Here is a 56,064-nt window from a genome sequence, read left to right as displayed (position 1 = left end):
GGCGGCACCGGTCGCGGCATCCCGCCGCGCATCCGTCGCGCCGCCCGACCGCGGCGCGTGACGCGGCTGGCCGCGGTGCCCGCCGTTTCGTCCCCTTCCGGAGAACGCTTCATGTCGAACATCGTCATCGTCTATCACAGCGGCTACGGTCACACGCAGAAACTGGCCGACGCCGTCCATGCAGGCGCGCAGGACGCCGGCGCCACCGCACGCCTGATCGCCGTCGGCGAGCTCGACGACGCGGGCTGGGCCGCGCTCGACGCGGCGGACGCGATCGTCTTCGGCGCGCCGACCTACATGGGCGGCCCGTCCGCGCAGTTCAAGCAGTTCGCCGATGCCACGTCGAAACCGTGGTTCACGCAGAAATGGAAGGACAAGATCGCCGCGGGCTTCACGAACTCCGCGACGATGAACGGCGACAAGTTCTCGACGATTCAGTATTTCGTCACGCTGGCGATGCAACATGGGATGGTGTGGGTCGGCACGGGCATGATGCCGGCCAACTCGAAGGCGGCCACCCGCAACGACATCAACTACGTCGGCGGCTTCACGGGCCTGCTCGCGCAGTCGCCGGCGGACGCGACGCCCGACGAGGGCCCGCTGCCCGGCGACCTCGAGACCGCGAAGGCGTTCGGGCGGCGCGTCGCCGAAGCGACCGCCCGCTGGCTGGCCGGCGGCCGCTGAACGCGGCGGCACGCGCGAGCGCTCGCGCCGCCGGTGACACGGCAACGCGGCGCAGGCGCGTGACAGGGACACAAGACGGCCCGCGGGCCGTCTTTTTTTCGCCCCGTGCGGTGCAGGCCCGCCGGATGACGTCTTAAAATGGCGGTTTCAGGGCGCCGCGGCTCCCGTTTCATTCAGTGAGAGCGAAATGAGCACCAAAGTTTTTGTCGACGGCCAGGAAGGTACGACCGGCCTCAAGATCTTCGAATACCTGTCGGCGCGCAGCGACATCGAGATCCTGCGCATCGATGAAGCGAAGCGCAAGGACGTCGACGAGCGCCGCCGCCTGATCAATGCGTCGGACGTCACGTTCCTGTGCCTGCCGGACGTCGCATCGCGCGAATCGGCATCGCTGGTCGAGAACCCGGACACGACGCTGATCGACGCGAGCACCGCGTTCCGCACGAGCGCCGACTGGGCATACGGCCTGCCGGAACTGACCCGCGCGCAGCGCGAGAAGATTCGCACGTCGAAACGCATCGCCGTGCCGGGCTGCCACGCGTCGGCCTTCGTGCTCGCGATGCGTCCGCTCGTGGATGCCGGCATCGTCGCGCCGACCTTCGCCGCGCACAGCTACTCGATCACCGGCTACAGCGGCGGCGGCAAGTCGATGATCGCCGAATACGAAAACGCGGCGCCGGGCGGCAAGCTCGCGAGCCCGCGTCCGTACGCGCTCGCGCTGGCGCACAAGCACCTGCCGGAAATGGCCGCACACACGGGCCTCGCGCACGCGCCGATCTTCACGCCGATCGTCGGGCCGTTCCTGAAGGGCCTGGCCGTGACGACCTACTTCTCGCCCGAACAGCTCGCGAAGCGCGCGACGCCGCAGGACGTGCAGCGCGTGTTCGCCGAGTACTACGCGGACGAGCCGTTCGTGCGCGTCGCGCCGTTCAACGCGGAGGCGAACCTCGACAGCGGCTTCTTCGACGTGCAGGCGAACAACGACACGAACCGCGTCGACCTGTTCGTGTTCGGCAACGAGGAGCGCTTCGTCACGGTCGCGCGCCTCGACAACCTGGGCAAGGGCGCATCGGGCGCCGCGATCCAGTGCATGAACCTCAACATCGGCGCCGCCGAGGATCAAGGCCTCAAGCGCTGATTCAACTTGCATGCGATGCAAAGCCGGCCGCTGGCCGGCTTTTTATTTGCCCGCATCAAGCAATAAATAAAAATCCGGATCACACATTTACAAATATTTACAAGCTTTCCATTGCGTAATTGCCGGCAAATTAATTTGCCCCTTTCTCCAGTCAATCCCGAATAGGGATAAACCGGATATCGCCGCTTTAAACGCTGCCGTTATACGCGTGAAGGCCTCGAGCGCCGTCCGTGCGTGGCAGCCGCCCCACTCCGGCAGCACTCCAGCGCCCTCCGCGCGTTTTAATTCTTACTGAAAGCGCTATCCCGCAAGGATTCATCGCGCGCACGTTGTTTCAATCGTCTTTTTTAGACGAGTTCATCAATTGACAGCAAAAATCCTGGCAGCGACATTAGCTCGCACAATTAAACGATTGGAGACAGCGGCATGTCGCACGCCTTATCAAAGGGGGTGGCAACGGCCTTTGCCATCGCCCCTTTCCTGATTGCCTGTGGGGGAGGAGACGGCGGCTCGCCCGCGCCGATCGAGGCCCCTCAATGTTCCGGATCGAGCTGCGGCACGCAAGGGCCGCCGCCGTCACAGCCCGTCAACGGCGCGCTGTGCCCGGCCGATGCCGACATCGTGAAGAGCACCTACCTCGGCGGCGCCGGCAGCGGCGAGATCGTCAGCGTCAACATCGACGCGGTCGCGATGACGTACACGCTCAAGTGGCTCGAATCGCCGATTCCGCTCGCGACCGGCACGGTCACGCCGAGCCGCGCCGGCACCACGATCACCGGCAAGGTCATCCACCCGCCGACCGGCGCGCTGCCGACCGCGGAGCAGACGCGCTGCGCGTTCGTCTTCACGCCGGGTTCGGGCAAGGCACCGAACGGCTCGACCTATTCGACGGCCGCCGACTTCAACCAGGCGAACCCGCCGATGCTGCTGGTCGGCATGGGTGTCGCGGGCGGCGGCATCCCCGGCGCGACGGTGCAGTACGACGGGCTGACGATCACCGTCGCCGGCGTCCCGATCTACAAGAACGTCGGCCAGGTGCCGAACCGCCACTTCGACTTCTACCCGTTCCTCGGCTTCGCGAACACGACGACCGACCTCACGAAGCTGCCGGGCACCTACAACGCGCTGCTCTACCACCTCGTGCCGTCGGGCAACTACGCGACGAAGGGCACGAATTCGAGCGAGACGTTCGATGCGAACGGCGCGTGCACGTCGACGAGTGCGGGGGGCTGCCAGACGACCGGCGATCCGTGGACCGTCAACACCGCGAACGGCGGCTACCTCGACAGCACGAAGGCACCGCAGATCCTGCCGCAGACGGCGCTGCCGATCGTCGGCACGACCGGCAAGTCGGCGACCGCGCACATGGTCATCGGCCAGCTCAACGGCGCAACCGTGCCGGTGGTGGTCCGCACGGGCTACGTGTATCTGGGCACCGACCTCGCGCTGCACACCGACGCCAAGGTCGACGACGAATCGGGCATCGCGGTGCTCGGCAAGGCAACGGCGATCCAGTCGGGCGCGATCGACGGCGGCTACGCGGGCGCGGATTCGAACTTCAAGTACACGGCGGCACTGATCCGCGGCAGCAACGCGTCGTTCATCAACCCGACCACGCAGGCCGAGGAAGACGCCTTCACGCTCGACTACGGTCAGGGAACGCCGGGCCTGCTGAACACGACGACGACGCCGGCGAACGGTGCGACCTATCCGTCCGCATCGGGCGTGGTGATCGCGACGGGCGGCCTGTACGCGGCGCTGATCCAGGGCACGGTGAACGGCGGCGTCACGTCGACGTCGGCGAACTCGAGCACGTCGTCGACACCGTACTTCGGCGTGGGCGCGCAGATCAGCAAGTAACGATCGAGGACGCGGCGGCCGGTGCGCCGCCGCGGGATGCAGGGAAGGCACGCAACGACGGCGCCCGGCACGGCGCAGCAGCACGAGCACAAGCAACAGAAGCGGCCGACAGGGAGCCGGCCGCCCGACAAGACAAATCTGGAGGAGCAACATGAAGCGCAACCTCGTTCTCGCGGCGGCCCTTGCCGCCCCCCTTCTTTCCGCATGCGGCGGTGGCGGCGGCGACAACCCGCCCCCGCTCGTCGAAGACCGGCTCTGCCCCGCCACGCTCGACTACAACACCGTGTACACCGGCGGCGCGGGCAGCGGCGAACTGGCCAAGGTCCAGCTCGACACGACCAAGATGACCTGGCAGGTCACCTATGTCGAATCGCCGGTGCCGCAAAAGACCGGCACCGTTACGCCGACCCGCGCAGGCACCGTCGACAGCGGCACGCTCACGCAGGAAACGATGCTGCCGACCAACAAGCTGAACCAGTGCGCATTCCGGCTGAACGGCGCGAGCCTCGATGCGTCGCGTCCGGCGCGCATCTTCGTCGGCTTCGGTGTCGCGGGCGGCACGATTCCCGGCAAGGAGATCCAGTTCGACGGCGTGCTCGGCCAGGCCGCGGTGCCCGACACGAAATTCCCGTACTACCCGTTCATCGGCTTCTCGTCGATCGAAACCGACATCACGAAGGTCGCGGGCACGTACAGCCACATCGGCTTCGGCGAAGTGCCGTCGCAGAAATTCGCGCCGGCGTCGATCGATGCGAAGGTGACGATCAACGCGGACGGCACGTGGACCAAGTGCGACACGACCGGCCAGTTCGCCGGCGGCGCGTGCATGCAGCAGGGCACGAACTTCGTGCAGTCGGCCGACGGCAGCGGCGCGTTCCAGAGCAACAACTACCGGAGCCAGCTCAGCCCGACGCTGTCGGCGACGCCGCAAGGCAAGGGCTTCATGATCGTCGGCAAGCTGCGCAACCAGCTGGTGCCGATCCTCGTGCGCACGGGTGTCGCGAACCCGAACCCGACGCCCGACAGCAACGGCGTGCCGGGCCTGACCGCCGACGACGAATCGAGCATCTCGATCCTCGCGCCGCAGACCGCGATCGCGGCGGGGTCGCAAAACGGCGAATACATCGGCGTAGACAGCCAGTTCGACTACCGGACCACCGCGCTGATCAACAACCAGGCCACGCTGCTCGATCCGTTCCAGCCGTCGCAGGCCTCGCTCGCGACCGCGCTCGACCTGGATTACACGCAGAAGGTGCCGGGCACGGTCACGACGATCCACACGGGTTCGGGCAGCACGTCGCCGACCGGCAAGTTCATCTTCACGGGTGGCGTGTTCGGTTTCCTCGACAACGCGGGTTCGACGCCGTATTTCACGATCGGCGCGTTCGTCCAGTAAGCGGGGGAAGCCGTGATGAAGAAGACCCTTCTCTGCGCGGCGGCCGGCGCCGCCGCCCTGGCGCCGCTCGCGGCGCACGCGCAGAGCGCCGGCAGCAACGTCGTCACGCTGGGCTGGTTCCACGTGATGCCTCAGCAGAGCAGCACGCCGATGACGACCAACGTCGCGCCGACGCCGATCAACACGCCGCTGCGGCTGCCGCCGTCGTTCACGTCGCCGGGCACCGGGCTGCGTACGAGCGGCGCCGACACGGTCGGCCTGACGGTCAGCCACTTCCTGACCGATCACATCGCGGTCACGTCGGTGGCGGGCGTGCCGCCGGTGTTCAAGGTGTCGGGTCAAGGCACGATCAAGCCGCCCGGCCCGGCCGGCGCGCTCGGCACGCAGAACATCGGCCTCGCCTCGGTGAACCCGATCGTGAAGAGCGTGCGGCAGTGGAGCCCGGCGGCGATCCTGCAGTACTACTTCGGGGCGGCGACCGCGAAGTTCCGGCCGTTCCTCGGCCTCGGCGTGTCGTACAACTGGTTCAGCGACCTGCAACTCAACACGAACTTCATCAAGCAGACGCAGGACAACCTCGGCGCGATTCTCGCCGCGGGCGCGGGCAAGCCGGGTACGACATCGGTAGAGGCGAAGGCGTCGTCGTCATGGCAGCCGGTGTTCAACGCGGGCCTGCAGTACAACATGACCGAGCATTTCGGGCTGGTCGCGTCGGTGACCTACATCCCGCTGAAGACGACGTCGACGGTGACGATCAAGGCGGCCGACGGCACGGTGCTCTCCGAGTCGAAATCGGACCTGAAGGCCGATCCGATCATCAGCTACGTCGGGATGACCTACAAGTTCTGACGGCGGCGACGGAGGATGAGCGGACGGCCCGCGCAAAAAACGCGGGCAAAAAAAAGCCCGCCTAAGAGGCGGGCTGAATCCATATCAGAGGAGACATGGAGGAGACAGGTGTAACTATAGCGAATCAATTTCTGCATTGCAACATTTCCGTAGAGAAAATAAGGATTTTCCCTCGACTGCGCACTCTAGATCGCTAGTTCGAATCCGACCCCTTCCCGTTCTCCCGGTCGAGCACCTCGCCCAGCGTGTCGCGCAGCAGCGCGACCGGCCGCGTCAGCCGGCCCGGCAGCGCGCCGTGCACGATCCACACGTTGATCCGCGTTTCCAGCCCCGCCGTTTCCACCACCCTCAGCGCATCGCGATGCTTGCTGCGCGCCAGTGCGTTCGGCGACGCGATCCCGATGCCGGCACCGCGCGCGACGAGCGACAGCTGCAGCTCCGAGCCGAACGCCTCGACCGTGACGTCGAACGGCAGCCCCGCGGCGCCGAGCGCACGGCTCAGTGCCGAACGCATCCCGCAGCCGTCCTGGCTCAGCACCCACGGAAAACCCGATAGCACGTCGAGCGACAGCGGACCGGCCGGCAGCGGGAAATCGCGCGCGGCGACCAGCACCGTCGGCTGCGTGCCGAGCGGCGTGGCCGTCAGCGTATCGGGCAGCGCCGCGCTGGCCGGCACCATGACCGCCGCGACATCGAGCGTGCCGCGCTCGATGCCCTGCACGAGCGCCGGCGACCAGCCGGCCGTCACGCGCAGGGTCAGCCGCGGAAACGCGTCGCGCAGCCGGTCGATCGGCCGCTCGAGCGCCAGCTCGGACAGGAACGGCGGCACGCCGATGCGCAGTTCGCCCGACGGCTCGCTGTCGGGCGCGCCGGCCGCCATCAATGCATCGACCGCACCCAGCACGTTGCGCGCGAGCGCATAGACGTCGCGCCCGGCGGCGGTCGGCTTCAGCGGCTTGCTCTGCCGCTCGAGCAGCGGCATGCCCAACAGCGTCTCGAGGTTCTGCACGCGTCGCGTGAGGCCCGGCTGCGTGAGATGGAGCTTCGCCGCGGCCGCGACCATCGACCCGCTGTCGACCACCGCGACGAACGCCTGGAGATCACGCGTATTCAAAGCAAACTCGCATAATCATGTTAGACATATTTCAATTGTCGCATAAACATCCGGCACCTACGATGGGGATTCCTTCGCTCGACGCCCCCAGGTTTCCGATGAACTGCCCTGCCGACTCCCGCCCCGCCCCCGGCCGCGCCGCGCACGTTGCACCGCCCGTGCTGAGCACGGGCATGACGCTCTTCTTCGCCGCGACGGTCGGCGTGATCGTGATGGACCTGTTCGCCGCGCAACCGCTGACGGGCCCGATCAGCGCCGACCTGCACCTGCCGCCCGGTCTCGCGGGCCTCGTCGCGACGCTGCCGCAACTCGGCTACGCAGCCGGCCTCGTGCTGCTCGTGCCGCTCGTCGACCTGCTCGAGAACCGCCGGCTGATCGTCGCGACGCTCGTCGCGTGCGCGGCCGCGCTCGCGCTGCCGGCGTTCACGCAGTCCGGCACCCTCTTCCTGCTCGCGACGCTGGCCGCCGGCGCCGCGTCGAGCGTGATCCAGATGCTGGTGCCGATGGCCGCGTCGATGGCGCCCGAAGCGCAGCGCGGCCGCGCGGTCGGCAACGTGATGAGCGGGCTGATGCTCGGCATCCTGCTGTCACGGCCGCTCGCCAGCCTGATCGCGGGCACGGCCGGCTGGCGCGCGTTCTACGCGCTGGCCGCGCTCGCGAACGCGGCGATCGCGGCAGTGCTCGCGCTGCGCTTGCCACCGCGCGTGCCGCCGGCTGCGGCCGGCTATCGCGCGCTGCTCGCGTCGATGGGCCGGCTGCTGGCCGACGAAGCGGTGCTGCGCCGGCATGCGCTGTCGGCCGCGCTCGCGATGGCCGCGTTCAGCGCGTTCTGGACCGCCGTCGGGCTGCGGCTCGCGCAGCCGCCGTTCGGCCTCGACCTGCACGGCATCGCGCTGTTCGCGTTCGCCGGCGCGAGCGGCGCGATCGTCACGCCGCTGGCCGGCCATGCCGGCGATCGTGGCCACGGCCCGGCCGCGCAGCGCATCGCGCACGTGACGATGCTCGCGGCGCTCACTGTGCTCGGCATCGCCGGCGCCGGCTGGTTCGGCTTCGATGCGCACGCGCATCGCGGCGTCGCGCTGGCGCTGCTGGCCGGCGGCGCGGCGCTGCTCGACGCGGGCGTGATCGTCGACCAGACGATCGGCCGCCGGGAAATCAACCTGCTGAACCCGGCCGCACGCGGGCGGCTGAACGGGCTGTTCGTCGGGTTGTTCTTCGTCGGCGGCGCGCTCGGCGCGGCGCTGGCGGGCAGCGCATGGGCGTGGGGCGGGTGGAGCGCCGTGTGCGGCGTCGGCTTCGCGTTCGCGGGCGCGGCCGCGGCGTTCGGCTTGTCGGGCGGGCGCCGGAGCGGCACCGCGGCGTGGCCGCGCGCGTAACGCGGGCCCGGATATGAAAACGCCCCGCCCTCTGACGAGGCGCGGGGCGTCCGGCGGGCCGCGTGGGCCGCGCAGGCCGAAATTAGTGACGGACCAGCGCCATCATCGCGCCGAAGCCGACGAAGATACCGCCCGTCAGCCGGTTGAACACCTTCGCGACGCTCTGGCTCTTCAGCGTCGCGCCGATGCGCGTGCCGAACGACGCGTAGACGAGATACCAGCTGACCTCGATCACCGCGAACGTGACGACGAGGATGCAGAACTGCGGCAGCGTCGGCTCGGCTGCATTGATGAACTGTGGCAGCAGCGCGGCCGCGAACAGGATCGCCTTCGGGTTGCTGCCCGCGACCAGGAAACCGTTGCGGAACAGCGCCCAGCGTGATGCCGACGCGCCTTGCGAAACCGCATCGACGTCCGCGGCCGGCGCGTCGTCGACGCGTGCGCGCCACGCCTTCACGCCGAGGTAGATCAGGTAGGCGGCGCCCGCGAAGCGCAACGCATCGAACGTCGCCGGCCACGCCTCGAGCACCGCCCCGAGCCCCGCCGCGGACACCGCGAGCATCAGCACCAGCGCGCTCAGGCAGCCGGCCATCGTCGACGCCGAGCGGCGCAGCCCATGCTGCGCGCCGTGCGTCATCACGAGCAGCATGTTCGGACCGGGAATCGCCGACACGACGAACACCGTCGCCACGAAAAGCCACCACGTATGCAGGTTCATGACCGCCCCGACCGAAAGAGAAATGAAATGTCGATTATGCCGTGCGCGCGGCGTTTTTGTCCCGTGCCGGCTCAGCGGCCCGCGCGGCGCAGCGCGACTTCGCCGAGCACCGCGAAGTCCTGTTCGCCGCCGCCGTGCGCGAGCGCATCGAGCAGGCTGTCGCGCACGACGCTCGCCACCGGCAGCGGCACCGACGCCGCGTCGCCGGCCTCCAGCGCGAGCCGCACGTCCTTCAGCCCGAGGCGCGCCTTGAAGCGCGCGGGTTCGTAGCTGCGCTCGGCGATCATCCCGCCGTAGCCTGCGTAGACCGGCCCCGGGAACACGCTGTTCGTGATCACGTCGAGGAAATCGCGCATCGCGACGCCGTGCGCGCCGAGCAGCGCGGACGCCTCGCCGAGCGTCTCGATCGCCGACGCGAGCGTGAAATTCGCCGCGATCTTCGCGACGTTCGCATGCTGCGGCAGCGAGCCGAACCGCCAGGTCTTCTGGCCAATCGCGTCGAACAGCGGCTGCACGCGGTCGATCGCCTCGGCCGGGCCGCCGGCCATGATCGTCAGCCGCGCGGCGGCTGCGACGTCCGGGCGCCCCATCACGGGCGCGGCGACGTACTCGAGGCCGCGCGACGCATGCGCGTGCGCGAGCGACTCGGCGAGCGCGACCGACACGGTCGCCATGTTCACGTGGATCAGGCCGCGCGGCGCCTGCGCGAGCAGCGCGTCGTCGAATACTTCGCGCGCGGCCGCGTCGTCGGCGAGCATCGAGAACACGGCATCGCCGCGAAACGCATCGGCCGGCGTCGCGACGATCTGCGCGCCCAGCGCGGCGAGCGGCTCGGCGCGCTCGCGCGACCGGTTCCAGACCCGCACGGCGTGCCCCGCCTTCAGCAGGTTCGTCGCGATCGCCTGCCCCATTTCGCCCAGCCCGATAAATCCGAGATCCATTTCCCCGCTCCTTCGACCCGTGAAGCGGGGAGTTAAACACAGATGGCGGCGGCCTGCAGCCCCCGGCGACCGGCCGTGCGCGGTGCGATACTGCGCCAATGGCGACCGCGACCTTCCGCTTCCACGGCGAACTGAACGCGTTTCTCGCGCGCGAGCAGCGCGAGTGCGCGTTCGCGCATGCGTTTGCGCGCGACGCGACGGTCAAGCACGCGGTCGAGGCGCTCGGCGTCCCGCATACGGAAATCGGCCTGCTCTGCGTGAACGGCGCACCGGCCGCCCTCGACCGGCCGCTCGGCGACGGCGACCGCGTCGACATCCATCCGGAGCGCGCGCAGCCGGCGGCCGCCTCGCCGCTGCCGCAACCGGACCGCTGGCGCTTCGTCGCCGACGCGCATCTCGGCGGCCTCGCGCAGCTGCTGCGCCTCGCCGGCTTCGACACCTGCTACGACAACCACTACCGCGACGACGAACTCGCTGCGCTCGCCGCGCGCGAAGGCCGGATCGTGCTGACCCGCGACCGCGAGCTGCTGAAGCGCCGCGCGGTCGTGCGCGGCTGCTACCTGCATGCGCAGCAGCCGGACGCGCAGCTGCGCGAGCTGTTCGCGCGGCTCGATCTCGCGCCGCACATGCGGCCGTTCCGGCTGTGCCTGCGCTGCAACGCGCCGCTGCACGCGCTCGATGCGGCGGACGCCGCGCCGCGCGTGCCGCCGGGCGTGCGCCAGCGGCACCGGCGCTTTGCCGCGTGCGACGTGTGCCGGCGCGTGTTCTGGGAAGGGTCGCACTGGCGGCGCATGCGCGCGGTGGTCGATGCGATGCGCGCGCCGCCGCCCGATGCCCTCGACGTCGCGGACGTGGCGGACGCCTGAAAAAACAAAACCCCGCAGGCCGAAGCATGCGGGGTTTCGCGACGGCCGGCCGGCAGCGGCGACCCCGGCGGAGCGTGCTTAGTTCTGCGCGCCTGCGTCGTTCCGGACGTGGCGGACGCCTGAAAAAACAAAACCCCGCAGGCCGGAGCGTGCGGGGTTTCGCGACAGAGGGCCGGCAGCGCCGGCCCGGTGAAGCGTGCTTAGTTCTGCGTGCCTGCGTCGTTCGTGCCGGCGGCCGAAGCGGCTGCGGCCTTCGCCTTGCCCTTGGCCGAACCGTGTTGCTTCAGCTGGTGCTTCGGCTTGCTGTGATCCTTCTTGGCCGGTGCCGGTGCAGCGGCCGACGTGTCGGCTGCCGGCGCCGACGCCTGTGCGAATGCCGAAACCGATGCGAGAGCGAATGCTGCGGTCATGATCGAAGCGAGCGTCTTCTTCATTGTTCTTCCTTTAGCGGAGAAAAAGTCAAACGTACCGGTAAGAGATGCGAGGCATCCGCATCGGAACATCAGTCGCGCCGGGCTCCCGGTCGCCACCGGACGGGTTGGCTCTCGCCTTTCCGCCTCGGCAAATACTGACGCACAGGCTCCATAACGCATCGCCCGCGCGGCGAGTTGACATGCAGCTTGCATCGTTCGGGTTTCCCCGGGGGGCACGGGTTTCGCGCCCGCGCGACGCGCCGCCGGGACCTGCGTCAATCGTCCGACAAACCGGCTCTCGCGCCCGTCGCGCCGACGCTATACTGGCCACCTTCCGTCCCAACCGGACGCGGCCGGTCACGAGACCGCCGCCGTCGCAAGGCGCCCAAATTGCCCGATCACAATCTGGACAAACTGAAAATCGACCGGCGTCCGATCGCACCCGCGCCACGCCGGCGCCGGTGGGTCCGCTACGCGGTCGCCGCCGCGCTCGTCATCGTCGCGATCGTCGCCGCGCTGGCGCTCACCGGCCGGCCGACGGTCGACACGACCTCCGTCACGTCCGCCTACCCGTACCAGAACGACACCCAGCTCAACGCGACCGGCTACGTCGTGCCGCAGCGCAAGGCGGCGGTCGCGTCGAAGGGCCAGGGTCGCGTCGAGTGGCTCGGCGTGCTCGAGGGCACGCGCGTGAAGAAGGACGAGATCATCGCGCGGCTCGAAAGCCGCGACGTGCAGGCGTCGCTGGCACAGGCACGCGCGCAGGCACAGGTCTCCCGTGCCAACCTCGGCGTCGCGCAGGCGGAGCTGAAGGATGCGGAGATCGCGCTGCGCCGCACCGCCGCGCTCGCGCCGAAGGGCGCGGTGCCGGCCGCGCAGCTCGACATCGACACGGCCCGCGTGAACAAGGCACGTGCGTCGGTCAACAGCGACGAAGCCGCGATCGCGTCCGCCGAAGCCAATGCGCAGGCCGCGCAGGTCGCGGTCGACCAGACGGTGATCCGCGCGCCGTTCGACGGGATCGTGCTCGCGAAGCACGCGAACGTCGGCGACAACATCACGCCGTTCTCGTCCGCGTCGGACAGCAAGGGCGCGGTCGTGACGATCGCCGACATGGACACGCTCGAGGTCGAGGCCGACGTCGCCGAATCGAACATCGCGAAGATCCGCGCGGAGCAGCCGTGCGAGATCCAGCTCGACGCGCTGCCCGACATGCGCTTCGCGGGCCGCGTGTCGCGCATCGTGCCGACCGTCGACCGCTCGAAGGCGACGGTGCTCGTGAAGGTGCGTTTCGTCGACCGCGACGAGCGCGTGCTGCCCGACATGAGCGCGAAGATCGCGTTCCTGTCGAAGCCGGCGTCGCCGCAGGACCGGCAGCCGGTGACGGCCGTGCAGGCGAGCGCGGTGGTCGAGCGCGACGGCCGCCCGGTCGTGTTCGTCGTGAAGGACGACACGGTGCGTGCGACGGCGGTGACCCGAGGCGCGCGGATCGGCGAACTCGTCGCGATCCGCGGCGTGAAGCCCGGCGATACGGTCGTGCTCGCGCCGGGCGCGAAGCTGAAGGACGGCGCGAAAGTCGCCGTCGCGAAGAAGTAGCGTGGCGCGCGTGAACGACGCCTCGCCGCCCCTCGTCGAGATCAGCCACGTCGCGAAGTCGTACCGGCGCGGCAACCAGGTCGTGCCGGTGCTGACCGACATCACGCTCGACATCGGCTCAGGCGACTTCGTCGCGCTGATGGGGCCGTCGGGTTCCGGCAAGAGCACGCTGCTCAATCTCGTCGCCGGCATCGACCGGCCCGACAGCGGCGAGCTGCGCGTGGGCGGCCTCGACATCTCGCGGCTCGAGGAAGCGCAACTGGCCGAATGGCGCGCGGCGAACGTCGGCTTCATCTTCCAGTTCTACAACCTGATGCCGGTGCTCACCGCGTTCGAGAACGTCGAGCTGCCGCTGATGCTCACGCACCTGTCGCGCCGCGAACGGCGCGAGCGCGTCGAGCTGGTGCTCGACATGGTGAATCTCGGCGACCGGACCAGCCATTACCCGTCCGAGCTGTCGGGCGGCCAGCAGCAGCGCGTCGCGATCGCGCGCGCGCTGATCACCGACCCGGTGCTGATCGTCGCCGACGAGCCGACCGGCGACCTCGACCGCGCGTCGGCCACCGACGTGCTCGCGATGCTGCAGCGGATGAACGCCGAGCTCGGCAAGACGATCATCATGGTGACCCACGATGCGCACGCGGCCGCCGCCGCGCAGTCGCTCGTGCATCTGGAGAAAGGAGAGTTGATCGATGGGCACGCCGTCTGACGGACGGGAGCGCGCACGATGATGGTGTTCAAGCTGATCGCGCGCAACGCGCTGCGGCACCGGCTGCGCACGCTGCTGACCGTGCTCGGGCTGACCATCGCGGTGCTGGCGTTCGGGCTGCTGCACACCGTCGTCGACGCGTGGTACGCGGGCGCGGCCGCCGCGTCGAGCGGCCGGCTCGTCACGCGCAACGCGATCTCGCTCGTGTTCCCGCTGCCGGTCAGCTACGAGAACCGGATCCGCGGCGTCGACGGCGTGACGGCCGTGGTCCGCTCGAACTGGTTCGGCGGCATCTACCGCGACCCGAAGAACTTCTTCGCGAGCTTCGCGGTGTCGGAAAACTACCTCGACCTGTATCCGGAATTCATCCTCCCGGCGCAGCAGCGCGCCGACTACGTCCGCGACCGCCGCGGCTGCCTCGTCGGGCGTCAGCTCGCGACGCAGTTCGGCTTCAAGGTCGGCGACGTGATTCCGCTGAAGGGCACGATCTACCCGGGCACGTGGGATTTCGTCGTGCGCGGCATTCTCGACGGCCGCGACGACTCGACGATCACGCGCCAGCTGGTGTTCCACTGGGACTACCTGAACGAGACGGTGCGCAAGCGCACGCCGAAGCAGGCCGACCAGGTCGGCGTGTTCGTGCTCGGCGTCGCGCACCCGGACGACGGCGCCGCGATCGCGCGCAACGTCGACGCGGTGTTCAGGAACTCGCTCGCCGAAACGCTGACCGAGACCGAACAGGCGTTCCAGCTCGGCTTCGTTGCGATGTCGAACCAGATCATCGCGGCGATCCGCGTCGTGTCGTACGTGGTGATCCTGATCATCATGGCCGTGATGGCGAACGCGATGGCGATGAGCGCGCGCGAACGCACCGCCGAATATGCGACGCTGAAGGCGCTCGGCTTCGGCCCCGGTTTTCTCGCGCTGCTCGTGTTCGGCGAATCGGTCGTGATCGCGGTGGTCGGCGGCGGGCTCGGGATGCTCGCGACGCCGCCGGCCGCGAGCCTCTTCAAGCAGGCCGCGGGCGGCATCTTTCCGGTGTTCAGGGTGTCGGACGGGACGATGGCGCTGCAGGCCGCGTGCTCGATCGCGGTCGGCTTCGCGGCCGCGCTGGTGCCGGCGTGGCAGGCGGCACGCGTGCGCGTGGTCGAAGGCCTGCGGGCGATCGGCTAGAGGCGCGCATCGATGGCCATTCCGCTCACCTACATCGCGCGCAACCTGTGGACCCGGCGGCTCACCACCGCGCTCACCGCGGGCGGGATGGCGCTGGTGATCTTCGTGTTCGCGACCGTGCAGATGCTCGACGCGGGGCTCACGCAGACGCTCGTGTCGACCGGCGAACCCGACAACGTCGTGGTGATCCGCAAGGGCGCGGAAACCGAGATCCAGAGCGCGATCGACCACCAGCAGGCCAACGCGCTCGAGATGCATCCGGCCGTCGCGCTCGGCCCCGACGGCCGGCCGCAGGTGTCGAAGGAAGCCGTCGTGCTGATCTCGCTCGTGAAGACGTCGACCGGCAAGCCGTCGAACGTCGTGATCCGCGGCGTGTCGCCGGCCGGCCTCGCGCTGCGCCCGCGCGTGAAGCTGGTCGCCGGCCGCACGTTCGCGCCGGGCTCGTCGGAGATCGTCGTCGGCAGCGCGATCGCGAAAGGCTTCAGCGGCACGCAGCTCGGCGACCGCCTGCATTTCGCGCAGCGCGACTGGACCGTCGTCGGCATCTTCGACGCGGGCGGCAGCGGCTTCGATTCGGAGATCTGGGGCGACGTCGACCAGCTGATGCAGTCGTTCCGGCGCACCAGCTATTCGTCGATGGTGCTGCGCATCCCGAGCGCCGACGGCTTCGCGCGCTTCACGGCCGACACCGACGTCGACCCGCGCCTCACCGACGAAGCGAAGCGCGAGCAGACGTTTTACGGCGACCAGTCGAAGGCGCTGTCGACCTTCATCAACATCCTCGGCATCACGTTGTCGACGATCTTCTCGATCGCCGCGATGATCGGCGCGATGATCACGATGTATGCATCGGTCGCGAACCGCACCGCCGAGATCGGCACGCTGCGCGCGCTCGGCTTCAAGCGCATGAACGTGCTCGCCGCGTTCCTGCTGGAGGCGCTGCTGCTCGGCTTCGTCGGCGGCGTCGCGGGGCTCGCGTGCGCGTCGCTGATGGAGTTCGCGTCGTTCTCGACGACCAACTTCCAGACTTTCTCCGACCTGTCGTTCCGTTTCGTGCTGACGCCCGCGATCGTCGTGAAGACGCTGCTGTTCTCGCTCGTGATGGGGCTCGTCGGCGGGTTCCTGCCGGCGATGCGCGCCGCGCGGCTGAGCATCGTCGACGCGCTGCGCGCGCAGTGACGCGTGCGGCCGCTCACGCGCGGCGCTCGCTCGGCACCCACGCGCCGTGGAACCCGGCCGGCACGCGGCGCGGCAGGTGCACGGTCGCGACCGGCGCCGCGTCGATCGCGCGCGCATCGAGGATCACGACGTCGCTCGTATCCGTCGCCGCGCGGTAGACCACCACCAGCAGCCAGCCGTCGTCCTCGTCGGTGCCGCCCGGGCGCGGCACGAACACCGGCTCGCCATTCTGGTCGCCGGCCGGCACCGCGTAACGCGTCGTCGTGCCGCGCATGTGATCGAAGCGCATCACGCCGCGCATCTCGGTGTGGTTCGGCTGCTCGGCCGCATACAGGTAACGGTAGCGGCGCCCGGTCCGGCTTTCGTTAATGCGCGGCAGCTCGATGCCGCCATCGGCGAGCGGCCCCTCGTCGACCAGCCCGTTCGCGGTATCGATCACGTAGCGCCACAGTTCGCCGACCGGGTTGTCGGCGAACCGGCCGGTGCGCGCGTCGAGCCGCAGGAACCACGGATAGCGCACCGCATCGAGCACGATGCACGACGCATCGCAGTCGTACGCGTTCACCACGTGCTGGACGAAGCACGGCTCGATCCCGAACCAGCGCACGTCGCCGCCGTGGCGCGGCATCACGCCGATCCGCGCGTCGCGGTCGTCGTGCCAGCGCAGCGGCATCCGGTGCCCGTGCTTCAGCATCGCGAAGTCGTAACCCACGTTCAGGTCGAGCAGCAGGCTGCGGGTCTCGGTGATCGCGAGGTCGTGCATCATCGACGGCGCGCGCACGTCGACCGTGAGGTCGACGCGCTGCACGCCCTGCGCGTCCGCGACACCGTAGCGCAGCCACGGCGCGCGCCAGTCCGCGCGAAACAGGATCAGTTCGCCGGTCACCGGATCGACCTTCGGATGCGCGGTCATCGCGCCGCCGAACGCCGCGTGCCGCGCGGGCGCACCGAGCGTGTCGAGCGCGGCCGTGATCGCGAGCGGCGCGCCGCCTTCGGCCAGCGCGAGCAATTCGCCCGCGTGCTGCAGCACGTTCACGTTCGGATTCGTGTCGGGCAGATGCGGCGCCTGCTCCGGTGCGTGAACATCGGCCCAGCGGCGCGTGCGGGCCCAGCGGTTCCGGTAACCCGCGGCGCGGCCGCGTTCGAACGCGATCGCGTGCAGCATCGCCGCTTCCGGCCACCACGACAGCACGTCGTTGCCTTCGAAACGGCCGCCCGGCGGATTCGGGCCGTTGCGCAGCAGCGTGCCGTCGAGTTCGGGCGGGATCGTGCCGGTCACGCGCAGGTCGACGAGGTCGGCTTCGTCGGCGACCGGCGCGATCGCGCCGCGGTTCAGATCGAACGTCGTCATCGCGTCGTGTGCTCCTTCAGCAGTCTTCGGTCGACGGCGGCAGATCGCCGCGCGCCAGTGCGAGCGCATGGTCGCGCACGTCGTCCGGCCAGCCGGCGACCCACTCGGCCAGCCGCGCGAGGTCGTTCGCGTACAGCGCGCGCGCGGCCTCCTCGAAACCGGGCAGGTCGCCCGCGATCGCGGACATGAAGTGATAGGCGCGTGCCTGCGCGTCGCGGCGCCGGTCGGCCGCCGCATGCGTGCGCCGCGCGTCCTCGACGAGCTTGCGCAGCGCGACGGACGCGCCGCCCGGCTGCGCGGCGAGCCACTCCCAGTGACGCGGCAGCAACGTGACCTCGCGCGACACGACGCCGAGCTTCGGACGGCCGCGGCCGCGTTGTTCGCCCGCCCCGCCTCCCTGCGCGGCGGGCGCGGATGCATCGCCCGGCGCTGCCGCGTAACGCGCGCGGATATCGTCCGCCGTGCCGCGCAGGTCGAGGTCGATCGAGCGGCCGGTCGCGTCGTCGAAGATCACGATCGTGCCGGACATGGCGTCGCCGGCCGCCTGCCGGACCGCGACCGCCACCGTCGCGAGCGGGCCCGACGCGACGCGCCGGTGGCCGTCGAACGCCGTGTAGGAAGGGAGAAGTGTGGAGAGCGTCATCGTGGTCGCCCGTGGGCAGAAATCGGAATGACGCTATTTTTATCCGGGTGTAAATTGAATGTCAATATCACCCGGGTAAAAATTTGCCGACGCCGTGCGCGTCGGGTGAGCGCGCTGCCCCGTCTTCAGAGCGTCGCGGCCGGCATCGCGGTCACGCGCGCGCTGGCGAGCGCATCGTCGAGCGACACATGCCCTTCGAAGGCCGACGACGCCGGTAGCGGCCGGTTTTCCTCGATCGCGTGAGCGAACTGCACGCCGGCGTCGTCGGCGAGCCGTGCGCGCAGCGCGGCGACGTGCGGAAACGCATCCTGCTCGAACACCGCGTGATAGTCGGCCCAGCGGGCGATTCCCGCGAAATACGCGTCGGCCAGCGTGCGTTGCGCGCCGAGCAGCCACGGACCGTCGCCGCGCTCGAGCAGTGCTTCGAGGTGACGGTGCGCCTTCAGCACCTTGCCGCGACCGTATGCCTGCAGCACGGCTTTCTCGGCGCCCTCGGCGCCGTGTTCGTACACGTACCAGAGCGCGCCGAACGCGCTGAAGAACGTCGTGTTCAACCACGCGAGCATGCGGTTCAGACGGTCGAAATCCGCGCTGCCCTGGCGGAACGCGAGGCCGCTGTCGAGCGCCTGTGCGCCGACATGGCCGAGGATCGCGACGCTTTCGGTCAGCACGTCGCCGTTCGCGGTCACGAACGCCGGTGTCTCGGCGGCGGGGTTCAGCGCGAGGAACGCGTCGCTCGTCACGAGGCCCGGCATCGTGATGCGCGACAGCCGGTAAGGCCGGCCTGCCCATTCGAGCGCCACGATCGAGCCGAACGAGCAACCGGCGGGAATGCCGTAGAGAAGGATCGGAGACATGGGGATTTCGCAGAAGTTGATCGAGCAGTCATGCTCCCATGACGAACGATCGCGCAGTAGCCGCTAGAATCGAAACCCGTCGTTTCTCCTGGTGGACGCTGACAGTGAATCTGAACGATCTCTACCTCTTCGTACAGGCGGTCGACGCGGGCAGCATGTCGGCGGCCGCACGTCGGCTCGACCTGCCGAAATCGACGGTCAGCAAGCGCGTGGCCGAGCTCGAGCGCACGCTCGGCGCACGACTCGTGCATCGCACGTCGCGCAGCTTCCGGCTGACGCCGGTCGGCGCCGAATTCTTCGAGCATGCGCGCGCGGCGGTGATCGAGGCCGAAAGCGCGCGCGACGCCGTGCTGCGGCAGGCGGCCGAACCGGCCGGCGTCGTGCGGATCACGAGTTCGGTGCCGGTGGCGCAGCACATCCTCGCGCCATGCCTGCCGGCGCTGGCGATCGTGCACCCGAAGCTGCTGCTGCAGATTCATGCGAGCGACCGGCTCGTCGACATCGCGCAGGAAGGCTTCGACATCGCGGTCCGCAGTCATTTCGCGCCGCTCCCCGATTCCGCACTCGTGCAACGGCCGCTGGCCACGTCGCCGATCGTCGCCGTCGCGTCGCCCGCGTATCTCGCGCGTGCCGGCACACCGGACGCACCGGCCGACCTCGCTCGGCACGACGGGCTTCATCCGGGTCCTCAGCCATGGCGGCTGCAGCGCGCCGGCGACACCGTCGACGTCGCCCCGCGCATCCGGATGCAGGCGGACGAGTCGACGCTGCTGCTGCAGGCCGCGACGGCCGGCCTCGGGATCGCATGCCTGCCCGACTGGATCGCCGGCGCCGCGCTCGCGTCGGGCGCGCTCGTGCGCGTGCTGCCCGGCTGGCGGGCCGGCACCGTCACGACCACACTGCTGATGCCGCACCGGCGCGGCCAGTTGCCTGGCGTGCGCGCCGCGGTCGAGTTTCTCGCGGAACACGTCGCGGCCCACCACGGCGCCGGCCCGGACGACGCGCACGCGTGAACGGGCCTGCCGCCGAATCGCGCCCACAATTCGCGGCCGCCTCCAATCGATTCAATTCCTGAATCGATCAAGTCAGTAATTGGCATGAAAGCGCATATTTCGCCGTGACAGAATGATCCGGACGCCGTGCCCCCGGGCATCGGCGTCCGGCGTCCGGCCTCCGGCCGGCAACACCACCACGAAAAAACGCGCGCACCCGACGCGCAGCCGCACGACGGCACCTTCCGCCCTTCGGAGGAGACACTGATGAATCCGCTTCACGCATTGCCGGCGTCCGCGTCGGCAACGGCCCGGCGCACCCGCGTGCGCTGGCTCGTGCTGACCGTGCTGTTCGCGGTCACGACGATCAACTACGCGGATCGCGCGGCGATCGCCATCGCGGGTCCGGCGCTGGCCCGCGCGCTGCACCTGAGCCACGTGCAGATGGGCTTCATCTTCTCGGCGTTCGGCTGGTCGTACGTGATCGCGCAACTGCCGGGCGGCTGGCTGCTCGACCGCTTCGGGTCGCGCATCGTCTATGCGTTCAGCATCTTCTTCTGGTCGCTGTTCACGCTGCTGCAGGGCGGCATCGGCTTCTTCGGCGGCGCAGCCGCGTTCGCGCTGCTGTTCGGATTGCGCTTCCTGGTCGGCGCGGCCGAGGCACCGTCGTTCCCGGCCAACAGCCGGATCGTGTCCACCTGGTTCCCGGCCGCGGAGCGCGGCACCGCGTCGGCGATCTTCAATGCCGCGCAATACGCGGCGACCGTCGTGTTCGCGCCGCTGATGGGCTGGCTCGTGCACGCGTACGGCTGGCAGTCGGTGTTCGCGGTGATGGGCGTGCTCGGCTTCGCGTTCGTGCTGGTGTGGAACCGCACGATGTACGACCCGAAGGCGCACCCGCGTATCAACGATGCGGAGCTCGACTACCTCGCCGAAGGCGGCGCGCTCGTCAACATCGACCAGGCGACCGGCGCGCGCGACGGCGGGCCGTCGATGCGTCACGTGAAGGCGCTGCTGAGGAACCGGATGCTCGTCGGCGTGTACGTCGCGCAGTACTGCATCAACGCGCTCACCTACTTCTTCATCACGTGGTTCCCCGTCTATCTCGTGCAGGCGCGCGGGATGTCGATCCTCAACGCGGGGCTCGTCGCGTCGATCCCGGCCGTGTGCGGCTTCCTCGGCGGGATTCTCGGCGGCATCGTGTCCGACGCGCTGCTCAAGCAAGGCCAGTCGCTGTCGGTCGCGCGCAAGGTGCCGATCGTGATCGGCATGCTGCTGTCGATGTCGATGATCGTCTGCAACTACACCGACTCGCACGTGCTGGTCGTGCTGTTCATGGCGCTGTCGTTCTTCGGCAAGGGGCTCGGCGCGCTCGGCTGGGCCGTCAACGCCGACACCGCGCCGCGCCAGATCGCCGGCCTGAGCGGCGCGCTGCTCAACACGTGCGGCAATCTTTCCAGCATCACCACGCCGATCGCGATCGGCTATATCGTCGACCGCAGCGGCTCGTTCAACGGCGCGCTGGTGTACGTCGTCGCGCACGCGCTGGTCGCCGTGATCTGCTACCTGTTCGTCGTCGGCGAGATCCGCCGCGTCGAGCTGAACTGAACGGCGCGGGCCGCGCCGGCGGGTCCGGCGGCCCGTGCATCACCGGAACCAGGAGCGAACCGATGTCCGAATCCCGCCGTGCCGGCACGCCGCGCGTCACGCGCATGCAGGTGATCCCCGTCGCCGGCCGCGACAGCATGCTGCTGAACCTGTGCGGCGCGCACGCACCGTATTTCACGCGCAACCTCGTGATCCTCGACGACAGCAGCGGCCACACGGGCGTCGGCGAAGTGCCCGGCGGCGAAGGCATCCGCCAGGCGCTCGAGCGGATGACCGGCCTCGTGGTCGGCCAGTCGATCGGGCGTTACCAGGCGACGCTCAACGCGGTGCGCGCGGCGTTGTCCGGCGCCGGTGCGACGGCCGGCCGGACGATCCGGCACGAGGTGACGTCGGCCGGCGAGGCGGCCGTGCTGCGCCAGCCGCACGAGATCAACCTGCGGCTCGACAACGTGATCACCGCGATCGAGGCAGCGCTGCTGGACCTGCTCGGCCAGCATCTCGACGTGCCGGTCGCGGCGCTGCTCGGCGAAGGCCAGCAGCGCGACGCGGTGCCGATGCTCGCGTACCTGTTCTACATCGGCGAGCGGCACCGCACCGACCTGCCGTATCGCGACGAGACGCACGCCGCCGATCCGTGGTTCCGGCTGCGCAACGAAGCCGCGCTCACGCCGGCCGCGATCGCGCGGCAGGCCGAGGCCGCGGTCGAGCGCTACGGCTTCGCCGATTTCAAGCTGAAGGGCGGCGTGATGGCCGGCGCGGACGAAATGGAAGCGATCGCGGCGATCAAGGCGCGCTTTCCCGACGCGCGCGCGACGCTCGACCCGAACGGCGCGTGGTCGCTCGACGAAGCGGTCGCGCTGTGTCGCGGGCAAGGTCATCTGCTCGCGTACGCGGAGGACCCGTGCGGGCCGGAAGCCGGTTATTCGGGCCGCGAGGTGATGGCCGAGTTCCGGCGCGCGACCGGCATTCCGACCGCGACCAACATGATCGCGACCGACTGGCGGCAGATGGATCATGCGGTGCGGCTGCAGGCGGTCGACATCCCGCTCGCCGATCCGCACTTCTGGACGATGCAGGGCTCGGTGCGGCTCGCGCAGCTGTGCCGCGACTGGGGGCTCACGTGGGGTTCGCACTCGAACAACCACTTCGACGTGTCGCTGGCGATGTTCACGCATGCGGCCGCGGCGGCGCCCGGCACGATCACCGCGATCGACACGCACTGGATCTGGCAGGAAGGCGACGCACGGCTCACGCGCGAGCCGCTCGAGATCGTCGGCGGCCAGGTGGCCGTGCCGGAGCGGCCGGGGCTCGGGATCGAGCTCGACATGGCGGAGGTCGAGGCCGCGCATGCGCTGTATCGCGAGGTCGGCGGCACGGCGCGCGACGATGCGATGGCGATGCGGTATCTGGTGCCGGGCTGGACGTACGATCCGAAGCGGCCGAGTTTCGGGCGGGGGTGACGGCGGCGGAGCGGGACACGCGGAAAAACAAAAGGGCCCGGTCTTGCGACCGGGCCCTTCGGAATCCGTTGGTGGAGCGGAGGAGGATCGAACTCCCGACCTTCGCATTGCGAACGCGACGCTCTCCCAGCTGAGCTACCGCCCCAACAGACAACCATCATACACATGCATTTCCGCGCTTGGCAATAGGGGTTCCGTCACCCCGACGCGTCACTTCGACGGCGCGCCGGCCAGCACCCATTCGACCACGGAGCGCAGATCCGCGTCGCTCATGCGCGGGTGTGCCGGCATCGGAATCGCGCCCCACACGCCGGAGCCGCCGTCCTTCACCTTCTTCGACAGCTTCGCGACGGCCTGCGGATCGGACTTGTAGCGCGCGGCGATGTCCTTGAACGACGGACCGACGAGCTTGCGGTCCACTGCGTGGCAGCCCATGCAGGCATTGCCGCGCGCGACCTTCAGGCCGTCGCCGACGTCCGCATGCGCCGTGCCGAGCGCGCCGGCCGCGAGCGCGGCCGCCGCGGCGCCCTGCACCATCCATTGCTTCAACTTCATCTGCGTCGACTTCATTGCGGCGTGGCCTTCGGGTTACCCGGATGCACGCTCGACGAATTCGAGATCGGCGCCGGCGGTTGCAGCGGCGTGGACTGGACCGACGCATCGGGCACGGCACCGACCGTCGCGGCATCCGCGGGCGCGGCGGCGGGCTGCGCGCCGGATGCCCCGCTCGGCGACGCGGCCTGCAATGCCTGCGCGTCCTGCGGCTGGATGTACTGGAACACCTTCACGACCTTCTCGACGCCCGGCACCTGGCTCGCCGCATCCGCGCCGCGATTGCCTTCGTCGACCGTCACGAGGCCCATCAGATAGATGTTGCCGCGCTCGCTGACGACCTTGTAGTAGTTCGCCGACAGCCCCTTCGTCGCGATGAACTCGGACTTCACGCGTCCTTCGAGATACGAGTCGTTCGCGCGCGACGACAGCGACGATGCCGGCTCGACCGACAGCTCGTTGACGATGCCGTTCACGTTGTTGATGCCGCGCACGATTTCCTCAGCGCGCTGCTTCGATGCGTCGTTCGGCACTTCGCCCGTCAGCAGCACGCGGCGGTTGAACACCGTCACGTTCACGTGCGACTGGTCCGGCAGCCCGTTGTTGATCTGCGTGAGCGACTTGACCTGGATCTCGCGATCCTCGGTCTGCGCGCCGAGCGTGCGGCGATCGGTCGCGATCAGCGCGCCGCCGCCGGCCGCCGCACCCAGCACGCCGAGCACGCAACCCTGCAGCGACATCGCGAGGCCCGCCGTCAGCGCGGCGAGCAACGTGGTTCTGACGAGCGTCTGTTTGACGCGGCTTTGGTTCATCGACGGCTCTCCTTCGTTCAATCCTCACCCAGCAGCATCGCGTCGATGCCGTCGCACAGGCAGTGGATGGTCAGCAGATGGACTTCATGGACGCGCGCCGCGCGCGAGGCGGGCACGCTGATCGGAATATCGGTATCGGACAGCGCGGCCGCGACGGCTTGGCCGTCGCCCCCCGTCAGCGCGACGACGGTCATCTCGCGCTCGTGCGCCTCGTCGATCGCGGCCAGCACGCGCGGCGACGCGCCGCTCGCGTCGAGCACCAGCAGGATGTCGCCGGTCTGCCCGAGCACGCGCACCTGCTGCGCGAACAGCTGGTCGGCGGCGGATGCCCCCATGAGGCCGCCCTGCGACGCATCGGTGGCCAGCGCGATCGCGGGCAGGCCCGGACGCTCGCGCTCGAAGCCGCCGACGAGCGACACGGCGAGGTAGTGCGCGGCGGCAGCCGACGGGCCGTCGCCGCACGCGACGATCTTGTTGCCGTTCGCCAGCGCGGCGAACATCGCATCGACCGCGGCTGCGATCGGCAGCGACAGCGCGTCGGCCGCTTCGGCGTGTAGCGCGGCGCTGTCACGGAAATGTTGCTGAATACGTTCGACTGACATCGATTCCTGGTGAACTGGGCGCGTGGGCACACCGCGCGCAACGTCATGGGTGCGGCGAGTTTACCGCACTCCGGCACCCTCTCCGGGGGTATGACGAGAACTCTTTACATCTCGTCACAGCTCGCGGCTACGCATCGTCGGCACGAAATGCATCGCGCAGCCACTCGAGCCGGCCGGCCTCGAACGCGACGACGTCGAAACGGCACGCGGCACCCGCGCCATGCCGTACCCAGAAATGAAGCGCGGCCGCGACCAGACGCCGCCGCTTGCGCCAGCCGATGCTCGCGGCCGCGCCGCCGTGCCGCGTGCTGCGCCGCGCGCGCACCTCGACGAACACGAGCGTGCCGTCGGGCGTGCGCATCACGAGGTCGAGTTCGCCGCCGCGCATCGTCACGTTCGCCGCGACGAACGCGAGACCGCGGCGCTCCAGGAACTGCCGCGCGCGCTGCTCGAACGTCGCGCCGACCGACCTGGATCGCGTCGTGCCGGAAAAATTGCCGCCGCCGCGCGGCAAACCGCGCTCGCCGCCCGGCGCGGCAGGCGCCGCGTGGCACAATGCCGTCCTTGTTCCGCTTGCGCCGCGATTGCGCGCATTGCCTGCCATGACTGCCCTCCTCGAACTCGCGCAAACACAGCACTACCCGGACGCCGCGCTCTACGTGGTCGCGACGCCGATCGGCAACACCGCCGACATCACGCTGCGCGCGCTGCACGTGCTCGGCCTCGCCGACCGCATCGCGGCCGAAGACACCCGCAACACGGGCCAGCTGCTGGCCCGCTACGGGATCTCGAAGCCGCTCGTCGCCGTGCACGAGCACAACGAACGCGAAGCCGCGCTGCGCGTGATCGAGCTGCTGCGCGCCGGCGAACGCGTCGCGTACGTGTCGGACGCCGGCACGCCCGGCATTTCGGACCCCGGCGCGCGGCTCGTCGACGCCGTGCGCGCGGCCGGCTTCGCGGTGATTCCGCTGCCGGGCGCGAGCGCGGCCGTGACCGCGCTGAGCGTGGCGGGCGACTGGGCCGGCACGTTCACGTTCGCGGGCTTCCTGCCGCCGAAGGCGAAGCAGCGTGCGAGCGCGCTGCAGGCGCTCGTGCAGCACCCGTACGCGCTGGTCTTCTACGAAGCGCCGCACCGGATCGCGGACACCGTCGCCGCCCTCGCCGACGTGTTCGGCCCCGCGCGCCGGCTGCTGATTGCGCGCGAGCTCACCAAGCTACACGAGCAGCTGTTCCAGGGCACCCTGGCCGAAGGACAGAGCTGGCTCGACGGCGATGCGAACCGGCAGCGCGGCGAGTTCGTGCTGGTCGTGGAGGGCGCGCCGGCCGACGGCGGCGAAGCCGACGACACCGCGCACGACGCGCTGCTCAAGCTGCTGCTGGAAGAAGTGCCGGTGAAGAGCGCGGCGAAGCTCGCGGCCGCGTTGACGGGCGCGTCGCGCAACGCGCTGTATGCGCGCGCGCTGGTGCTGAAGGAAGGCTGACGCGCGAGCACGGACGGCCTCTGCCTCCCGGCACGCGGAAATGCAAAAGGGCTGCCCGAAGGCAGCCCTTTTGCGTAGGCGGACGAACCGCCGCGTTACCTCGCCGAGACCGACGCCAACATTTCGTCGCGTGCCTCGCGCGCTTCCTGCGGCGACAGCCCTTCGATCTTCACACGGCCCGTGCCGGCGTGCACGAGGCCGATCATCCGGGCAGCGGCATACGACAGGTCGAGCACGCGGCCGCGCTTGTACGGCCCGCGATCGTTGACCTTCACGACGACCCACTTGCCGGTCGACGCGTTCGTCACCCTGATGTACGACGACAGCGGCAGCGTACGATGCGCGGCGGTCAGCGCGTTCATGTTGAAGCGCTCGCCGTTCGCGGTGCGGCGGCCGTGGAAATCCCGGCCATACCACGATGCCCGGCCCGTCTGGCGGAACTCGGACACATCCTTGCCGTCGATCGGCTCGGCATCCGCCAGCGACGACTTCTTCGCGTCCTTGCTGTCGGCAGCCGGCATCGATGCCAGCGCGGAATCGAAATTCAGTTGCTGCTTGTCGTCATCCGCTTTCGCGGCCGCGGCCGTCTTGTTGACCGCGTTCTTCTGGTTGGCGCTGCCGGTGGTCTGGCTGGATGGCACCGCACAGCCCGTCAGCGCAAAAAATAAAGCAATGGTCCCGAATCGAGTCGGAAATCGAAAATTCATCGACGTGTCGCCTTCTGGTTCGGGCCGCACCAGTACAACGCTGCTGAACAACGCAGATATGCGGCCCGGACGGCAAATGCGTGCACGCCCCGCTCGGCTACGCGAGCAGGCGGCTAGCATGGGCGCGGCTTTCGTCTCTGCCGCAACCGTCCTGATTAGTTTTCACGTCTGGCGCAACCTGTCCCCGGCAGCCTGACCAGACCCCACATGCCGCCATCGAACATGGCTTTCAGGTTCGCGCGCGTCGCGTACAGCCAACGCACAGGAACGGCGGCACAGGCCTCATCCGGCGGCGCGGCAGCAGGGCCGCAGACGGGCGCGCAGCACCCGGCCGGACAAGACGTGAGCACCGAATGCTCGGTGCTGGATACACCGCCGGACTCCCCGGCGGTCGATGCTTGACGGTGAATCCGACACCCCGTTTAACGGGGTCGAAACACCAGCGAATTGCGTGAAATTCACGCGCAATGGGGCGCATTATACATAAACCAAAAGCCTGTCTCGAAAAGGCCCCCGTCCGGACCATTGATTCTCGCTATGGCTGTAACAATCGGGATGCTCCGGGATTGCCCGCACGAGCGGCGTCCGACACCGCACCGCAGGGCCGGCGTGCCGCGCGCGCGACCGGTACAATCGCTCCTTTTAGCCGCCGCGGTGCCTCCATGAAAGTCACGCTCATTCCGGTCACGCCGTTCCAGCAGAACTGCTCGCTGCTCGTCTGCGAAAAGACCGGCCGCGCCGCCGTCGTCGATCCGGGCGGCGATCTCGAACGGATCGAACAGGAGATCGCGCGGCAGAACGTGCAGGTCGAGAAGGTGCTGCTCACGCATGGCCACGTCGATCACTGCGCGGGCGCGAAGGCACTCGCGACGCACTACGGCGTGCCGATCGTGGGACCACAGGAAGACGAGCGCTTCTGGATCGAGCAACTGCCGATGCAGAGCCAGCGCTTCGGCTTCCCGGCCGCCGAAACGTTCGAGCCGGACCACTGGCTGAACGACGGCGACACCGTGCAGTTCGGCGACGAGACGCTCGAGGTCTATCACTGCCCCGGCCACACGCCCGGCCACGTCGTGTTCTTCAGCCGCGCGCATCGCGTCGCGATCGTCGGCGACGTGCTGTTCGCCGGCTCGATCGGCCGCACCGATTTCCCGCGCGGCAACCACGCGGACCTCGTGCGCTCGATCAAGGAGAAGCTGTGGCCGCTGGGCGACGACGTCACGTTCGTGCCGGGCCACGGCCCGGTGTCGACCTTCGGCGACGAGCGCCGCACGAATCCGTTCGTGTCCGACAAGGTGTTCGGATGAACCAGACCGCCATCCCCGAAATCTACGTCAGCACCGACGTCGAGGCCGACGGGCCGATTCCCGGCCCGCACTCGATGCTGAGCTTCGCGTCGGCCGCCTATACGGAGGACAAGCAGCTGATCGCGACGTTCTCCGCGAACCTCGAGACGCTGCCCGGCGCGCAGGCCCATCCGGTGCAGGAAGCGTGGTGGAAGACGGAGCCGCAAGCGTGGGCCGCGTGTCGGCGCGACCTGCAGGCGCCGGCGGCCGCGCTCGTCGCGTACGTCGAATGGGTCGAGGCGCTGCCCGGCAAGCCGGTGTTCGTCGCGATGCCGGCCGGCTTCGATTTCACGTTCATGTTCTGGTACATGATGCACTTCGCCGGACGCTGCCCGTTCTCGTGGTCGGCGCTCGACATCAAGACGCTCGCGTTCGCGATGACGGGCCTGCCGTACCGCAAGGCGATCAAGCCGCGCTTTCCGAAACACTGGTTCGACGATCATCCGCACACGCACGTCGCGCTCGACGATGCGATCGAGCAAGGCGCGCTGTTCTGCAACATGCTCGCCGACCTGCGCCGCCAGCAAGCCGCGCTCGCGGGCCTCGCGGTGGCCGACACCGACCGGTCGGAACAGGCGGGAGCGGGACAAAACCCAACGGATCCGCGGGCAAATTAGCGAATCTCGCTCAACGGCGCGCCGCCAGATTGCCTTTCCTTTCCCGGGCCTCTAACATTCAGCGTGTTGTAGCTGCCGCATGGAGGCGCAGGTGACGCTCGATTCCTTTTCGCAAAAAATCCTTCGCCTGTTGCAGCTCGACGCGCGCCGTTCCGTGCAGGAAATCTCCGACCAGGTCGGCCTGTCGAGTACGCCGTGCTGGCGCCGCATCAAGGACATGGAACAGTCCGGCGTGATCCAGCGCTACACCGCGCTGCTCGATCGCGAGAAGCTCGGCCTGCACGTCTGTGCGCTCGCGCACGTGCACCTGACCCGCCACAACGAAGGCGGCGTCGAACAGTTCGAGCGCGAGATCGCGACCTGCCCGGAAGTCACCGAGTGCTACAGCACGACGGGCGAAGCCGATTACATCCTCAAGATCGTCGCCCCCGACATCAAGGCCTACGACGTCTTCCTGCACGAACGGATCTTCAAGATCCCGGCCGTGTCGCAGGTGCGCACGAGCGTCGTGCTGCGCGAAATCAAGTTCGACACGCAACTGCCGCTGTAACGCGCGGCCCGCAGTCGCGGGCGCCGCTCACGCCTGCGCCGGCAGCCCGCGCGTGAAGCCGATCCGGCGCGCGCCGAACTGGCGCTTCAGCGCGTCGACATCGAGCCGGCCGGCCAGCGCCGCGTCGGTATCGCCCGCGCCTGCGTCGAGCGTCACGTCGATCTCGAGCCCCGTACTCAGGTAGTGCAGGTTGATCGCGGCCGGATGCAGCCCGCGCTGCGCGAGCGCGGCCTCGAGCCGCGCCGCGATCTCGGCGCGCGGCGGCAGCGCGAGCGCCGGACGGCGCGCCACATCGTTCTCGGGGTCGACGTGGATCAGCGCGTCGAGCACGCGCGGGTCGCGCAGCACGCGCGCTCGTGCGGTTTCCGCGATGTAATGCCCTTCGGAGACGGAGATCATCGGATCGACGAGGATGTGCGCGTCGACGAGCGCCGCATCGCCCATCTTGCGCGTGCGCAGGTCGTGCACGTCGCGCACGCCCGGCGTCGCGGCGAGCAGCGCGCGGATCTCGGCCGTGTCGGTAGTGTCGAGTGCGCGATCCGACAGGTCCTGCAGCGCGTCATAGCCGAACGTCCAGCCCATGCGCGCGACCATGAAGCCGACGATCGCGGCGGCGATCGGGTCGAGCAGCCGCACGCCGGCGAGACTGCCGACGATGCCGATCGCGACGACGAGCGACGATGCGGCGTCCGAGCGCGCATGCCATGCGTTCGCGACGAGCATCGCCGAACGCACGCGCCGCGCCTCGCGCAGCATGTAGCGGAACAGCGCCTCTTTCGACACGAGCACCGTGAGCGCGACGATCAGCGCGGAAAAATGGACGGCCGGGATGTTTTCGAGATTCACGAGACGGTTGCCGGCGCGCCAGAGCATGCCGATGCCGACCGCGATCAGGATCGCGCCGAGAAACAGCGACGCGACGGTCTCGTAGCGGCTGTGTCCGTAATTGTGATCGGCATCCGGCGATGCGCCACTATGGCGATTCGCAACCAGTACGACAAAATCCGAGATCAAATCGGAAATCGAATGGATACCATCGGCAATCAATGCCTGCGAATGCGCAACCACGCCGACGACGATCTGAAACGTCGCAAGCACCACATTCAGCACGATACTGACGAGGGTGCTCTTGCGCGCGACCGCGTGCTTATCTGCGCTTTGTGCGTCGTCGGAAAACGTGGACATGAAATACGAGATATCGGTTGGGACACGTAATTCTACCAAACGACCCTCGCGGGGCATTCCGATAACCCCAAATTTTCCATTTAAATCAACCGCTTATGCGAACGGGTCGCATTTTCATTCACGCGCCGTTTCTGACATTTTCATGACAGAACGCATACATTCCGATCCCACGATACAAAAAAGCCGCGCTCCTGCACGGATACGCGGCTCTTTTCGAGGCAATGATTTAAACAGTCGTTTAAATCGAGAACTGTTCGCGGTCCTTGCCGGCGATCCAGCGCGGCGGCTTGCCACGGCCCGACCACGTCGCGCCCGTTTCCGGATCGCGGTACTTCGCTGCCACGCCTGCGCGCGGACGACCGACCTTGCCTGCCTTCGCGCGGCTGAGGCCGAGTTCGGCGAGCGAAAAGCCGTAGTCGGCAATTTTCTGCTTCACGTCATTCAGTACTTCGGCGTATTCGCGCGACTTCGCTTCTTCGATTTGCTTCTCCAGCTTCTCCCGCTGGGCCAGCAGGTCCTTGTAAGAAGACATAGTTTCCCTTTCGATATGACCAATGGCGCCGATCTGCTGCCGGCTCACCATTCATGAAATATTTGTGCCTCGGATTTTGAAGGCAGAGATTAGCACAAAAAAGATTTGATAGAAGCAGGATTCACGAAAATCCCGAGACCAATTGTAATTCACGCATGTCATTTTGACCGGCCACGGCCTTTTCTCAAATTTTTACGCGCTTGCATAGAGATTAGGACATTACCGATCCGGAAATAGGTCTATCAACATACGCAATTACCCGCATTCGGAAAAATCAAAGCTTTCATCCGGCGACATGTTTGCGAAAATCGTACGGCGCGTGACGCTAAACAGACAAAGCTGAATCCGCGGCCTCACGTCACATCCCGCGCGCAGGCCATCAACCGCTCGCGCAGTGCGCCGGCATCGCCGGGCACCGGGTCGAACGGCGTGCGCACCCGGCGGCCGTCGCAGCGCCAGTCGGCGCCGTGACGGTCGACGCCGAGCAGGTCGAGCCCGGCGCGGCGCGCAGCGCTCGAGTCGTATGCGTCCCACAGCGCCCGTTCGTCGTCGAACCCGAGCGGCGGCAGCGCATCGAGGCCGGTGCCGTCCACCCAGCCCATCCGGCCGAATCCGCCGATATAGCGCAGCCGCTCGATCTCGAGCGCCCAGAACGTGAAATCGCCGAGCGCGAGATAGCGCGCGGCGTCGGGTTCGTAGCGCAGGTAGCGTGCGGCGACATGCGGCGCGTCGCCGAGCGGCACGAAGCGGCCGAGCAGCGTCGCGCGCTCGGCGTTCAGCACGTCGCCGTCCGGCGCGTCGACGATCAGGAAGCCCGCGCGCGGATCGGCGGCGAGGTTGCGTGTGTGCTCGGCGAGGCCGCTCACGAGAATCACGGGCCGATGATCCGCATCGGGTGCGAACGGCACGACCGTCGGATAGGGAAAGCCTTGCGGGTCGCGCGCGTGGGTCGCGAGCGTGCCGAGCGCGCAGCGATGCAGCAGGTGCAGGGCAAGGACGGGATCGATGTTCACGGTGACTCCTGCGATCGGAAGGCCTGGTGGCAAGGGTGGCGAAGGCGGGCCGCGCCGGAACGCGCCGGGCACGCCGCCTGCGCATCGATGTTACCCGCGGCGGCGGCTTGCCGGGCATCGGCCGAACGGCCGACGCGCCGCGTGAAGGCGAAGTGCACGCCGATCACGACCGGCGGCACGGCCAGCGCGCCGGCAAGACCGTAAACGGTTCGATAGAATCGGACGAATCCGACGGGCGCGACGCGCCCGCGCATCGTCCATTCAAGAGCGTTCCGTGTCCGAATCCTCCTCCCGATCCTCGTCCGACTTTTCCGCGCCGCCCGACGCGCATCGCGTGCTGGCGTTGCCGGTCCGCCAGCGCGCACGCACGGCCACGATGGCGCTGTTCTTCGTCGCCGGCATGATGTACGCGTCGTGGGGCGTGCACGTGCCGACCGTGCGCGACAAGTTCGCGTTGAGCCCGGGGCTGCTGTCGATCGCGCTGTTCGCGGTCGCGGGTGGCTCGATCGCCGCGATGCTGACGATCGCGCGCTGGATCGCGCGCGTCGGCTCGCGCACCGCGTGCCTCGCGGGCGGGCTCGTGATGTCCGCCTGCGCGGCGCTGATCCTCGTGGTCCCCGATTACTGGATGCTGCTCGTCGTGCTCGCGCTGTTCGGCTTCTCGATGGCGACGCTCGACGTCGCGATGAATGCCGAGGCGAGCGCGGTCGAGATCGCGCTCGGCAAGCCGATCATGTCGTCGCTGCACGGGATGTTCAGCATCGGCGGGATGTCGGGGGCGGCGGCCGGCGGCGCGCTGCTGTCGGCCGGCATGGCGCCGGCCGTGCATCTCGCGCTCGCGGCGGCCGTCAGCGCCGCGGTGCTGCTCGCCGCGAGCCCGGCCGTGCTGCCCCACGTGCCGCATCACGAACACGCGCACGGCGGCGGCAACCGCTGGCGCTCGCCCGCGCTGTGGATGCTCGGCGGCATCGCGCTGATCGCACTGATCGCCGAAGGCGCGATGTACGACTGGGCGACCGTCTACATGCGCGACGTCGTCGCGGCGAGCCCCGCGCTCGCGAGCGCCGCGTATGCGGCGTTCTCCGGCGGGATGGCGGTCGCGCGTTTCGCCGGCGACGCGGTGCGCGCGCGCTTCGGCGCGCCGCAGCTCGTGTTCGCGAGCGCGTCGCTCGCGTGCGCCGGGATGATCGGCGCACTGCTGCTGCCGAACCCGATCGCCGTGCTGACGGGCTTCACGCTGATGGGCCTCGGCCTCGCGAACATGATGCCCGTGCTGTTCGCCGCCGCCGCGCGCGTGAAAGGCATCCACGCGGCCGAAGGCCTCGCGCACGTGGCCGGGCTCGCGTATTTCGGACTGCTGTTCGGTCCGGTCGTGATCGGCGCGGTCGCGCAGACGGCGAACCTGACCATCGGGCTGGCGGTCGTCGCGCTGTGCGCGGCGCTCGTCGCCGCGGTCGCGCCGAAGGTCCTCGCACACCTGAAGATCTGACCGCGCGGCGGGCGCGCCAAAAAGAAAGCGCGCCTGCGTTGCCGCAGGCGCGCTTTCACCCCTTCTGTCGACCGCTGTTCAGCTTACATCTTCACTTCGTCGAGCAGCGTCTTCTTGCCGCTCTTGTAGTTGTACAGCGAGATCACGCCGTGCTGCAGGTCGCCCTTCGAGTCGAAGGTCGTCGTGCCGATCACGCCCGAGTAGTTCGTCGCCGGCATCGCAGCGAGAATCTTCGCCGGATCCGTCGAGTTCGAGCGCTTCATCGCATCGACGATGATGTACACGGCGTCGTACGTGAACGGTGCGTAGATCTGGATCGGCTGGCCGAAGCGCTTCTCGTACTTCGCCTTGAACGCCGCGCCGCCCGCCATCTTCTCGAGCGAAGCACCGGCTTCCGAGCACACGACGTTGTCGGTCGCGTCGCCGGCCAGGTCGGCCAGCTTCTCCGTGCACACGCCGTCGCCCGCGAGGATCTTCGCGCGCAGGCCGAGCTGCTTCGCCTGTTTCGCGAACGGGCCGCCGGTGGCGTCCATGCCGCCGTACATGATCGCGTCCGGATTCTCGCCCTTGATCTTGGTCAGAATCGCGCGGAAGTCGACCGCCTTGTCGTTGGTCGCGTCGTGCGACATCACCTTCAGGCCGAGCGCCTTCGCCTTCTTCTCGAACTCGTTCGCGAGACCCTGGCCGTAGGCGGTCGAATCGTCGACCACCGCAACGCTCTTGATGCCCTTCGAGTGCGCGTAGTTCGCGAGTGCCGGGCCCTGCTGCGCATCGGTCGCCACCACGCGATACGTGGTCTTGAAGCCTTGCTGCGTGTACGCCGGGTTGGTCGCCGACGGCGAGATCTGCACGATGCCCGAATCGCTGTAGATCTTCGAGGCCGGGATCGACGTGCCCGAGTTCAGGTGGCCGACCACCGCGACGACCTTGTCGTCGACGAGCTTCTGCGCAACCTGCGTGGCCTGGCGCGGGTCGGCCGCGTCATCCTGCGCGTCGAGTTGCAGCGTGATTTTCTGGCCGCCGATCGTGAGACCCTTGGCGTTGATCTCCTCGACTGCGAGACGTGCACCGTTTTCGTTGTCCTTGCCCAGGTGTGCAATACCGCCCGTCAAGGGCGCGACGTGGCCGATCTTGACGACTTGATCGGCGGCCGCGTTGCTTGCCGCTGCAACGCACAGCATCGCCGCTGCGGTGATAGGCAACAGCTTTTGCATCTTGATATTCATGTAAGTCTCCAGTTTCGGTCCCAATAAACGCCATCGCCCGGTGCCCCGCTGCCATCCCTGTGTTTGCATTCACTGGACGATTCGCCGGTTGCATCGTTCATGCACTTGGCCTCAAGCACGTGGGAAGCAACCGCTTTTAGCAGCCGCCCGCCCGTACTTGCGCGCAAGTGTAGGTGATCAAATTAATTTGTGGGACTTTTTTGGGGTAGTGGTAACACTACCGATACGGGCGCTTTGGAATGACTGCTCGAATGTCGCCGCAAGCCCCGCCGGATAAGGGTTTCCGCTAGTTCCACGCGGCCTGGCGAAAGGTTGATTTAAAGCATTCCCGTGTCATTTCGATTCGGTATTTTGTGCGCGGGATCATTGAATGAAACGCGCGTGACAACGCGCGCGTTTCGTGTGCCGACGCGAGCCGCTCCGGCGGCCGTCAAATCGTTTACGCAGGCACCGCGCGCCATTCGGCGTCGAGCGCGTCGACGAGCTGCGACGTCGTCAGCGCTGCGCCGCGCCGCCTGGCGAGCGGCGCGCCCTGCCCGGCCCACAGCGACAGGTAGTCGCCGTCATTCGCGCGCGCGGCGGCCTGGCGCAGCGGCTGGGTCAGCGCGTTCTGCACCGGATACGGCGCGGCATCGGCCACGCGTTCGCCGAGCCGCATCATCAGCGCATTGCGCAAGCCACGCGCATGGCGGCCGGTGATCGCGCGCGTGACCTGCGTCGACGTATCGGCGCTCGCGAGCAGCCGCGCCTTCCAGTCCGCCGCGATCGCGCTTTCCGCACACGTCAGGAACGCGGTGCCGAGCTGCGCGCCCTGCGCGCCGAGCGCGAGCGCGGCGGCGATCCCGCGGCCGTCCATGATGCCGCCCGCGGCGAGCACGGGCAGCCCGGTCGCATCGACGAGCTGCGGCACCAGCGCGAGCGTGCCGATCAGCGCATCGTCGGCCGGGCCGATGAAGGTACCGCGATGGCCGCCGGCTTCGGCGCCCTGCGCGGACAGCGCGTCGGCGCCAGCCGCCCGCCACGCGAGCCCTTCGGCGACGTGCGTCGCGGTGCCGATCACGTAAGTGCCGGCAGCCTTCAGGCGCGCGACGTCGGCCGCGTCGAGCACGCCGAACGTGAAACTCGCGACCGGCACGCGCAGCGCGACGAGCGCGTCGAGCTGCGCGCGGAAGTCGGGCGCGTAACGCGCGGGCGTGCTGCCCGGCGGCAGCCCGAGCGTCGCGTTCAACGGATCGATCGCGGCGAGCGCGCGAGCGACGGTCGCCGCGTCGGGCGCGGCGTCGGGCAACACGAACAGGTTCACGGCGAACGGACGCGAAGTCGCCGCGCGAATCGCGGCGACTTCGGTCGCGAGACGGTCCGGCTCGAACGCGCCGGCGCCGAGACTGCCGAGCGCGCCGGCGTTGGACGCGCCCGCGACCATCGCGGCCGTGGTCGCGCCGACCATCGGCGCCTGCACGAGCGGCAGGCGCAGGCCGAAGCGTTCGGAAAACGGGGTGGAAAATGCACGGGCTGGCATGGCGAATCCTTCGGGGGCGATGCGCGAAAGCGCTTTGTAAAGGCCGACACGTCGACTCTATCGAAGCCGCACGCCGCCGAAAAATGAATAATCGAGATCGAAACGATCGCTGCGCGAGAAGCGGGTTCGGCACGCGGGTTCGAGCCGCGCATACCCGGCCGGCGCGCCGCTTGCGCGCGCTGCAGCGTCCGGGGATTGGTGGCACACTGGGCCGCCCCTATTTCCATCCACGGCGCGCATGTCGCGCGCCCGTTCGCCAGGAGTTCAAACGTGACAGCCCAATGGATCGACATCCCGACCGGTAACGACAGCTTCGGCGGCTATCTCGCGCTGCCCAAGCGCGGCAAGGGCCCCGCCGTCATCATCATCCAGGAAATCTTCGGCGTGAACTCGCACATTCGCGCGGTCGCCGACCAGTACGCGGCCGACGGCTTCGTCGCGCTCGCGCCGGACGTGTTCTGGCGCACGCAGCCGCGCGTCGAACTGACCTACGAAGGCGCCGATCGCGACAAGGGCATCGAATTGATGAAGAAGACCGACGTCGGCCTCGCGGTCGCGGACATCGGCGCGGCCGCCGACGCGTTGCGCGCGCGGCCCGAAGTCGCCGGCAAGGTCGCCGCGATCGGCTACTGCTTCGGCGGCCAGCTCGCGTACCGCGCGGCCGCGGCCGGCAAGATCGATACGGCGGTCGCCTACTACGGCGGCGGCATCCAGAATGCGCTCGACCTCGCCGGCAAGATCACGCAGCCGATCCTGTTCCACTACGCGGAGAACGACCACGCGATCCCGCTCGCCGCCGTCGAGCAGGTGAAGGCCGCGTTCGCGGGCCGCCACAACGCGTCGTTCCACCTGTACCCGGGCGCCGAGCACGGCTTCAACTGCACCGACCGCGCGTCGTACAACCAGCGCGCCGCGGCGCTCGCGCACGGCCGCACGCTGACGTTCCTCGCCGAACACCTGTAAAGGCCGCCGGCGGCGGGTCCGGCGCGCCGGGCCCGCGTTATCCTCCTTTCATCGCCACGAGTCACAACGGGGGTGACCGCGATGCACTCGGACTATCTCGCGCATGACGCGATCGGCCTCGCCACGCTCGTGCGCGAACGCAAGGCGAGCCCGCGCGAACTGCTCGACGCCGCGATCGGCCAGGCCGAGGCGGTGAACGGCGCGATCAACGCGATCGTGCTGCAGGACTACGACGCCGCGCGCAAGCGGGCCGAGCAGGCCGGCGACACCGGCACCGACGCGCCGTTCGCGGGCGTCCCGTATCTCGTCAAGGATCTGGGCGCGGCGGTCGCCGGGCTGCCGCTGTCGATGGGCAGCCGGCACTATCGCTACTTCGCTCCCGCCGACGATTCGCCGCTGATCGCGCGCAGCCGCGCGGCCGGGCTCAATGTGTTCGGCAAGACCAACACGTCGGAAATCGGCCAGATGCCGTACACCGAACCCGAGCTGTTCGGCGCGTGCCGCAATCCTTGGGACGTCGATCACACGCCCGGCGGCTCGAGCGGTGGCGCGGCCGCGGCCGTCGCGGCCGGCATCGTGCCGCTCGCGCATGCGTCCGACGGCGGCGGCTCGATCCGGATCCCCGCGTCGTGCTGCGGGCTGTTCGGCCTGAAGCCGAGCCGCAATCCGGTGCTGGTCGACCTGCCTTCGAACGGCGAGCTGGTCGTCCAGCATGCGGTGTCGCGCAGCGTGCGCGACAGTGCGCTGCTGCTCGACGTGACGACCGGCCAGACGCTGCCGCCCGGCGCGCCCGGCACCTTTCTGGGCGCGCTCGACGCGCCGCCCGGCCCGCTGCGGATCGGCCTCGTCGTCGACCCGATGCTCGCACCGGCGCTCGCCGGCGACACACGCGCGGCGCTCGACGACGCGGCCGCGCTGGTCGAATCGCTCGGCCATCACGTCGAACCGGCGACGCTGAACATCGACTACGCGCGCGCGGCCGAAACCTTTCTCACGCTGTGGGCGACGATCGCCGAGGAGCTGGTGCTGGGGGCGCGCGCGCTGACCGGACGCACGCCGAAGCGCGCGGAGTTCGAGCCGGCGACGTGGGCGATGGCCGTCGTCGGCAGGCGCGTCGCCCGCGCGCGCCTGCCGGACGTGCTCGAATGGCAGCGCCAGCTCACCGTGCAGGTCGCGGGCCTCGTGTCGCGCTACGACGCGATCCTGTGCGCGACGCTCGCGGGGCCGCCGGTCAAGATCGGCGAGCTGCAGCCGACGCCGCTCGAAGCCGCGCAGATGAAGCTGCTCGGCGCGCTGCCGGTGAAACCGCTGCTGCGCGAGATGCTCGCGAAGGCGTCGGAGAAGGCGTTCGCGTGGGCCGGCTGCACCGAGCTGTTCAACCTGACGGGCCAGCCGGCGATGTCGGTGCCGCTCTGGTGGAACGCGCGCGGGCTGCCGATCGGCGTGCAGTTCGTCGCGCGCCACGCCGACGATGCGTTGCTGCTGAAACTCGCGCGCCAGCTCGAACAGGCGCGGCCGTGGTTCGACCGGCGCCCGCCGCTGATGCAGGCGCAGCGCTGACGCCGGCGCGGCGGGCGGACCGGCCGACCGGCAGCGAAAAAAAGCCCAGCCGGTTTTGCCGGCGGGGCTTTTGACGCATGCAAGCGCGTGATGACGCTTACATGGAGAGCCGTTCGCAGATCGTCCGCGTCGCGGCCGCCGCGTTCAGCGTATAGAAGTGCAGGCCCGGCACGCCCGCGTCGATCAGGCGCTGGCACAGGCTCGTGACGACGTCCGCGCCGAACGCACGGATCGCGTCGCGATCGTCGCCGAAGCTCTCGAGCCGGCGCGCGACCCAGCGCGGCACTTCCGCGCCGCACATTTCCGAGAAGCGCATCAGCTGCGAGAAGTTCGTGATCGGCATGATGCCCGGCACGATCGGCACGTCCACCCCCAGCTTGCGCGCATCCTCGACGAAGCGGAAATACGCGTCGGCATTGAAGAAGTATTGCGTGATCGCGGAATTCGCGCCGGCTTTCACCTTGCGCGCGAAGTTCTCGAGATCGGCCTTCGGCGAGCGCGATTGCGGGTGGTATTCCGGATAGCCGGCGACTTCGATGTGGAACCAGTCGCCATGCTCGGCGCGGATGAAGCTGACGAGCTCGGACGCATAGCGCAGCTCGCCGACCGCGCCCATCCCCGACGGCAGGTCGCCGCGCAGCGCGACGATATGCCGGATGCCGTGCGACCGGTACTGGTCGAGGATCGCGCGCAGGTTGTCGCGCGACGAGCCGATGCACGACAGGTGCGGCGCGGCCTCGAGGCCGTCCTTCTGCATGTCGAGCACGGTATCGAGCGTGCCCTGCTGCGTCGAGCCGCCGGCGCCGAACGTCACGGAGACGAATTTCGGCTTCAGCGGCAGCAGCTGCGCACGCGTCGCGCGCAGCTTCTCGACGCCCTCCGCCGTCTTCGGCGGGAAGAATTCAAACGAGAGTTCGATCGGTTTCATGATTCGCAAGAGTGAGCCCGGCCGTCAGCCGATGTCGCGCTGCCCGAAGATCAGCGCGGACAGCAGCCACGACACGATGCTGTACAGGATCGAACCGAAGAACGCCGACCAGAAACCCGACACCTCGAACCCCTTCAGCAGCGACGACGCGAACCAGAAGCACAGCGCGTTCACGACGAGGATGAACACCCCGAGCGTGACGATCGTGACGGGCAGCGTCAGCAGGATCAGCACCGGCCGGATCACCGTGTTGATCAGGCCGAGCACGACCGCGATGATCAGCGCGGTGCCGAAGCTCTTGATGTGGATCGACGGCACGAGGTACGTGATGATCAGCAGCGCGAGGGCGTTGATGACCCAGGTGAGGATGACGCTCATGGAGGGCTCCGGTTCGGTTGTCGATCTGGTCGGTCAATGCTCGGTGACCGCCGCCGGCCGCCGCGCGTGCCCGTGCAGCGGCGGACATGACGCGGCGGCCGGCGATCCGGCACCGTGCCGCCGTACCGCGCCCGCCCGATGCGGGACGCCCGCGGCACGGCGGCGGCGGCGCATCAGTAGCGGTAGTGGTTCGGCTTGAACGGGCCGTCCTTCTGCACGCCGATGTACGCAGCCTGCTCGTCCGACAGCACGGACAGGTTCGCGCCGATGCGCGCGAGGTGCAGGCGCGCGACCTTTTCATCGAGGTGCTTCGGCAGCACGTACACCTTGTTCTCGTACTCGTTGCCGCGCACGAACAGCTCGATCTGCGCGAGCGTCTGGTTCGCGAACGAGTTCGACATCACGAACGACGGGTGGCCGGTCGCGCAGCCGAGGTTCACGAGGCGGCCTTCGGCCAGCAGGATCACGCGCTTGCCGTCCGGGAAGATGATGTGGTCGACCTGCGGCTTGATGTTTTCCCACTGGTACTGGCGGGTCGACGCGACGTCGATTTCCGAGTCGAAGTGGCCGATGTTGCAGACGATCGCGTTGTGGCGCATCGCCTTCATGTGATCGTGGTTGATCACGTGGTAGTTGCCGGTCGCCGTCACGAAGATGTCGGCCTTGTCGGCCGCGTATTCCATCGTCACGACGCGGTAGCCCTCCATCGCCGCCTGCAGCGCGCAGATCGGGTCGATTTCGGTGACCCACACGGTCGCGCCCAGGCCGCGCAGCGACTGCGCGCAGCCCTTGCCCACGTCGCCGTAGCCCGCGACGACCGCGACCTTGCCCGCGATCATCACGTCGGTCGCGCGCTTGATGCCGTCGACGAGCGATTCGCGGCAGCCGTACAGGTTGTCGAACTTCGACTTCGTGACCGAGTCGTTCACGTTGAACGCCGGGAACGGCAGGCGGCCGTCCTTTTCCATCTGGTACAGGCGGTGCACGCCGGTCGTGGTTTCCTCGGTCACGCCCTTGATGTGCGCGAGGCGCGTCGAGTACCAGGTCGGGTCCGCGTCGAGGTGCTTCGCGATCGACTTGTACAGCGCGACTTCTTCCTCGTTGGTCGGCTTCGCGATCACCGAACGGTCCTTCTCGGCCTTCGAGCCGAGGATCAGCAGCAGCGTTGCGTCGCCGCCGTCGTCCAGGATCATGTTCGCGAATTCGCCGTTCGGCCATTCGAAGATGCGGTGCGAGAACTCCCAGTATTCGTCGAGCGACTCGCCCTTGAACGCGAACACCGGCGTGCCGGCTTCGACGATCGCGGCCGCGGCATGGTCCTGCGTCGAGAAGATGTTGCACGACGCCCAGCGCACGTCCGCGCCGAGCGCCTTCAGCGTCTCGATCAGCACGCCGGTCTGGATCGTCATGTGCAGCGAACCGGCGATGCGCGCGCCCTTCAGCGGCTGCTGCGCCTTGTATTCGTCGCGGATCTGCACGAGGCCCGGCATTTCGGTCTCGGCGATGTTCAGTTCCTTGCGGCCCCAGCCGGCAAGCGCCATGTCGGCGACGATGTAATCCTTGGAAGCCTGGGAATCGATAATGGCGTTCATCACGCCCTCCTTTCTAAAAAAGTTCTAGAAATTGGTGACGTGAGCGCCGTTCAGGAAGCGGGGCCGGTGCAAATATCGCCGCACGGCTGCTTGGTGAAGCTTTCCGAGCCTGGCGGACGCAGGATGGTCCGTCGCAACGCTCCTCGGAAAACGGGAGGGATTGTAGCAAATCGGCGCGGGAAATGCGCGCCGCGCGCCGCGTCGGCGCGCGTAGGCTGCCGTGAAAGGGTCAGTTCTCCGCGCCGACCCACGCCTGTTCGCGCAACCGCGCGCGCAGGCGCGCGACGGCCTGGCTGTGCAGCTGGCACACGCGCGACTCGCTGACCTCGAGCACCGCACCGATCTCGCGCAGGTTCAGCCCGCGCTCGTAGTACAGCGACATCAGCAGCTTCTCGCGCTCGGGCAGCCGGTCGATCGCGTCGACGAGCGCCTCGCGCAGGTGGTCGTCGAGCAGCGCCGACAGCGGATCGGCGTGATCGACGCGATAGCGGTCGAGGAACGGCTCGTCGTCGGCCGCGCGGTCGAAATCCTCGTAATAGATGAGCTGGCTGCCGTGCAGGTCCTGCAGCATCCCCTGGTATTCGTCGAGCGGCATCTTCAGGTGCTGCGCGATCTCGGTCTCGCTCGCCGAGCGGCCGAGCTGCTGCTCGACCTGGTGCACCGCGTGCTCGACCTCGCGCGACGTCTTGCGCAGGCTGCGCGGCAGCCAGTCGTTGCTGCGCAGCTCGTCGAGCATCGCGCCGCGGATGCGCTGGGTCGCGTAGGTCTCGAACTGCGCGCCCTGGTCTTCCTTGTAGCGGCCGGCCGCGTCCATCAGGCCGATCATGCCGGCCTGGATCAGGTCGTCGAGGTCGACGCTCGCCGGCATCTTCGCGACGAGCTGCAGCCCCAGGCGCCGCACGAGCGGCGCGTATTGCGCGAGCACGTCGGCCTGGGTCATCTTTCCCTGAGCGTTGTACATCATGGCTCTCTCCTTGCGGTGGCGCTCACGCGGCGTGCGCCGCACCCGCCTCGTAAGACGGCTTGCCGCCCGCATGCACGGCGCGCCCCGCGCCCGTGCCCGGGCGCATCGGCCAGTACAGCAGGTCGGCGGCAATCTGCCGGTAATCGCGCGCGGCGGCCGACGACGGAAACGCGTCGACCGCGGTATGCATCAGGTCGCGCGCATGCTCGACGAGCGGATCGGCGTTCACGCAGCCGGCGTCGGCGATCGACACCGTCAGGTAGCGGCTCGCGACGCCCGCGAGGTTGTCGAATGCGGTCCTCGCGTCGGCGTGGCTGCCGACGTGATTGGTCAGCACGCGGAACTGCGCGACCGCGTGCGCGAAATGCAGCCGCTTCATGCACGCGTACGCCTCGGTGATCGCCTGCGCGGCGACCCGCGTGACGATCAGCACGTCGTGCGCCTCGCGCGCGAGCGCGGAGAACCCGCCGTCGGCGCCGAGCTGCGCGTCGACCAGCACGATGTCGGCCTGGCCGTCGACGAAGTCGCTCAGTTCCGTATCGTCGTAGCCGTCGCGTGCGAGCCGCGCGGCCGCGCACAGGCCGAAGCCGGCGGCGACGCGCGTGCGTTCGCCGTCGCGCAGCCACGCGCCCGCGAGCGTCGCCGTGGCCGAGTGCACGTCGGCGCGCTCGTCGACGACGAGCACGTCCTTGCCGAGCGCGGTCAGCGCCGCCGCGAGGTTCACGACGGTGGACGTGCAGCCGACGCCCGCCGGCCCGCCCGTCACCGCGACGATGCGCGACGCGCGCCCGGCCAGCAGGCGCCGCAGCCCTTCGGCCTGATCGATGATCCGTTTATCCAAATCGCACCTCGTGCAGCTCGGCGGTGGAACGTGCGGTCAGTGCGGACAGCAGCGTCGGCATGTCTTCGTCTTGCGGCACGAAGGGCGAGCCGTCGCGCGGCACACAGAACGCGCTCTTCAGCAGGAATTTGGTCGACGCGACGTACAGGTTCTCCGGCACCTTCTGGCCGGTCGACACGTAGTGGACCGGCAGCTTGTAGCGGATCACCGTGTCGAGCACGCCGCCGAGATGGGTCGCCTCGTCGAGCTTGGTCAGGATGCAGCCGGCGAGATCGGGGTGTGCCGCGTGCGGATGGTCGGCCGCGCTGCGGTAGGCCTGGACGACCTCGTTGAGCGTGTCGCCGTGGCTCGTCGCGTTGAGCAGCAGCAGGCGCTGCACCGGCGCGTTCGCACCGTGCAGCATCGCGATCTGGTCGGACAGCGCGCGGTCGCGCTGGCTCATGCCGATCGTGTCGATCAGCACGATGTGCTTGTTGCGCAGCTCGGACAGCGCAAGCTCGAGATCGCCCGCATCCTTCACCGCATGCACGGGGACGCCGAGGATCTTGCCGAAGATGCGCAGCTGCTCGTGGCCGCCGATCCGGTAGCTGTCGGTGGTCAGCAGCGCGACCTTGCTCGCGCCGAAGCGCATCACGCAGCGCGCGGCGAGCTTCGCGGTGGTGGTCGTCTTGCCGACGCCGGTCGGCCCCATCAGCGCGAACACGCCGCCGCGCTCCATCAGCGCGTCTTCGCTCTCGAGCACCGGCAGGTTCGCCGCGAGCACCGACTGCGCCCAGTCGGCGGCCTGCTCGAAGGTCTGCGCGCCGTCGCCGGACGGCAGGTTGTCGACCAGCATGCGCACCAGCTGCGCGGAGAAGCCGGCCGAGAACAGGTGCCGGGTCAGCGCGCCGTGCACCGGGCTGCGGCGCTGGCGGTCGTGCCACATCAGGCTGTCGAACTGCGCTTCCATCATCCCGCGCATCGCGCCGAGCTCGTGCATCACCGTGTCGTTGACGATGCTCTCGACGCGCGTCTTCACCGCGTCGGCCACCGCGGCGGCGGCCTCGGCGGACAGGCGCGTGCGTTCGGCCGGCTTCGCGGCGCCCGTTTCGCCCTGGCGGGCCGTCGCGGCAGCGGCCGGCGGCATCCGGCGCTCGGCGTCGCGCACGATGTCGCGCGCCCAGGCGGCCGGCGTCGCGGGTGCGGCGTCCTGCCGCATGCGGGCCGGCGCTTGCGGGGCGGCCGGCGCGGCCTGCGCGCGGGCGATCAGCGCTTCGCGCTGCTGGGTCAGGCGTTTCGCGTGCTCGACGAGCCACGGCGCGGGTTCGGACGCTGCCGCCGGCGTGCCGGCAGCGGTGATCGGCGCAGCGGGCGCCACCGGCGCAGCCGATGCCGCGGCCGTTGCGTGCGCGTCGGCCTCCGCGTCGAAGGCGGTCGATTCCGCGGCCGGCTCCGTCGCTTCGGCGCGCGCGCCGAACACCGAGGAAAACACGTCCGGGAGCCCGCCCTCGCCTGCCGCATACGGATTGACGGCCGGGCGCGCGAGCCCGGCACCCGGACGCGACACGATGCCCGGCACGGCTGCGGCCGGCACGGATTCCGGCGTGCGCGGCGGGAGGCTGCGCGCCCGGGCCGCGGCCGGCGGCGCGACCGCGGCGAGATCCGAATCGGCGAGCGCGACGATTTCGACACTGCCGTCATCGAGCGTGCGGTTCGACAGCACGACGGCGTCGGCACCCAGTGCCTCGCGCACGAGGCGAAGCGCGTCGCGGCTGGTCGCGCCGGTGAATTTGCGAATGTTCAAGCGGAACCCCCGATGACGTTAACGACTTTGATCGTGCGCGTGTCCGGCACTTCGGCATACGACAGCACTTTCAGTTGCGGCAGGCTGCGGCGCAGGAAACGCGCGAGCATCGCGCGCAGCGCGTGCTGCACCAGCAGCACGGGCGGCAGCCCGAGATTCTGTTGACGCAGCATCGCTTGCTGCGTGCCGGTCAGAAGGTTGTGCGCGAGGCCGGGTTCGAGGCCCGGGTTCGCGCCGGTGGCGAGCGCCTGCGACAGCACGCGCTCGAGATTCGAATCGAGGCCCATCACCTGCATCTCGCCCGCGCCCGGATACCACTGCTGCGTGATCGCCCGGCCGAGCGACAGCCGCACCGCGGCGGTGATCTCGTACGCGTCGCCGCGGCCCGCGTGTTCGGACACGGCCTCGAGGATCGTGCGCATGTCGCGGATCGGCACGCCTTCCTCGAGCAGGTTCTGCAGCACTTTCTGCAGCGTCGTCAGCGAGATCGTCTTCGGCACGAGGTCCTCGACGAGCGACGGCGCATCCTTGCCGGTGCGCTCGACGAGCGACTGCACTTCCTGGCGGCCGAGCAGCTCGGCCGCGTGCTGCACGACCAGATGGTTCAGGTGGGTCGCGACGACCGTGCTCGCATCGACGACCGTGTAGCCGTACACCTGCGCCTGCTCGCGCATCGCGACGTCGATCCACACGGCCGGCAACCCGAACGCCGGATCCTGCGTCGTGGCGCCCGGCAGCGCGGCCGTCACCTGGCCCGGGTTGATCGCGAGCCACTGGCCCGGGAACACTTCGCCCGTGCCGATCTCGACGCCCTTCAGCGCGATCCGGTATGCGTTCGGCCGCAGCTCGAGGTTGTCGCGGATGTGGATCACCGGCGGCAGGAAGCCGATTTCCTGCGCGAATTTCTTGCGGATGCTCTTGATGCGCTTGAGCAGCTCGCCGTCGCTGTTCTTGTCGACGAGCGGGATCAGCCGGTAGCCGACTTCGAGGCCGAGCGGATCGATCAGCTGCACGTCGTCCCAGGTCGCCTCGTGGCTGTCGCCCGGCAGCGCGGCGGGCGGTGCGATCTCGGTCACGTCGCCGGCCGCCACGCGGGCCGCCGCGCGACGCGTCTGCGTGCGGGCCAGCCAGATCGCGCCGCCGCCGAGCGCGAGGAACGCGACGTGCGGCATGCCCGGGATCAGCCCCATCAGCACGATGATCGCGCCGGTGATGTTGAGCACGCGCGGGTTGGTGAACAGCTGGCCGGTGATCTGCGTGCCGATGTCCTCGTCGGTCGCGACGCGCGACACGATCACGCCGGCCGCGGTCGAGATCACGAGCGACGGGATCTGCGCGACGAGGCCGTCGCCGATCGTCAGCAGCGTGTAGTTGGTGCCGGCCGCGGCGAAGCTCATGTCGTGCTGCACCATCCCGACGATCAGACCGCCGATCACGTTGATCGCCATGATGATCAGGCCCGCGATCGCGTCGCCGCGCACGAACTTCGACGCGCCGTCCATCGACCCGTAGAACTCGGCTTCCTGCGACACGGCGAGGCGCCGCTTGCGCGCCTGTTCCTCGTTGATGAGGCCCGCGTTCAGGTCGGCGTCGATCGCCATCTGCTTGCCGGGCATCGCGTCGAGCGTGAAGCGCGCGGACACTTCGGCGATCCGCCCCGCGCCCTTCGTGATCACCATGAAGTTGATGATCATCAGGATCACGAACACGACGATGCCGACCGCGAAGTTGCCGCCGACGAGGAAGTGGCCGAACGCCTCGATCACCTGGCCCGCCGCGTCGGGGCCGGTGTGGCCTTCGAGCAGCACGACGCGCGTCGACGCGACGTTCAGCGACAGCCGCAACAGCGTCGAGAACAGCAGCACGCTCGGGAACGCCGCGAAGTCGAGCGGCTTCATCGTGTACATGCTGACGAGCAGCACCATCACCGACAGCGCGATGTTGAAGGTGAACAGCAGATCCAGCAGCAGCGGCGGCAGCGGCAGGATCATCATCCCCAGGATCATGCAGATGAGGATCGGGCCCGCGAGCGCGCGCAGGTTGGTGCCCGCGAACGGGTTCGCGCGCTTGGCGAACAGGCCGGTGGTCGGGGTGCTCATGCTGCGTTCCCTTGCTTGCCGAGCGTGTCTTCGGCTTCTTCACGCTCGTCGTCGGCGGCGACCGACGACCCCTTGTCGAGGTCGGCCGGCACGTCGAGATCGACCGGCGCGGCCGGGAAGGCGCCGCCTTCCGAGCGGAAACGCTTGAGCTGGTAGACCCACGCGAGCACTTCGGCGACAGCCGAGTACAGCGAGCCGGGAATCTCGCGTTCGAGTTCGACGTTGTGATACAGCGCACGCGCGAGCGGCGGCGCCTCGAGCAGCGGCACGTTGTGCTCGGCCGCGAGTTCGCGGATGCGCGCGGCGACGAGGTTCACGCCCTTCGCGACGACCTTCGGCGCACGCATCTCGCCGTCCGTGTACTGCAGCGCGACGGCGAAGTGCGTCGGGTTCGTGACGACCACGTCGGCCTTCGGCACGGCGGCCATCATCCGGCGCCGCGCGATCGCGCGCTGCTGCTGGCGGATGCGGCCCTTCACGTGCGGATCGCCTTCGTTCTCGCGATGCTCGCGCTTCACTTCTTCCTTCGTCATGCGCAACTTCTTGTTGTACTGCCAGAGTTGGTAAGGCACATCGAGCGCGGCGACCACCAGCATCCCGGCGACCGTCGTGCCGCAGCACACGGCGACCAGATGCATCGCATCGGCGAGCGCCGAGCCGAGCGGCTGGGTCGCGAGACCGAGCAGCTCGTCCTTGCTGCGCCAGATCGCGATCCCGCCGATCCCGCCGACGACGAGCGTCTTCGCGAGCGACATCCCGAGCTGGATCGGCCCCTGGATCGAGAACATCCGGCCCAGGCCCGAGATCGGGTTCAGGCGGTCGAACTTCAGCTCGAAGGTCTTCTGCGAGATCAGCCAGCCGCCGAGCGCCATTGGCGCGAGCAGCGCGGCGAGGCCGGTGAGCGCCAGGATCGGCAGCAGCGCGGCGAGACCCTCGAGGCTCGCGCTGCCGGCCGCCGACAGCATCCGGTGCGTGTCGAACGCGGTCGCGCGGTCGAACGCGAACGCACCGCGCAGCATCGTCTGGAGGTGGGCGCCCGACGGACCCGCGAGCAGCCACGCGCCGTAGAACCCGGCCGCGAGCAGCGCGAACGAAGCCAGCTCGCGCGAACGCGCGACCTGCCCCTCCTCGCGCGCCTTCTCGCGGCGCCTCGGAGTGGCGGCTTCGGTTCTGTCGAGATCGCTCTCGTCTGCCACGGGGCCTCCAGTCGGGTACGGCGAAATGCCGTTCTCCAGTGACACCGATTATTCATGCGCGCGTCAAACGCCGATCGGTCGAGCAAAGCCTGGAAAGGGGGGTATTTCGAGGAATCGGGCGAGCGGGGGCGGCGGACAGCCGGCGGGCGGGTGCGGCGCGCGGGGAGACGATGGAAACCGCGTTCGCGGGGTGGCGGGGTGGCGGGGTGGCGGGGTGGCGGGGTGGCGGGGTGGCGCGGTGGCGCGATGGTGCGATGGCGCGGTGGCGCGGTGGCGCGGTGGCGCGGTGGCGCGGTGGCGCGGTGGCGCGGTGGCGCGGTGACGTGGTGACGTGGATGAAGGTGTGAAGCGGGGAAGCGGGGAAGCGGGGAAGCGGCGAAGCGGGTAATGGGGAAACGGTGAAGCGTGGGATCTGCCAAGCAGCCAAGCAGCGAAGCAAGGCAGCCGTGAAGCGATCGTCGGCCCGCCCCGACACGACGGCGTCGCGCGTCGGGGCGGGCGGCGCTCAGATCGCTGGAATCGGATCCGAGCCGTAACGGTTCGGGCCGTCGGTGCCGCGCGAGCACATCCACACGAGCAGCAGAATCCCGCCGACGAGCGGAATGAGCGCGATCAGCAGGAACCAGCCCGAGCGACCCGTATCGTGCAGGCGGCGGACGGTGACCGCGAGGCTCGGCAGCACCAGCGCGAGCGACACGACGGCCGCGACGATCATCAGCAGCAGCGAGATCGCGCTCGTGTCGCGCCCCACCATGGTGATCGCCTGGCAGAGGATCGACACGACGCTCGTGAGCAACGCGAAATACCAGTATTCCGCGCGGCGCGCGCGGCCCTCGAATTTCGCGTATTGATTGAGTGCGGCACGAACGGCTTCACTGAAACTCATCTTATTGCCCTCATGTTTTATATCGACGACCTCGGAAACAACGCGGGCATTATAAGTTTGAATTTCTTCGCATCGCATCTCCTTTCGCATGCTGACCGTCTCTCACGCCGTCTTTCGCATTACCGGAGCGGCCGCAGCGGCCGCGTGCCGTATCGCCAACGCGCATGTCACGTCATTTTTATAATCGCGACGACCTGACACAAATAGCAACAAGATAATCCGCGACTTGATTACACCAGCGTGAAACGCATCTCGCTCGATAATCGAAACGATCGTTCTGCGCTGATTGACCGACCGGCCGGGAATATCGCCGGACGTCGCGCGCGCACGTCGAAAACGGCGCGTCCTCCGGCCGGCGTTCTCTAACCGGCCGCCGCCTGCTGCAACGCGCCGAGATCGAGCTTTTTCATCTTCATCACCTGCGCCATCACGCGTTCGGCGCGTGCCGGGTCGCCCGCCATCAGTTCGGGCATCTGCACCGGCACCACCTGCCACGACACGCCGAAGCGGTCGCGCAGCCAGCCGCACTGCTGCGCGCGCTCGTCGCCGCCTTCGGCCAGGGCCGCCCAGTAGCGGTCGATCTCCTGCTGGTCGCGGCAGTTGACGACGAACGACACGGCCGGTGTGAGCGGGAACGCCGGGCCGCCGTTCAGCGCGAGAAACGCCTGCCCGTCCAGTTCGAACGACACCGTCATCACCGCGCCCTCCGCCTGCCCCGACGCCTGCGCGCCGGACTTGCCGTAACGGGCGACGTGCAGGATGCGCGCGTCGTCGAACACCGACACGTAGAAGCGGGCGGCCGCCTCGGCGTCGTGGTCGAACCACAGAAACGGCGTGATGCGTTGGATACGCTGGCTCATGGCGCTGTCTCCTCGATGTCGTGCCGGCACCGGTGCCGGTCTTATATCGTAGGCGCTGGCGCGGCGTTCCCCGGTAATCCGGGTTGAACCATAAAAAAGGGGGCGATCGCTCGCCCCCTTCCTGCTGCCGCTCGTGCGCGATCAGAACGCGACGTAAGGCTGCGCGCCGCCGGTCGCGGTCCGGTCCATCCCGAAGTAAATCGTCTTGCCGTAGAAGTGCGGCATGCCGAGATCGAGCCAGCCGGCCGCGCCGAACGGGCCGGCGATGTCGTTGAACGCGAACGTCGACGCATTCGCGAACAGCGAATCGGCGTTCGCGACGGGCATCGACACGCCGCCCGACTTCCCGTTCTGGCCGGTCAGCGTCGCCGTATAGGTGGTCGTCGACGACGGGCAGTAGAACTGCGTGTTGGTCGTACAGGCCTTCTGCGCCGAATCGTTGAAGAAGTACGCGTTCGAGCCCGTATCGAAGAACGCGGTCACGTTGCCGCCGAGGAACGTCGCACTCACGTCGCCCGTCGTCGTCGACGTCAGCACCGTCGACGCCCCCAGCGCATTGTTGCCCTGCGTGCCGATCCCGAACGTCAGCAGGCCCGTCGCGCTGCCCTGCCCGCTGCTCGAGATGTTCGGCATCTGCACGATCACGCCGTTGTTGTCGGTCGCGAAGCGATGGACCGGGTTGGCCACCTGCTGCGCGACCGGCACCAGCGCCACGGCGCAGCTCGCATTGCCGTTCGGGCACGCGTAGTAGTTGTTGGACGTCGCCGACGTCGACGTCGCGCAGCTCGTGCCGCAATCGACCGGCGCCGGCCCGATGCCGAGGATGCCGTTCGCGCCGAGGTCGCTCGCCGTGTTGGCCGACGTCCTGGCGCCGTTGTTCGAGCACGAGCTCGGCACGTTGGTCGTGCCGAGATCGCCGATGATCTGCACCGGCATCGAACCCGCCTGCTCGGTACCGATCGACAGGTCGACGGTACGCACCGAGCCCCACGTGAAGCTCGACACGAACTTGCCGCACTCGGCGACCGGCGCGCCGCCGCTCGTCGTCTGCGGCAGGTTGTTCAACACGCCCGACGACAGCGCGCTGCTGACCAGCCGCAGCCCGTACGACGCGGTGTCGACGAGCACGTTGTTGACCACCTGGCAGTTCGTCGTGCCCGGCACGCAGATCTTCACGTTGACGGTCGGGATATTGATCACGTGCGCGACGCCGGTGCCGACCGTGATCACGGCCGTGTTCGCGGTATTGCCGTCCGATACGTTGGAACCATTGCCGCCGCCGCTGCCGCCGCTGCCGCCGCCGTTGTCATCGCCGCCGCCGCAGGCGGTCACGAGCATGGCCGTCACGGCCGCGACGCTCAGCAGCCCGAGCCAGCGCCTGAAGGTACGAGGAATTCTCAAGATCGCTCTCCCGCTGTCACTGGATGTCGTTGCCGGTCAGCCCGGCAGGCAGCGCCGCCGGCAGCCATGCCTGGCCCGCGAAGGCGCCCATGTGGCCGCCCGTGCGGATCACGAGGCCGCTCGTGTCGACGGACACGGGCGCGCGCCAGCCGCGCGCCGCATGCGCCGCCTGGACGCCGGCGGTGTACTGCGGGAAATAGCTGCCGAGCAGCGACTCGAGATCCGGCATGCTCGGCCCGCGCCAGGCGAGGCCGAACACGGTGCCGGCCGCGCTCGCGTATTCGTGGATGACGGTGCCCGATCCGAGCGTGATCTCGCGGACGGTGTAGGCGGCCGCGCTCGCCTGCGCGCCGTCGGCGGAGCGCATCGCGCGCTGCAGCGCGCGCACCGTGGCGGCGTGATCGTCCGCCGGCGGCGACATCGGTGCGCCGCCCAGTTCGGCCTGTGCGTGGACGGCCCACAGCACACCCATTGCAGCCGTCGCGTGCGCGGCGGCCCAGCCCAAGCGTTTCAGCTTCACGTTCCCCCCCAAAGGGACTGGCTTCGTTGCCGGCGGTGCCGCCATCAGGCACGGCGCCGCGGGCCAACAAATCAAAGTCTTAAGAATGACGCTTCGTTGCTGCTGATGCGTAGTATGCCTGCGGAGTGTGTCGGAGTGTCAAATCAACGATGCATGACGCGGCGCAGCATGACGAGCGACACGACCCGCGCGCGGGGGGCTCGGCGGGAGAGGCAGGGTGAAAGCCCCGCACACCGGGCGCTCCGCGAACGGAGCGCGGCGCGGTGGCGTGCGGTGCGGCACGGTCAGAAGCCGAGACTCGCGAGCAGGTCGTCGACCTGCGCCTGGTCCTGCACGACGTCGGACTTGCCTTCCGGTGCGATCTGCGGCCCGTTCAGCAGCGACTCGGGGCTGCCGGTCGCGCTGATCTGCTCGGCCGCGAGCGCGGCCGCGGTCGCCGCGAACTGCTCGCGCCGCTCGGGCGCGATATTCTCGACGAGCACGGTGAGCAGCTGCTGCTCGATCAGATAGACCATGTCCATGATCTTCTTGATCACCTGCCCGGTCAGATCCTGGAAATCCTGCGCGAGCATGATCTCGAGCAGCTGCGCGCTGGTCGCGGACGTCGCTTCGGGCAGCGCGCGCAGGAACGTGCGCGTGTCGTCCATCAGCTCGCGCACGTCCGCATGCTCGATCGGCGCCGCGTACCACTGCGCCCAGCGCGCGTCAAGCGCCTCGGCCTCGCTCTGGATGCGCGCCTGCACCGGCTTCGCGACCTCGATCGCGTTCAGCACGCGCTCGGCCGCCTGCTCGGTCATCGTCGCGACGTAGCGCAGCCGGTCGCGTGCATCGGGCACGGCTTCCGCCGCGCGCTCGACATGCTTGTCGAGCCCGAGCTCGCGCATCGAATCGCGCAGCGTGCGCGTGACGTGGCCGATGCGCGCGAGGATCCGGTCGCTCGCGTAATCGGCGCCTTCGGCGTGGCCGTCGGCGCTGAACGCAGCGCCGGCGAGCGCCGCATGGATCGGCTCGTTCACGTCAGCTCCCGGCCTTGGCCATCTTGTCGATGATCTTGTTCAGCTTCTCGTCGAGCGTCGCGGCCGTGAACGGTTTCACGACGTAGCCGCTCGCGCCGGCCTGCGCGGCCGCGATGATGTTCTCCTTCTTCGACTCGGCCGTGACCATCAGCACCGGCAGATGCGTGAGCGTCGCGTCCGCGCGGATTTCCTTCAGCATCGCGAGGCCGTCGAGGTTCGGCATGTTCCAGTCCGATATCACGAAGTCGAAGCCGCCGCCGCGCAAGCGCGCGAGGCCGGCCGCGCCGTCCTCGGCTTCGTCGACGTTCGTGTAGCCCAGTTCCTTGAGCAGGTTGCGGACGATCCTGCGCATCGTCGGGAAATCGTCCACCACCAGGATTTTCATGCTCTTGTCCATCGTCGTTCCTTTGCAGATTCGTTACCGTCGGGGCCCGCGGCTTCGCACGTGCCCCGTGACATTTCATTCAGACGCGTTGCACGCGGTCACCCATCGTCGCCAGCCGCGCCATCACGCGCCGGCTCATCTCCGCAAGCGGCGCGACCTCGTCCGCGCCGCCGAGCGCGATCGCCTCGCGCGGCATCCCGAACACGATGCAGCTCGCCTCGTCCTGCGCGAACGTGTGGGCGCCCGCGCGCTTCATGTCCAGCAGGCCGGCCGCGCCGTCGCGCCCCATCCCCGTGAGGATCACGCCGATCGCGTTCTTGCCCGCGTGCTGCGCCGCCGAGCGGAACAGCACGTCGACCGACGGCCGGTGGCGGTTCACCGGCGGCTCGTCGGACAGCTGCGCGATGTAGTTCGCGCCGCTGCGCGCGAGCAGCAGGTGCGCATGGCCCGGTGCGATGTACGCATGGCCCGGCAGCACGCGCTCGCCGTGCTCGGCTTCCTTCACCGCGATCCGGCACAGGCCGTTCAGCCGCTGCGCGAACGACTTCGTGAAGCCGGGCGGCATGTGCTGCGCGATCAGCACCGCCGGCGCATCCGGCGGCAGCGGCGTCAGCACCTCGCGGATCGCCTCGGTGCCGCCCGTCGACGCGCCGATGATGATCAGCTTCTCGGTACTGACGAGCGGGTTGTTGATCATCGGCGCGGCCGGCTGGCCGCTCGCGGTGCGCGCGGCGGCCGCCTGCGGCTGCGGTGCCTGGCGCACGCGGGCGCGCGACGCCGCGCGGATCTTGTCCGCGAGCTTTTCCGCGTAGTCGAGCATGCCGTCGCGGATCCCGACGCGCGGCTTCGTGACGAAATCCACCGCGCCGAGTTCGAGCGCGCGCAGCGTGATCTCGGAACCGCGCTCGGTCAGCGACGACACCATCACGACCGGCATCGGCCGCAGGCGCATCAGCTTCTCGAGGAAGTCGAGGCCGTCCATGCGCGGCATTTCGACGTCCAGCGTCAGGACGTCCGGGTTGTGCTGCTTGATGAGTTCGCGCGCGACGAGCGGATCCGGCGCGGTCGCGCATACCGTCATGTCGGGCTGGCTGTTGATGATCTCCGTCATCAGGCTGCGGATCAGCGCCGAATCGTCGACGCACAACACTTTGATCTTCTGCACTGCGGTCATGCCTCCTGCTTTCTCGAATGGTTGGCCGCGTACGGGCTGCCGGCGTTCGGGCTGGTGGCCTTCGCGTTCGCCGGCTGCGCGCCCGCGCCGCCGCGTGCGCCGAACAGCTCGATGCGCGGGCGCGCCGGCTGCGGCGCGGCCGGGCGCTTCGCCGCGAACAGCTCGACGTGCGCGCGCGTCCGGGCGGCGTGCACGCGGTCGGCCTCGCGCGCCAGCGCGGCTTCGCGCTCGGTCACGCCCGGCACCTGCAGCCGCAGCTTCTTCACCATCGCGCGCCCGCTGCGCGGCATGAACGCGACCTTGCGCGGGTGCACGCCCTGCAGGTCCTCCGCGGTGATGCGGATGCGCTCGAGCGCGAGATAGCGGCGCACGAAATCCGCGTTGCGGTCGCCGATGTTGATGGTCGTCATCCCTGCCAGCACGGCCGCGCCGCCGAACACCTTCGCCTCGAGGCGCTCGCGGCGCCCGCCGGCCTTGATCAGTTCGTTCATCAGCACTTCCATCGCATACGCGCCGTAGCGCATCGACTCCGATGCGGCCGCGCCGGCGTCGGCGCCGTCGTCGGGCAGCATGAAGTGATTCATCCCGCCGATGCCCGCGATCGGGTCGTGCAGGCACGCGGCGACGCACGAGCCGAGCACGGTCATCAGCACCATGTCCTCGGACGTCGTGTAGAACTCGTTCGGCAGCAGCTTCACGCCGGGGCGCTCGAAGTGGTTGTCGAAGTAACGATTGGTGGCGATCGGCAGCGCGCTCATCCGCGTTCTCCGTAAGCGGGCGCGGCGCCCGCGGCACGCGCATGGGCGCGCGGCGGCACCGCCGCGGCCGGCGCCGCGCCGCGCGGGCGCAGGGCCGGCGCGGCGGCGTGCGCCCGGGGGCCGTGCGTGGGGGGGGGGGGGGGGTGGGAGACCGTGGGGCCGCGGGGGCGGGGCGCCGGGGGGGGGGTGGGGTGATTGTCGGGTTG

At 68.9% G+C, this 56,064-nt stretch carries 55 protein-coding genes, 1 tRNA gene and 1 riboswitch; of the genes, 21 read left to right on the top strand and 35 right to left on the bottom strand.

Features of this window, described 5'->3' with window-relative positions; genetic code table 11:
* Positions 1–111: 111 nt before the first annotated feature.
* From DIE02_RS30190 to DIE02_RS30170, 5 genes are all read left to right on the top strand, one after another.
* Entirely contained in the window at positions 112–684 is a 573-nt protein-coding gene (locus DIE02_RS30190; RefSeq protein WP_044846329.1) for a flavodoxin family protein, read from the top strand.
* Positions 685–871: 187 nt separating this feature from the next.
* Complete coding sequence (gene argC / locus DIE02_RS30185) at positions 872–1,822, top strand: N-acetyl-gamma-glutamyl-phosphate reductase (RefSeq protein ID WP_124489232.1); 951 nt, start codon at positions 872–874, stop codon at positions 1,820–1,822.
* A gap of 426 nt (positions 1,823–2,248) precedes the next feature.
* On the top strand, positions 2,249–3,682 hold the full coding sequence (locus tag DIE02_RS30180; RefSeq protein ID WP_124489231.1) for a DUF2957 domain-containing protein: 1,434 nt from the start codon (positions 2,249–2,251) through the stop codon (positions 3,680–3,682).
* Positions 3,683–3,833: 151 nt separating this feature from the next.
* Complete coding sequence (locus DIE02_RS30175) at positions 3,834–5,078, top strand: DUF2957 domain-containing protein (protein ID WP_124489230.1); 1,245 nt, start codon at positions 3,834–3,836, stop codon at positions 5,076–5,078.
* A 15-nt stretch (positions 5,079–5,093) separates the two neighbouring features.
* On the top strand, positions 5,094–5,927 hold the full coding sequence (locus DIE02_RS30170; RefSeq protein WP_044846333.1) for an OmpW family protein: 834 nt from the start codon (positions 5,094–5,096) through the stop codon (positions 5,925–5,927).
* Positions 5,928–6,120: 193 nt separating this feature from the next.
* Here the strand turns inward: DIE02_RS30170 and DIE02_RS30165 are convergent, their stop codons facing one another.
* Positions 6,121–7,041 carry a LysR family transcriptional regulator gene (locus DIE02_RS30165; protein WP_124489229.1) on the bottom strand — a complete coding sequence of 307 codons (921 nt, stop codon included), beginning with the start codon at positions 7,039–7,041 and terminating at the stop codon, positions 6,121–6,123.
* A 98-nt stretch (positions 7,042–7,139) separates the two neighbouring features.
* Here DIE02_RS30165 and DIE02_RS30160 point away from each other — a divergent pair, with 98 nt between their 5' ends.
* On the top strand, positions 7,140–8,417 hold the full coding sequence (locus DIE02_RS30160; protein WP_124489244.1) for an MFS transporter: 1,278 nt from the start codon (positions 7,140–7,142) through the stop codon (positions 8,415–8,417).
* An 82-nt stretch (positions 8,418–8,499) separates the two neighbouring features.
* Here DIE02_RS30160 and DIE02_RS30155 read toward each other — a convergent pair whose 3' ends face one another.
* Positions 8,500–9,135, bottom strand: coding sequence for a LysE family translocator (locus DIE02_RS30155; protein ID WP_044846336.1), 636 nt, complete (start codon positions 9,133–9,135; stop codon positions 8,500–8,502).
* A gap of 71 nt (positions 9,136–9,206) precedes the next feature.
* Positions 9,207–10,118 (bottom strand): NAD(P)-dependent oxidoreductase, encoded by a 912-nt coding sequence (locus tag DIE02_RS30150; RefSeq protein ID WP_260427334.1) that lies wholly within the window; start codon positions 10,116–10,118, stop codon positions 9,207–9,209.
* Positions 10,119–10,174: 56 nt separating this feature from the next.
* Here DIE02_RS30150 and DIE02_RS30145 point away from each other — a divergent pair, with 56 nt between their 5' ends.
* Entirely contained in the window at positions 10,175–10,942 is a 768-nt protein-coding gene (locus DIE02_RS30145) for a Mut7-C RNAse domain-containing protein (protein WP_124489228.1), read from the top strand.
* Between the two features lie 200 nt (positions 10,943–11,142).
* Here the strand turns inward: DIE02_RS30145 and DIE02_RS30140 are convergent, their stop codons facing one another.
* Entirely contained in the window at positions 11,143–11,376 is a 234-nt protein-coding gene (locus DIE02_RS30140; RefSeq protein ID WP_044846339.1) for a hypothetical protein, read from the bottom strand.
* 369 nt (positions 11,377–11,745) lie between these two features.
* Here DIE02_RS30140 and DIE02_RS30135 point away from each other — a divergent pair, with 369 nt between their 5' ends.
* From DIE02_RS30135 to DIE02_RS30120, 4 genes are read left to right on the top strand one after another with little or no spacing between them, the layout of a single operon-like run.
* Positions 11,746–12,951 (top strand): efflux RND transporter periplasmic adaptor subunit, encoded by a 1,206-nt coding sequence (locus DIE02_RS30135; protein ID WP_044846340.1) that lies wholly within the window; start codon positions 11,746–11,748, stop codon positions 12,949–12,951.
* Positions 12,952–12,961: 10 nt separating this feature from the next.
* Positions 12,962–13,660 (top strand): ABC transporter ATP-binding protein, encoded by a 699-nt coding sequence (locus tag DIE02_RS30130; protein ID WP_124489243.1) that lies wholly within the window; start codon positions 12,962–12,964, stop codon positions 13,658–13,660.
* An 18-nt stretch (positions 13,661–13,678) separates the two neighbouring features.
* Positions 13,679–14,833: an ABC transporter permease gene (locus DIE02_RS30125; protein WP_124489227.1), complete on the top strand. Its 1,155-nt coding sequence runs from the start codon at positions 13,679–13,681 to the stop codon at positions 14,831–14,833.
* Between the two features lie 12 nt (positions 14,834–14,845).
* Positions 14,846–16,012 carry an ABC transporter permease gene (locus DIE02_RS30120; RefSeq protein ID WP_124489226.1) on the top strand — a complete coding sequence of 389 codons (1,167 nt, stop codon included), beginning with the start codon at positions 14,846–14,848 and terminating at the stop codon, positions 16,010–16,012.
* 13 nt (positions 16,013–16,025) lie between these two features.
* Here DIE02_RS30120 and DIE02_RS30115 read toward each other — a convergent pair whose 3' ends face one another.
* The 3 genes from DIE02_RS30115 to DIE02_RS30105 all read right to left on the bottom strand — a co-directional run bounded on the left by DIE02_RS30115 (position 16,026) and on the right by DIE02_RS30105 (position 18,863).
* Positions 16,026–17,363: a carotenoid oxygenase family protein gene (locus DIE02_RS30115; RefSeq protein ID WP_124489225.1), complete on the bottom strand. Its 1,338-nt coding sequence runs from the start codon at positions 17,361–17,363 to the stop codon at positions 16,026–16,028.
* 16 nt (positions 17,364–17,379) lie between these two features.
* A complete protein-coding gene (locus DIE02_RS30110; protein ID WP_044846344.1) occupies positions 17,380–18,006 on the bottom strand; it encodes a DUF2239 family protein in 627 nt (208 codons plus the stop codon).
* A 125-nt stretch (positions 18,007–18,131) separates the two neighbouring features.
* Complete coding sequence (locus DIE02_RS30105) at positions 18,132–18,863, bottom strand: glutathione S-transferase family protein (protein ID WP_124489224.1); 732 nt, start codon at positions 18,861–18,863, stop codon at positions 18,132–18,134.
* A gap of 38 nt (positions 18,864–18,901) precedes the next feature.
* Here DIE02_RS30105 and DIE02_RS30100 point away from each other — a divergent pair, with 38 nt between their 5' ends.
* The 3 genes from DIE02_RS30100 (at position 18,902) to DIE02_RS30090 (ending at position 22,923) form a co-directional block, all read left to right on the top strand.
* Positions 18,902–19,876, top strand: coding sequence for a LysR substrate-binding domain-containing protein (locus tag DIE02_RS30100; RefSeq protein ID WP_124489223.1), 975 nt, complete (start codon positions 18,902–18,904; stop codon positions 19,874–19,876).
* A gap of 246 nt (positions 19,877–20,122) precedes the next feature.
* Positions 20,123–21,463 carry an MFS transporter gene (locus DIE02_RS30095; RefSeq protein WP_124489222.1) on the top strand — a complete coding sequence of 447 codons (1,341 nt, stop codon included), beginning with the start codon at positions 20,123–20,125 and terminating at the stop codon, positions 21,461–21,463.
* A 62-nt stretch (positions 21,464–21,525) separates the two neighbouring features.
* Entirely contained in the window at positions 21,526–22,923 is a 1,398-nt protein-coding gene (locus DIE02_RS30090; protein ID WP_124489221.1) for an enolase C-terminal domain-like protein, read from the top strand.
* Positions 22,924–22,992: 69 nt separating this feature from the next.
* On the opposite strand, the gene DIE02_RS30085 is transcribed toward DIE02_RS30090, so the two are convergent.
* From DIE02_RS30085 to DIE02_RS30065, 5 genes are all read right to left on the bottom strand, one after another.
* Positions 22,993–23,068 (bottom strand) — tRNA-Ala (locus DIE02_RS30085).
* Positions 23,069–23,133: 65 nt separating this feature from the next.
* Complete coding sequence (locus DIE02_RS30080) at positions 23,134–23,493, bottom strand: c-type cytochrome (protein ID WP_124486880.1); 360 nt, start codon at positions 23,491–23,493, stop codon at positions 23,134–23,136.
* Entirely contained in the window at positions 23,490–24,287 is a 798-nt protein-coding gene (locus DIE02_RS30075) for a BON domain-containing protein (RefSeq protein ID WP_124486879.1), read from the bottom strand. The genes DIE02_RS30080 and DIE02_RS30075 overlap by 4 nt, the downstream gene beginning before the upstream one ends.
* Before the next feature lie 17 nt (positions 24,288–24,304).
* Entirely contained in the window at positions 24,305–24,889 is a 585-nt protein-coding gene (locus DIE02_RS30070) for an SIS domain-containing protein (RefSeq protein WP_044846350.1), read from the bottom strand.
* Between the two features lie 127 nt (positions 24,890–25,016).
* Positions 25,017–25,445 carry a YraN family protein gene (locus DIE02_RS30065; RefSeq protein ID WP_124486891.1) on the bottom strand — a complete coding sequence of 143 codons (429 nt, stop codon included), beginning with the start codon at positions 25,443–25,445 and terminating at the stop codon, positions 25,017–25,019.
* 46 nt (positions 25,446–25,491) lie between these two features.
* Here DIE02_RS30065 and rsmI point away from each other — a divergent pair, with 46 nt between their 5' ends.
* Positions 25,492–26,370, top strand: a complete 879-nt coding sequence (rsmI, locus tag DIE02_RS30060) for a 16S rRNA (cytidine(1402)-2'-O)-methyltransferase (protein ID WP_044846352.1) — start codon at positions 25,492–25,494, stop codon at positions 26,368–26,370.
* 95 nt (positions 26,371–26,465) lie between these two features.
* On the opposite strand, the gene DIE02_RS30055 is transcribed toward rsmI, so the two are convergent.
* Positions 26,466–27,077, bottom strand: coding sequence for a septal ring lytic transglycosylase RlpA family protein (locus DIE02_RS30055; RefSeq protein WP_124486878.1), 612 nt, complete (start codon positions 27,075–27,077; stop codon positions 26,466–26,468).
* Between the two features lie 662 nt (positions 27,078–27,739).
* Here DIE02_RS30055 and DIE02_RS30050 point away from each other — a divergent pair.
* The 3 genes from DIE02_RS30050 (at position 27,740) to DIE02_RS30040 (ending at position 29,590) form a co-directional block, all read left to right on the top strand.
* Positions 27,740–28,384 carry an MBL fold metallo-hydrolase gene (locus tag DIE02_RS30050; RefSeq protein WP_044846354.1) on the top strand — a complete coding sequence of 215 codons (645 nt, stop codon included), beginning with the start codon at positions 27,740–27,742 and terminating at the stop codon, positions 28,382–28,384.
* Positions 28,381–29,040 (top strand): exonuclease, encoded by a 660-nt coding sequence (locus DIE02_RS30045; protein ID WP_044846355.1) that lies wholly within the window; start codon positions 28,381–28,383, stop codon positions 29,038–29,040. The genes DIE02_RS30050 and DIE02_RS30045 overlap by 4 nt, the downstream gene beginning before the upstream one ends.
* A gap of 79 nt (positions 29,041–29,119) precedes the next feature.
* A complete protein-coding gene (locus DIE02_RS30040) occupies positions 29,120–29,590 on the top strand; it encodes an Lrp/AsnC family transcriptional regulator (RefSeq protein ID WP_006477376.1) in 471 nt (156 codons plus the stop codon).
* 27 nt (positions 29,591–29,617) lie between these two features.
* Here DIE02_RS30040 and DIE02_RS30035 read toward each other — a convergent pair whose 3' ends face one another.
* From DIE02_RS30035 to DIE02_RS30020, 4 genes are all read right to left on the bottom strand, one after another.
* On the bottom strand, positions 29,618–30,775 hold the full coding sequence (locus DIE02_RS30035) for a cation diffusion facilitator family transporter (protein WP_044846356.1): 1,158 nt from the start codon (positions 30,773–30,775) through the stop codon (positions 29,618–29,620).
* Between the two features lie 238 nt (positions 30,776–31,013).
* Positions 31,014–31,307: an H-NS family nucleoid-associated regulatory protein gene (locus tag DIE02_RS30030; protein ID WP_096508184.1), complete on the bottom strand. Its 294-nt coding sequence runs from the start codon at positions 31,305–31,307 to the stop codon at positions 31,014–31,016.
* Between the two features lie 353 nt (positions 31,308–31,660).
* Positions 31,661–32,320 (bottom strand): HugZ family protein, encoded by a 660-nt coding sequence (locus DIE02_RS30025; RefSeq protein ID WP_124486877.1) that lies wholly within the window; start codon positions 32,318–32,320, stop codon positions 31,661–31,663.
* On the bottom strand, positions 32,317–32,574 hold the full coding sequence (locus DIE02_RS30020; RefSeq protein WP_124486876.1) for a hypothetical protein: 258 nt from the start codon (positions 32,572–32,574) through the stop codon (positions 32,317–32,319). Before DIE02_RS30020 ends, DIE02_RS30025 begins: the two co-directional genes overlap by 4 nt.
* A 20-nt stretch (positions 32,575–32,594) precedes the next feature.
* On the opposite strand from DIE02_RS30020, the gene DIE02_RS30015 reads away from it, so the two are divergent.
* Positions 32,595–33,809, top strand: coding sequence for an MFS transporter (locus tag DIE02_RS30015; RefSeq protein ID WP_044846360.1), 1,215 nt, complete (start codon positions 32,595–32,597; stop codon positions 33,807–33,809).
* Between the two features lie 83 nt (positions 33,810–33,892).
* Here the strand turns inward: DIE02_RS30015 and DIE02_RS30010 are convergent, their stop codons facing one another.
* Both DIE02_RS30010 and DIE02_RS30005 read right to left on the bottom strand, forming a co-directional pair.
* Positions 33,893–35,035, bottom strand: a complete 1,143-nt coding sequence (locus DIE02_RS30010; RefSeq protein ID WP_044846361.1) for a branched-chain amino acid ABC transporter substrate-binding protein — start codon at positions 35,033–35,035, stop codon at positions 33,893–33,895.
* Between the two features lie 439 nt (positions 35,036–35,474).
* The gene (locus tag DIE02_RS30005) at positions 35,475–36,554 is read right to left on the bottom strand and encodes a nitronate monooxygenase family protein (RefSeq protein WP_124486875.1); all 1,080 of its coding nucleotides are present in this window, start codon (positions 36,552–36,554) and stop codon (positions 35,475–35,477) included.
* Positions 36,555–36,824: 270 nt separating this feature from the next.
* On the opposite strand from DIE02_RS30005, the gene DIE02_RS30000 reads away from it, so the two are divergent.
* Positions 36,825–37,517 (top strand): dienelactone hydrolase family protein, encoded by a 693-nt coding sequence (locus tag DIE02_RS30000; RefSeq protein ID WP_124486874.1) that lies wholly within the window; start codon positions 36,825–36,827, stop codon positions 37,515–37,517.
* A gap of 81 nt (positions 37,518–37,598) precedes the next feature.
* Positions 37,599–39,077 (top strand): amidase, encoded by a 1,479-nt coding sequence (locus DIE02_RS29995; RefSeq protein ID WP_124486890.1) that lies wholly within the window; start codon positions 37,599–37,601, stop codon positions 39,075–39,077.
* A 97-nt stretch (positions 39,078–39,174) separates the two neighbouring features.
* Here DIE02_RS29995 and metF read toward each other — a convergent pair whose 3' ends face one another.
* The 16 genes from metF to cheD form a co-directional block, all read right to left on the bottom strand.
* A complete protein-coding gene (metF, locus tag DIE02_RS29990) occupies positions 39,175–40,005 on the bottom strand; it encodes a methylenetetrahydrofolate reductase [NAD(P)H] (RefSeq protein WP_044846364.1) in 831 nt (276 codons plus the stop codon).
* Positions 40,006–40,029: 24 nt separating this feature from the next.
* On the bottom strand, positions 40,030–40,383 hold the full coding sequence (locus DIE02_RS29985; RefSeq protein WP_006477367.1) for a phage holin family protein: 354 nt from the start codon (positions 40,381–40,383) through the stop codon (positions 40,030–40,032).
* Between the two features lie 173 nt (positions 40,384–40,556).
* Positions 40,557–41,975, bottom strand: a complete 1,419-nt coding sequence (ahcY, locus tag DIE02_RS29980) for an adenosylhomocysteinase (RefSeq protein ID WP_124486873.1) — start codon at positions 41,973–41,975, stop codon at positions 40,557–40,559.
* A gap of 34 nt (positions 41,976–42,009) precedes the next feature.
* Positions 42,010–42,126: riboswitch (S-adenosyl-L-homocysteine riboswitch) on the bottom strand.
* 78 nt (positions 42,127–42,204) lie between these two features.
* Complete coding sequence (locus DIE02_RS29975; RefSeq protein WP_044846366.1) at positions 42,205–42,939, bottom strand: RNA polymerase sigma factor FliA; 735 nt, start codon at positions 42,937–42,939, stop codon at positions 42,205–42,207.
* A gap of 22 nt (positions 42,940–42,961) precedes the next feature.
* A complete protein-coding gene (locus tag DIE02_RS29970) occupies positions 42,962–43,780 on the bottom strand; it encodes a MinD/ParA family protein (protein WP_124486872.1) in 819 nt (272 codons plus the stop codon).
* Positions 43,773–45,563: a flagellar biosynthesis protein FlhF gene (flhF, locus tag DIE02_RS29965; RefSeq protein WP_124486871.1), complete on the bottom strand. Its 1,791-nt coding sequence runs from the start codon at positions 45,561–45,563 to the stop codon at positions 43,773–43,775. The genes DIE02_RS29970 and flhF overlap by 8 nt, the downstream gene beginning before the upstream one ends.
* Positions 45,560–47,662: a flagellar biosynthesis protein FlhA gene (gene flhA / locus DIE02_RS29960; protein WP_124486870.1), complete on the bottom strand. Its 2,103-nt coding sequence runs from the start codon at positions 47,660–47,662 to the stop codon at positions 45,560–45,562. The genes flhF and flhA overlap by 4 nt, the downstream gene beginning before the upstream one ends.
* Positions 47,659–48,858 (bottom strand): flagellar biosynthesis protein FlhB, encoded by a 1,200-nt coding sequence (gene flhB, locus DIE02_RS29955; RefSeq protein WP_124486869.1) that lies wholly within the window; start codon positions 48,856–48,858, stop codon positions 47,659–47,661. The genes flhA and flhB overlap by 4 nt, the downstream gene beginning before the upstream one ends.
* A 505-nt stretch (positions 48,859–49,363) precedes the next feature.
* Positions 49,364–49,744: a DUF805 domain-containing protein gene (locus DIE02_RS29950; protein ID WP_124486868.1), complete on the bottom strand. Its 381-nt coding sequence runs from the start codon at positions 49,742–49,744 to the stop codon at positions 49,364–49,366.
* Between the two features lie 362 nt (positions 49,745–50,106).
* Complete coding sequence (locus DIE02_RS29945) at positions 50,107–50,604, bottom strand: VOC family protein (protein ID WP_044846372.1); 498 nt, start codon at positions 50,602–50,604, stop codon at positions 50,107–50,109.
* A gap of 141 nt (positions 50,605–50,745) precedes the next feature.
* On the bottom strand, positions 50,746–52,005 hold the full coding sequence (locus DIE02_RS29940) for a DUF3443 domain-containing protein (protein WP_124486867.1): 1,260 nt from the start codon (positions 52,003–52,005) through the stop codon (positions 50,746–50,748).
* Positions 52,006–52,021: 16 nt separating this feature from the next.
* Entirely contained in the window at positions 52,022–52,525 is a 504-nt protein-coding gene (locus tag DIE02_RS29935; protein WP_124486866.1) for a DUF2844 domain-containing protein, read from the bottom strand.
* Positions 52,526–52,809: 284 nt separating this feature from the next.
* On the bottom strand, positions 52,810–53,541 hold the full coding sequence (gene cheZ, locus DIE02_RS29930) for a protein phosphatase CheZ (protein WP_124486865.1): 732 nt from the start codon (positions 53,539–53,541) through the stop codon (positions 52,810–52,812).
* A 1-nt stretch (position 53,542) separates the two neighbouring features.
* Complete coding sequence (gene cheY / locus DIE02_RS29925; RefSeq protein WP_006754880.1) at positions 53,543–53,938, bottom strand: chemotaxis response regulator CheY; 396 nt, start codon at positions 53,936–53,938, stop codon at positions 53,543–53,545.
* Between the two features lie 67 nt (positions 53,939–54,005).
* Positions 54,006–55,100 (bottom strand): chemotaxis response regulator protein-glutamate methylesterase, encoded by a 1,095-nt coding sequence (locus tag DIE02_RS29920; RefSeq protein WP_044846376.1) that lies wholly within the window; start codon positions 55,098–55,100, stop codon positions 54,006–54,008.
* Positions 55,097–55,858: a chemoreceptor glutamine deamidase CheD gene (gene cheD, locus DIE02_RS29915; protein WP_124486864.1), complete on the bottom strand. Its 762-nt coding sequence runs from the start codon at positions 55,856–55,858 to the stop codon at positions 55,097–55,099. The genes DIE02_RS29920 and cheD overlap by 4 nt, the downstream gene beginning before the upstream one ends.
* Positions 55,859–56,064 lie beyond the last annotated feature (206 nt).

This window comes from Burkholderia sp. Bp8991, assembly GCF_003853795.1.
Lineage (GTDB): Bacteria > Pseudomonadota > Gammaproteobacteria > Burkholderiales > Burkholderiaceae > Burkholderia.
The sequence above is the reverse complement of the archived record's forward strand: the minus strand, read 5'-3'. Positions and strand labels throughout refer to the sequence as shown.

What these genes read in the sequence shown, in the direction of transcription:
- DIE02_RS30190 (WP_044846329.1), top strand. Translation starts at nt 112, where the DNA reads ATGTCGAACATCGTCATCGTCTATCACAGCGGCTACGGTCACACGCAG.
- argC (WP_124489232.1), top strand. Translation starts at nt 872, where the DNA reads ATGAGCACCAAAGTTTTTGTCGACGGCCAGGAAGGTACGACCGGCCTC.
- DIE02_RS30180 (WP_124489231.1), top strand. Translation starts at nt 2,249, where the DNA reads ATGTCGCACGCCTTATCAAAGGGGGTGGCAACGGCCTTTGCCATCGCC.
- DIE02_RS30175 (WP_124489230.1), top strand. Translation starts at nt 3,834, where the DNA reads ATGAAGCGCAACCTCGTTCTCGCGGCGGCCCTTGCCGCCCCCCTTCTT.
- DIE02_RS30170 (WP_044846333.1), top strand. Translation starts at nt 5,094, where the DNA reads ATGAAGAAGACCCTTCTCTGCGCGGCGGCCGGCGCCGCCGCCCTGGCG.
- DIE02_RS30160 (WP_124489244.1), top strand. Translation starts at nt 7,140, where the DNA reads ATGAACTGCCCTGCCGACTCCCGCCCCGCCCCCGGCCGCGCCGCGCAC.
- DIE02_RS30155 (WP_044846336.1), bottom strand. Translation starts at nt 9,135, where the DNA reads ATGAACCTGCATACGTGGTGGCTTTTCGTGGCGACGGTGTTCGTCGTG.
- DIE02_RS30145 (WP_124489228.1), top strand. Translation starts at nt 10,175, where the DNA reads ATGGCGACCGCGACCTTCCGCTTCCACGGCGAACTGAACGCGTTTCTC.
- DIE02_RS30140 (WP_044846339.1), bottom strand. Translation starts at nt 11,376, where the DNA reads ATGAAGAAGACGCTCGCTTCGATCATGACCGCAGCATTCGCTCTCGCA.
- DIE02_RS30125 (WP_124489227.1), top strand. Translation starts at nt 13,679, where the DNA reads ATGATGGTGTTCAAGCTGATCGCGCGCAACGCGCTGCGGCACCGGCTG.
- DIE02_RS30120 (WP_124489226.1), top strand. Translation starts at nt 14,846, where the DNA reads ATGGCCATTCCGCTCACCTACATCGCGCGCAACCTGTGGACCCGGCGG.
- DIE02_RS30115 (WP_124489225.1), bottom strand. Translation starts at nt 17,363, where the DNA reads ATGACGACGTTCGATCTGAACCGCGGCGCGATCGCGCCGGTCGCCGAC.
- DIE02_RS30110 (WP_044846344.1), bottom strand. Translation starts at nt 18,006, where the DNA reads ATGACGCTCTCCACACTTCTCCCTTCCTACACGGCGTTCGACGGCCAC.
- DIE02_RS30105 (WP_124489224.1), bottom strand. Translation starts at nt 18,863, where the DNA reads ATGTCTCCGATCCTTCTCTACGGCATTCCCGCCGGTTGCTCGTTCGGC.
- DIE02_RS30100 (WP_124489223.1), top strand. Translation starts at nt 18,902, where the DNA reads ATGACGAACGATCGCGCAGTAGCCGCTAGAATCGAAACCCGTCGTTTC.
- DIE02_RS30095 (WP_124489222.1), top strand. Translation starts at nt 20,123, where the DNA reads ATGAATCCGCTTCACGCATTGCCGGCGTCCGCGTCGGCAACGGCCCGG.
- DIE02_RS30090 (WP_124489221.1), top strand. Translation starts at nt 21,526, where the DNA reads ATGTCCGAATCCCGCCGTGCCGGCACGCCGCGCGTCACGCGCATGCAG.
- DIE02_RS30080 (WP_124486880.1), bottom strand. Translation starts at nt 23,493, where the DNA reads ATGAAGTCGACGCAGATGAAGTTGAAGCAATGGATGGTGCAGGGCGCC.
- DIE02_RS30075 (WP_124486879.1), bottom strand. Translation starts at nt 24,287, where the DNA reads ATGAACCAAAGCCGCGTCAAACAGACGCTCGTCAGAACCACGTTGCTC.
- DIE02_RS30070 (WP_044846350.1), bottom strand. Translation starts at nt 24,889, where the DNA reads ATGTCAGTCGAACGTATTCAGCAACATTTCCGTGACAGCGCCGCGCTA.
- rsmI (WP_044846352.1), top strand. Translation starts at nt 25,492, where the DNA reads ATGACTGCCCTCCTCGAACTCGCGCAAACACAGCACTACCCGGACGCC.
- DIE02_RS30055 (WP_124486878.1), bottom strand. Translation starts at nt 27,077, where the DNA reads ATGAATTTTCGATTTCCGACTCGATTCGGGACCATTGCTTTATTTTTT.
- DIE02_RS30050 (WP_044846354.1), top strand. Translation starts at nt 27,740, where the DNA reads ATGAAAGTCACGCTCATTCCGGTCACGCCGTTCCAGCAGAACTGCTCG.
- DIE02_RS30045 (WP_044846355.1), top strand. Translation starts at nt 28,381, where the DNA reads ATGAACCAGACCGCCATCCCCGAAATCTACGTCAGCACCGACGTCGAG.
- DIE02_RS30040 (WP_006477376.1), top strand. Translation starts at nt 29,120, where the DNA reads ATGGAGGCGCAGGTGACGCTCGATTCCTTTTCGCAAAAAATCCTTCGC.
- DIE02_RS30035 (WP_044846356.1), bottom strand. Translation starts at nt 30,775, where the DNA reads ATGTCCACGTTTTCCGACGACGCACAAAGCGCAGATAAGCACGCGGTC.
- DIE02_RS30030 (WP_096508184.1), bottom strand. Translation starts at nt 31,307, where the DNA reads ATGTCTTCTTACAAGGACCTGCTGGCCCAGCGGGAGAAGCTGGAGAAG.
- DIE02_RS30020 (WP_124486876.1), bottom strand. Translation starts at nt 32,574, where the DNA reads ATGCGCGGGCGCGTCGCGCCCGTCGGATTCGTCCGATTCTATCGAACC.
- DIE02_RS30010 (WP_044846361.1), bottom strand. Translation starts at nt 35,035, where the DNA reads ATGAATATCAAGATGCAAAAGCTGTTGCCTATCACCGCAGCGGCGATG.
- DIE02_RS30005 (WP_124486875.1), bottom strand. Translation starts at nt 36,554, where the DNA reads ATGCCAGCCCGTGCATTTTCCACCCCGTTTTCCGAACGCTTCGGCCTG.
- DIE02_RS29995 (WP_124486890.1), top strand. Translation starts at nt 37,599, where the DNA reads ATGCACTCGGACTATCTCGCGCATGACGCGATCGGCCTCGCCACGCTC.
- metF (WP_044846364.1), bottom strand. Translation starts at nt 40,005, where the DNA reads ATGAAACCGATCGAACTCTCGTTTGAATTCTTCCCGCCGAAGACGGCG.
- DIE02_RS29985 (WP_006477367.1), bottom strand. Translation starts at nt 40,383, where the DNA reads ATGAGCGTCATCCTCACCTGGGTCATCAACGCCCTCGCGCTGCTGATC.
- ahcY (WP_124486873.1), bottom strand. Translation starts at nt 41,975, where the DNA reads ATGAACGCCATTATCGATTCCCAGGCTTCCAAGGATTACATCGTCGCC.
- DIE02_RS29975 (WP_044846366.1), bottom strand. Translation starts at nt 42,939, where the DNA reads ATGATGTACAACGCTCAGGGAAAGATGACCCAGGCCGACGTGCTCGCG.
- flhA (WP_124486870.1), bottom strand. Translation starts at nt 47,662, where the DNA reads ATGAGCACCCCGACCACCGGCCTGTTCGCCAAGCGCGCGAACCCGTTC.
- DIE02_RS29950 (WP_124486868.1), bottom strand. Translation starts at nt 49,744, where the DNA reads ATGAGTTTCAGTGAAGCCGTTCGTGCCGCACTCAATCAATACGCGAAA.
- DIE02_RS29945 (WP_044846372.1), bottom strand. Translation starts at nt 50,604, where the DNA reads ATGAGCCAGCGTATCCAACGCATCACGCCGTTTCTGTGGTTCGACCAC.
- cheY (WP_006754880.1), bottom strand. Translation starts at nt 53,938, where the DNA reads ATGGACAAGAGCATGAAAATCCTGGTGGTGGACGATTTCCCGACGATG.
- DIE02_RS29920 (WP_044846376.1), bottom strand. Translation starts at nt 55,100, where the DNA reads ATGACCGCAGTGCAGAAGATCAAAGTGTTGTGCGTCGACGATTCGGCG.
- cheD (WP_124486864.1), bottom strand. Translation starts at nt 55,858, where the DNA reads ATGAGCGCGCTGCCGATCGCCACCAATCGTTACTTCGACAACCACTTC.